The sequence below is a fragment of the Arthrobacter sp. 49Tsu3.1M3 genome (assembly GCF_900168135.1).
GTDB lineage: Bacteria > Actinomycetota > Actinomycetes > Actinomycetales > Micrococcaceae > Arthrobacter.
Window position 1 is genome coordinate 57,672 of sequence record NZ_FUZD01000013.1, and the last position, 52,960, is coordinate 110,631.

A 52,960-nucleotide genomic window follows, 5' to 3' on the forward strand; every position below is an offset into this window, starting at 1 on the left:
CACCGCAGAGGGCGGCTCAACCGCTTCAGCCAACGACGTCCCGCCGAACAACTGGCAGAGCGTCTTCGGCGGCCGGGCCTGGAGCCGCGCCAACCCGGGCTCGGCGACGGATCCGGACTGGTACCTGCACCTGTTCTCGGCCGGACAGCCGGACTGGAACTGGCGCAACCCCGCCGTCGGCGATTACTTCGACGGCGTTCTGCGCTTCTGGTTCGACAAGGGCGTGGACGGGCTGCGCATCGACGTCGCGCACGCGCTGTTCAAGGCCGACGGGCTGCCGGACTCGCCCTCCATGGGCGGGGTGGTGGACGGGCTGCGGTCCAACCCGCAGGTCTCGGACCAGGAGGACGTCCACGAGGTCTACCGCCGCTGGCGCACCCTCGCGGAGAAGTACGAGCCGCACCGGCTGCTGGTGGGCGAGGTCAACCTGGAACCGGCCCGCGCCGCCCGCTACACCCGCGCCGACGAGATGCAGCAGGCCTTCGCGTTCTCCTTCGTGAAGCTCGGCTGGGACCCGGAGGCGTGGGCCGCCGTCGGCAACGAACTCGAGTCCGCCCGGCAGCTTCATGGCGCCGCCCCCACCTGGGCGTTGGAGAACCACGACATCGTCCGTTCCGTCACCCGCTTCGGCGGCGGCGAGCTGGGCGCTATCCGGGCGCGGGCGGCCCTCGTGGCCCTGCTCGGACTCCCCGGCGCCGCGTACATCTACCAGGGCCAGGAGCTCGGGCTGCCCGAGGTCGACGTCCCCGTCGAGGCCCGGGTGGATCCGATGTGGGCCCGCGGCGGCGTCTGCCGCGACGGCGCCCGCGTCCCGCTGCCCTGGACCGAGAACGCGGCGGCGAACCACGGCTTCTCGCTCGGTGAACCTGCCGTGTGGCCGTGGCTCCCGCTGCCGGCAGACTGGGGAATCCACGCCGTCGAACGTCAGGAGCAGGACGCCGCATCCGCCCTGAACCTGACCAAGGCTGCCCTGGAGCTGCGCCGGCAATTGTGGAAAAACGAGGTGTTCAATGCGGACGACGGCGGCAGCTGGCGGGTCGAGGCCGGCAACCTGCTCATCTGCGAACGCAACGAGCATTTCCTCGTCGCTGTCGCGATGGGCACCGAACCTGCGAAGCTGCCACCCGGAACGGTGCTGCTCAGCGCCGCGCCGCTGGAACAGGACGGCTGGCTGCAGCCGAATAACGCGGCCTGGGTGCTGAGGAACTGATGCGGCCCGTTGCGGCTGGTTGCCCAGATTTTTATAGCGTCGGCGAACTTAGGATGCCTCTGTCGCGGGCACGGGATCATTGCTGTATCCCCCGTAATGGGCTCCGAGAAACATGAGGCCCCAGCCAGTCTCGTAGGACTAACTGGGGCCTTCCTTGCTGGATGCAGGCTACTTGGCGGGGTATACCCATTCCCAGCCGGCAGCCATGAAACCCTGCTTGTGCACGAGGACCCCTGTCGCCGTGGGTACATCGAGGATGATTTTCCCTGTGGCCTTTTCTGCTGGCCCCAGGGCCGAGGGGAACTTTTCCGTGTCGTTCAGGCACATGTAAGCGCTGGCAGTTTGGACGTCACCGTTGAAGGTCGTCCCGTTTTCGGCTATGGCCTTCCACGCATAACCTGCGAGCCCAAACTGCGGGTTAACTGAATTGGCCAGTTCGGGCATTGTTTCCATTGAGACATCTAGCGCAACGAAGTGGCCGTTTTCGGACGGCTGCGCGTACTTGTTCGTGCAAGCCGGATCAACTTGAATCGAGTTGATAACGAAGGTGGCGACAGTCTTGTCTTTGTCGGTGACCGATGCGCCTTGGCCGGGAACCTTGACGATGTTGCCGCGGACGGATTTTTCGGACGCGGCCTGCGCCGTGGTATCCGTTGCTGATGCCGATGCGCTACTTGCCGCCGGCTCGACGGTCGGGGCGGCAGGGCTGGTTTGGGATGCGCCACAGCCGACGAGCGCAAGCGGAATAAGCGCCAAGGCGCCAACGAGTGAAGACTTCAAGAGTTATCCCCCAGATAGAACGAGCGTGATTCGCCAAGAGTATATGCGGGGTGCGACAGGCCGTGGAATGCGTCTGGGTCGCACCCCATCGTTACGGCTCCAGACATGGGGAATATTGATGCTAAGGCTGTGGATGGGCATCAATTGATCTGGACAGGACGCAGGGCGCTCAAAGTAGCCCCAATTTGCTTCGGCGAGTTCTGCGCACAGCTGGGTAAACCCGCCCACCGGGGACTATCCTGCGGCCCAGTTCCCCAGACCGTTCGGCTGCTCCTCAAATAGTGCCGCCCATAAGATGAGGCATGGACTTCGAGGACACGCTCTGGACGGTCTTGGGAGCCGGGCTGGTCCTGCTGATGCTCGTCGACGTCTTTCGTACACTCCTTTATCCGCACGGTTCCGGCCCCCTGGGCAGGGCGATCATGCGCGGATTCTGGCTTGTATCGAGAAGACTGCGGGGCCGGGGCTCGTTCATCGCGGCACCCTTGGCGATGGCCGCTGTCATTGGTGCCTGGGCAAGCTTGGCGGCCATCGGCTGGGCTCTGCTCTACCTGCCCCATCTGACGGACGGTTTTGTTTACGGAGCCGGGGTTCCGCTGCGGGCCGACTTTGCCGAAGCCCTCTACATCTCCATGGTCACGCTTTCCACCGTGGGGTTTGGCGATATCGTGGCAACGGAATCACTGCTCCGGCTGGTTGTTGCCCTCGAGGCCGTCACCGGTTTCGGCTTGCTAACAGCAACGGTCACGTGGATCCTGCAGACTTTCCCGGCCCTGAACCGCCGCCGGGCCCTTGCCCACCAGCTGACGCTCTTCAGGGAGGCTGCAGGTCCGGCAGGTGTATCGGCCATGGACCCCAGTCACGCTGCCGGCCTTTTGGAGGCCATTGCCGGAAACGTGGCTACGGTGAGCATAGACCTGCTTGCGTTCCATGAAACCTACTACTTCCGTGAAATTGAGCAGCGCGGCTCCCTACCCGCCACCGTGGCCTACGCCCAGGAGCTGGCATCCCAAGCGCAGCGCAGCGAGAGCCCTGAACTACAGTTCGCCGGACGGATGCTCCACGCGGCGCTGGACGGACTCGCGGAGGTCCTCCGAGGCAAATTCGGCCATGCCGGAGCCACATCTTCCGATGTGTTCGACAGCTACGAGCTGCACCACCGGCACCGGCGGCCGGGGGAACCGGACAAGAACTAGCCTGCGGGTAGCCGCTGCCGCGTACCTGCCGTGCTGACCGCTCTTTAGCCTGTCCAGCGGCGACGTCTGGCTCGAGGCCGGCCAGCCCTGGTAGCCACGCTGAAACCGGCTCCCGCCTTGGTGGCGGGAGCCGGTTCTTTCCGGCCTCGTTGCCCCCAGCGATGCTTTGCGCCGTTGATCGGTGCCCGACTCCGGCCTACGCGCGCTGGGAGATGTTGATGATGTTGTCCTCGCTGTCCAGGAACCAGGCTGCCTTCCCCCAGTCAGCGGTGGCGACGCCGTTCTCCGTCTTCAGGCCGGGAAAGTCGTAATCTTCAAAGACGACGCCGCGGCTTCGCAGTTCCTCCATCTCGCGTTCGAGGTTGTCCGTTTCCCAGCCCATCTGGGTGTTCTTGGCGGTCCCGGCATTCTCTGTCTGGTACATGAGGAAGCGGGTTCCCTGGCCGCAGCTGTACATCACGCTGCCTTCCTCCATGGATTCGGAGGGTTCGATTCCCAGCTTGTCCCGGTAGAACTCCTTCGCCCTGTTGATGTCCTTCGCGGGGAGGACAGCGATGATGTTTGAATCCGTGAGCATGATGATTCCCTTCAACGCGTAGATGACCGCAACGATGGCGTGGCTCCCCCCGTTTCGGCCCCCGGAATCCTTGTCCGGAGCCCGTGACCGCCCCTTTGCGCCGAGCCGGGGCAGCCACCTAGGACTCTCCAACGCCGCGCCACCCATCACCAGCGCGAAGGGCCCCCGAAGTTTATGTGGTCATTATGGACCGGTTTGGTCTTGCGGAAACAGGGGTGACTGGCATTGGGCTGAAAGGACGCTCGTCGAACAGGGAGCTGCAAAGCGCCGTTCCAACAGGCCGTGACGGAAGGCAAGCTGCTGACGCCTGCGGCGTGACGGGCCGCGGCCGGCCCGGTCCACTTCCGCCAGTGGCCGCACGATGCCAGAGTTGAACTGTGGATGAGGCAATTGGGAACGAAGCAACGGGGAACGAGGCCGCCGGAAATGAGGAAACTGGCGGGCTCGTCCTGAACCTGGAGTGCACGCTCGCCGCTCGCTCGGAAGAAGTCTTCAGGATGCTGACGGAATCAGCCGAACTCATGAAGTGGTGGGGTCCGCAGGGCTTCATCATCCCGTCAGCCGAACTCAACCTCACCGAAGGCGGCCGCTACCGGTTCAGCATGACCCCACCGGAAGGCGAACCGTTCCACCTCTCAGGCGAGTTCCTGGAGATCGATCCTCCGTGGCGTCTGGTGTACACCTTCCGCTGGGAGGAACCGGCGCCGGACGACCGGGAGACCGTCGTCGACCTTTCACTCGGAAGTACGGGCGAAGGCACGCGCCTGGTGCTCGCGCAGGGGCCGTTCCTGACGGAGGAGCGGCTGGCCCTGCACCGCAACGGCTGGACCGAGTCGTTCGAGAAATTGCAGGCGGTCTTGGGTGGCGGCTCCTGAGGAGCCCTGACCCGCTGCCAAGTTTCTGCAGGGTCATGATCTGTCCGGAATACGAACGGTTTTTCGCGTCTCCGGGCCCGTCGCCCGGCGCGGTTTCCTCGTGTTCACCCCAGGTCCAGTTCCCGGAACACAACAGTCCATCTCACCTCCCTACGGTGGTCGGGTCGCCGGTACGACGCCGGCAACGTCACCCGGGAGGAACCATCACCATGCGCACACCCCTGACAGCCGTGGCCGCTGCCGCGCTCATCGCCTCGCTGGCGAGCCCCGCCGTCGCCGCTTCAAACCGCGAAGCCGGCTCGCCGTCGTCGAACGCTGCCGCAACGACTGCCGGAACGGCCGCCGCAGAGACAACAACGGCCATCAAGACCAACGAGAGCAACGGCTCCTTTGACCTGCAGGCGCACCGCGGAGGCCGCGGCGAGTGGACCGAGGAATCGCTGGCGGCGTTTGCCAACTCGCTGAAGCTCGGTGTGTCCACGCTGGAGCTGGACACCCACCTGACCACCGACGGCAAGGTGATCGTCTGGCATGACGACACCATCCAGGCGGACAAGTGCCGCGACACCGCGCCGGTGACACCCGGCGACGCCGCTTTCCCGTATGTCGGTGACCGGGTCGCCGAATTGTCGCTCGCGCAGATCAAGACCCTGGACTGCGGGTTCACCCAGTTGAAGGGGTTCCCGGAGCAGGACGTCATCGAGGGCAACCGGATTGCCGAGCTCAAAGACGTCTTCCAGTTGGTGCGCGACGCCGACGCCAAGAAGGTCCGCTTTAACATCGAAACCAAGGTGGAGGACGGGAAGTCCGGCGGTGAGGGCATGGTGGCCCTGACCAAGGCCGTGGTCACGGAGATCTACACCGCCGGGATGGCCGGGCGGAGCACCGTGCAGTCGTTCGACTGGTCGTCGCTGAACCTGACCAAGAAGATCGCCCCGCAGCTGCCGCTCGTCGCCTTGTCCAGCGGCGACGCCTGGCTCGAGGTCGGCAAGCCCGGCGCCAGCCCCAACCTCGGCGGGATCGACATCGACACCTATGGCGGATCCCTTGCCAAGGCAGCGGCAGCCCAGGGCTACGACGTCATCTCGCCCACCTTCAGTTCCGTGACCCCGACCATGATCAAGGAAGCCCACGAGCTGGGCCTGCCGGTCATCCCCTGGACCGTCAACACCACGGCGGACATGAACCGGCTGATGGACCTCGGCGTGGACGGCATCATCAGCGATTACCCCACCCGTCTGCGCACCGTCATGGAAGAGCGGGGCCTGAAGCTCCCCAAGGCGTACTCGGCCAAGGGCTGATGCACTGATATCCACGATATCCACGGACCCGCGTTCAGCACTCTCGTGGGTACGCTGAAACCGGCTCCCGCCTTGAAGGCGGGGGCCGGTTCCGTCCGGGCCGTCCGTCGCCGCGATCGCTCAGTCGATAAGACGTCTCCGGCGAAACCACCCTTGACTTCTCCGCTGACCGTCGTCAGTCTTTTCGACAACAGGAGGGGCGTCCGCCTGCTCCTGAAGCCCCGTGGAGGACACTGATGTTCCGTGCCAGGTCGCTGATGCGTTCCGGGGCCGCCTCCGGCGACCGGGTTACGCGCCTTGAGCTATTCTTCGATCTGGTGTTTGTCTTCGCGCTATCCCAGCTGTCCCATTATTTGCTGGAGAATCCCTCATGGGTGGGAGCCGGAGAGACATTTGTGCTTCTTCTTGCGGTCTATAAGGTGTGGGTGTACACCACCTGGACGGCGACATTGCTGGACACTTCGCGGCTTGAGGTGCAGTGGATGCTGCTGATGGTCATGCTTGTCACACTGTTCATGAACGCCTCAATCGGCTCGGCGTTTGGCGCCTTCGGCTGGCTCTTTGCTGCGACCTATCTCCTGGTCCAACTGGGCCGAGGTGCGTGGATCCTCACTGTCGGACTTGACCGGACCACCCACAACCATTTCGTGCGCACGCTCATCTGGGGGTGTATGAGCGCGCCGTTTTGGATTGCCGGCGCCTTCTTCGGTCCGGGGCCCCGGTTGATGCTCTGGGGTGTCGCTGCCGCGATCGATCTGGGCGGCCACATGCTGGCGCACCGGTTGCCGGGCCGGAAGACCGAAGGAAGCCGGGTCCCGCTCCCGGGAGAGAGGATCTTTGAGCGGTTCGGGTTGTTCTACCTGATCGCGCTCGGCGAGACAATCTTTTCAACCGGCCTGGCGATAGCGGGCAATCTGGAGGACCCCTTGATACTTCTGACCGGGACCGTAAGTTTGGCCGGAAGCGTCGCGATCTGGTGGTGCTATTTCCACGGCCTCGAGGAGGAGGTTCTGGAGAAGCTTGCTTCTGTCGACGATCAGTTCCGGCCCGGTATTTTGGCTGGCAACACCTTGGTGGTGTTACTGGCGGGCCTGATCCTGGTGGCAGTTGGTGATCAGCTCGTGATCACTGATCCGACCGCCCGCCCCGATCTGGCCACCGTCCTGTTTCTTTTTGGTGGGCCGGCTCTTTTCCTTGCCGGGCGGGGCTTTTTTATTCGACGGGTACTGGGCCACCGCCAACCATCTGATCTCGCCGGCATCGGAGCTTTGGCCGTCCTTGCAAACTTGAGCCTTCTCCTCCCGGCCTTCGTTGCCGCTATAGGGGCCGTTCTTCCCCTCATCGGCGTGGCATTTTCCGACGCCGCGAACCGCCGCCGCCGGGCGCAACGGAGCTTTGGACGGCTGTGATCCGGGGCCTCGTTTGCCGGGACACAGCTGGACCCCTCCTCGAACCCCAGCAGGCCATTGCAGCCGGCTCTGACGCGCGGGGCTGCCGGCCCGCCGCTGTCAGGTTCGGCCGGGAGCTGGCGGCGGCGGCACAGGCGGCCAGCAGCCGGCGAGACGCCACGCGGGAAATATCCCCACGCCATGTGTCGTTGGCACTCACGGGAGCAGGTCCGGATGCGGACTGGCTCCCCTGCATTAGACAACCTTAAAGGAGCCATACATGCCCGATTTCACCCCGCTCTGGTCAGCTGTTCAGATCGGTTCCACCACACTGGCCAATCGAGTCGCTTTGGCGCCCATGACGCGAGTGAGTGCAAGCGAGGACGGACATGCAACGGAGAGAATGGCCTCCTACTACGAGGGGTTTGCCCGGGGAGGCTTCGGTCTGCTGATCACCGAGGGCATCTATCCGGACACCAGCTACAGCCAGGGCTACCTGTTCCAGCCGGGCATCGCCACCGCGGAACAGGCACGGTCCTGGATCAAGGTGGTCGAGCGCGTCCATGCCGCCGGCGCGCGGATATTCGCCCAGCTCATGCATGCCGGGGCACAGGCCCAGGGCAACCGGTTCGTGGAGTCCTCGGTGGGTCCGTCGGCCATCGCCCCCAAGGGCGAGCAGCTGGCTTTCTACCGTGGAGAAGGGCCCTTCCCGGTTCCTTCGGAAATCACCGCTGCCCAAATGGACGAGGTCCGGCAGGGATTCGTCACCGCAGCGCTGCACGCCAAGGACGCGGGATTCGACGGCGTCGAGATTCACGGCGCCAACGGCTACCTCCTCGACCAGTTCCTCACCGACTACCTGAACAAGAGGACCGACAACTATGGCGGCTCCCCCGAAAACAGGGTGCGTTTCGCCGCGGAGATCTGCCAGGCGGTCCGCGAGGCCGTCGGCCCGGACATGACCGTGGGGATCCGTATCTCCCAGGGCAAGGTCAGCGACAACGACCACCGGTGGAGCGGAGGCGCGGAGGAAGCAAAGGTCATCTTTGCCGCCCTCGGGGCCACCGGCATCGACTTCATCCACACCACCGAATACAGGGCCGCCGCTCCGGCGTTCGAGGGCGGCCCGGAGTCCCTGGCAACTCTGGCCAAGCGGCACTCCGGAGTAACGGTCATCGCCAACGGCAACCTCGACGACCCGGAAACGGCCGTGTCCCTGCTTCGGGACGGCGCCGCCGACGTCGTCGCTTTGGGCAAGGCCGCCTTGGCCACCCGGGACTGGCCGCACCGCGTCCGGAACAACCGGGCGCTCGATGAGCTCGACGGCAGCCTGTTCGCTCCGGTCGCTGACGTCAAGGACTGGGAGCTGGAACTGCCCGCATAACGGTGCAATTGCAGGGGACAGGCCGGGCGGAGATCGCCCGCCCGGCGTCCCCGGCCTGGGACCACCCTCACCTACTAGCATTAGGTTCATGGGTGCCGATGACAGTTCTGCCGTTCGTAGCGGTGGAGTCCCGTCAGCCGAGACCAAGGATGCCGGCCAACTCATGGCCATGCTTGACCATGGCGTTTCCGCGGCTGATCTGGAAACCACGCTGTCCGCCTGGCTGGAAGCCGGGGCCATTGACCAGTCCACGGCGGCCGCGGCACGGCGGCTGAACACCCGGCTGTGGGAGGCGACCCGCCGGGAGGGCCTGCTGCGCGTCCTGTACGACACGGCCACCGACCTGACCGGCATACGTGACGTCGAGGCAGTGCTCAAGGCCATCGTCCGTCGCACCCGGTCACTGATCGGCAGCGACATCGCCTACCTGAGCCTGAACGACTACGACACCGGCGAGTCCTACGTCCGGGTGACCGACGGCGCAACCACCGCTCTCTTCCGCAACATCCGCATGCCCCTCGGCGAGGGCGTGCTCGGCGCCGTCGCGACCGGCGAGGCGCCAGCCCAGAGCGCCGACTACCTGATGGACGAGACCAAATCACATCTGGAGTCAAGCGACACCGCGGTGGCAGCCGAGGGCGTCCGGGCAATCATGGGTGTCCCCCTTCGTGCAGAAGGGAAAGTCATCGGCGCGCTCCTGGTCGCCGACAGGCATGCGCACCAATTCAGCAGTGACGACGTCGCCTTGATGGAATCCATTGGTACGCACGCGGCCGTCGCGCTGGAAAACGCCCGCTACTTCAGTGAAATGGCCAATGCCCTCGCCCGGCTGGACCAGGCACAGCAGCAGAATCTGGCCCACACGCGGGCCCTGGAGGAGCTCTCGAGCCTAGACCGGCGGCTCATGGAAACCCTGGCCTCAACCGGCAGCCTTCCGTACCTGCTCAACCTGCTGGCCGAGTCCCTGGGCACTGAAGTCTTCTTAGTCTCTCCCATGGGCGAGCCGCTGGCGGACCTCGCAGCGGACGCAGACTTCGGGAGCCTCCCGGCCCTGAGCGCCGCCGAAGAATCTGCGGCCAAAAGGGCGGCCGTGCGCTTTGCAATCAAGGGCAAGTTGTACACCGTCATGTCCGCCGTCGCAGGCGACCAGCACCTCGCCTCCCTCATCGTCGCCGAGCAACTCAGCCCGGCCCGGCTCGCGGTCCTGGAACGCAGCGCCCTGGTGCTCAGTGTGTCCCTGCTGCTGGAACGCACCTTCCAGGACGCCCAATACCGGCTGCAGCTCGAACTCATCGATGACCTGCTCAGCCCCCGCGCCGAAAACGCCGCCGCACTTGCCCGCAGGGCCGGGCAGTTCGGCCTGGCAAACCACCTCCAGCTCGTGGTGCGCGTGGTGGGGGTCCCCGACGACCAGCGCCAGCGGGCACTCTCCATACTCAGGCACCGGTCCGAGGGCGCTCCGGGAATCATCGCCCTGCACGAATCACACTTGTGCATCATCGAACCCGTGGAACGGCACGACAACCCGAACGAAGCAGGCGGCGCCGGCCGGACCGGCCAGTCCGTCATCGACGAACTGACACGACGCCGCATCACCGCCACCGTCGGGACGTCCGAGCAAGTCACCGGATTTGCCCGGCTGGCCGCCGCGCACACCGAAGCCCACGCCGTCCTCCGTGCACTGCAGGCCCTCTCGCGCCACGGCGAGGCAGCGGACCGGGCCGCCCTGGGTACCGCCGGAATGTTGCTCGGAGCGATGGACAGCCCGTTCGCCGGACAGCTTCTCACTGCACAGCTGGGGCCACTTCTGGGCTACGACGAGCGGCGGGGAACGCAGCTGGTCCTCACGGCGTGGACGTTCCACGAAAACGGCGGCGCCGCCCAGGAAACCGCCGATTCCCTCCACATCCACCCCAACACCCTGCGGCAACGGCTGGACAGGATCGACGCCCTGATCGGTGCCTCCTGGCGCCGGGGAAGCCGTTCCCTTGACGTCCAAGTGGCGCTGCGCTTATGGCGCATGAAAACAGCCGGCGTCAGCTCCGCCGGAACCTGATCTACCGCGCCTGCTTGCCACAAGTTCGAGGGGGCATGGCATCGGCACACATGCGCAGGGGCGATATGTGGCATCAATCCACATGGTGAGGGTCACGTAGCTCTGGAATGCTGAGATCTGCGGCACCTTTGGGGAGCCGCCCATCCCATCTCTAGGAGTTATTCACAATGTCGTGTGCGCATGCAGCGGGTATCCGTCCCGCAACTTTCGGCGTCCTCCGCCTGCCGCGGAGCGTCGTCGTCGGCGCCCAGCAGCGCTTCGCCGTCGCCAATATCGCAGCCGAATTCGGGACCAACGTTCTGGTCTGCACCGATCCGCGGCTGGCCGTCTCAGAGGAACTTCAGGCCCTGGTCCGTAGCCTCGAGGACAAGAACTTGACCGTGCGGGTTTACGGCGACACCCAGGCCGAGCTTCCGGTGCCGGGGATCCTGGCCTGCGTCGAGGAGCTCGACGGCCAGGAGATCGACGTCATCATCGGTTTTGGCGGCGGCAGCTGCATGGACATGGCGAAGGTCGTGTCCGTGTTGCTCACCCACGGCGGCAAGCCGAGCGACTACTACGGCGAATTCGCCGTTCCCGGCCCCACCAAGCCGGTCATCGCACTGCCCACCACGGCGGGCACAGGGTCCGAAGCGACCGCAATCGCCGTCGTCTCCGATCCTGACCTGGGCATGAAGATGGGCATCTCCAGCCCCCACATCATCCCGTTCGCCGCGGTGTGCGATCCCGAGCTCACCTACTCCTGCCCGCCGTCCCTGACGGCCGCCACCGGTGCCGATACCTTCGTGCACCTGGTGGAGTCCTTCACAGCCGTCACCCGGGAGCCCACCTCCACCCTGGCCTCGGAACGGGTCTTCGTCGGCAAGAACATCCTGACGGACTCAATTGCGTTGAACGGCATCGGACTGGTGGGTCGCAGCCTGGTCACCGCCTACAAGGACCCGGAAAACACCGAGGCCCGTGGCGGGATGATGCTCGCGGCACTCTACGGCGGTGTGGTCCTCAGCAACGCCGGAACCGCCGCGGCACACGCCATCCAGTACCCGGTAGGCGCACTCACCCACACCCCGCACGGGGTGGGCGTCGGCCTCCTGCTCCCCTACGTCGTCCGCCACAACTTCCAGGCGATCCAGCCGCAGCTGGCGCAGATCGCAGAGGCACTGGGGCGCGATATCCGCGGGCTCGACGAGCGCGCCGCCGCCGTCGCAGGCGTCGAGGCAATCGACGAGGTCATCGCGGCCATCGAGCTGCCGCCCACGCTGCAGGCCCTTGGTGTGCAGGAAAGCGATCTCGACCAGATCGCCAAGCTGTCGTTGAACTCCAAGCGGCTCATCGACAACAACCCTGTGCCGCTTGATCTCGACGCCGTCACCTCCATCGTTCACGCCGCCTACGCCGGCGACCGCACGATCCGCTAATCAGCAATAAGGACCACTGATGACTCTCCTTTCAACCTCTGAACCGCTCGACGTCGACGGGCTGGCGGTGCCCCGCCAGCTGCTGATCGCCGGGAACTGGCAGGATGCCAGCAGCGGCAACACCGTCGAGGTGATCAACCCCTCCCACGCTTCGGTTATCACCGACATCGCCGACGCGGACGTCGAGGACGGCCTCGCCGCCGTCGACGCCGCAGCAGCAGCCCTCCCGGAGTGGGCCGCGACGCCCCCGCGACGTCGCGCCGAAATCCTGAGCCGCTGCTTCGAGCTGATGACCGAGCGCAGCGAGCAGATCGCCCACCTCATCTCCCTCGAAAACGGCAAGGCCCTGGCCGACGCCCGCGGAGAAGTGGCATACGCCGCCGAATTCTTCCGCTGGTACGCCGAAGAAGCGGTCCGGATCATCGGCGACGTGTCCGTGTCGCCGTCGGGCTCCAACCGGATCCTGGTCCAGCACATGCCCATCGGCGTCTGCGTCCTGATCACCCCGTGGAACTTCCCGGCGGCCATGGCCACCCGGAAGCTGGCACCGGCCCTGGCTGCCGGCTGCACCGCCGTGCTGAAGCCCGCCACCCTCACGCCGCTGACCACCCTGGCGATCGCCCAGCTCATGATCGACGCCGGCGTCCCGGCCGGCGTGGTCAACATCATCACCACGAGCAAGACCAGCGACGTCATGACCCCGATCCTTGCCGACCCCCGGGTCCGCAAGCTGTCCTTCACCGGTTCCACCAGCGTCGGACGCCACCTGTTGCGGCAGGCAGCCGACAACGTACTCAAGTGCTCCATGGAACTCGGCGGCAACGCTCCCTTCCTGGTGTTCGATGACGCGGACCTCGATTTGGCCCTCGACGGCGCCATGATTGCCAAGATGCGCAACGGCGGCCAGGCCTGCACCGCCGCCAACCGGATCTACGTCCAGCGCGGCATCCACGACGAGTTCGCCCGCCGGCTGGCCGAGCGCATGGGCGCCATGCGCGTGGGCCCGGGCACCGACGCGAACACCGAGGTCGGTCCCCTGGTGGACGAGGCCAGCGTCCGCAAAGTCGACTCGCTGGTCCGGGACGCGATCAGCCAAGGCGCCCGGCTCCTGGCCGGCGGACAGGCCATCGACGGCGCCGGGTACTACTACCCGCCCACTGTCGTGACCAACGTGCCGCTGCAGGCCCGCATGGTCAGTGAGGAAATCTTCGGACCGGTGGCCTCGGTCATCCCCTTCGACACCGAAGGGGAAGTCATCGCAGCCGCCAACGATTCCGAGTACGGCCTCGCAGCCTACGTGTTCACCGAGGACCTTCGCCGCGGACTCAGGGTCTCCGAACGCATCGAAAGCGGCATGGTGGCCCTCAACCGGGGACTCGTGTCCGACCCGGCAGCGCCGTTCGGCGGCGTCAAGCAGAGCGGCCTCGGCCGCGAAGGTGCCCACCAGGGCCTGCTGGACTTCACCGAAACCAAGTACATCGCCCTCGACTGGTAGCGCTGACGCTCCCTTCGTTTCCATCCGAAAGAAAAGACCAATGACGATCTCTAACACCAAAGCCAAGACGAAGGCGCCCTGGCGCGTACCGGCTGCCAGCTTCATCGGTACCACCATCGAGTGGTACGACTACTACATCTTCGGCCTGCTCGCCGCCACGGGCGTCTTCAGCCGCCTGTACTTCCCGGAACAGGACCCGGCCACCGGCCTGCTGATGGCATTTGTCACCTACGCGGTAGGTTTTGTTGCCCGTCCCTTCGGCGGCATGTTCGCCGGCCACTTCGGGGACAAGATCGGCCGCAAGCCCATGCTGGTGCTCTCCCTGCTCATCATGGGCTTCGCCACCCTGGCCATGGGAATGCTTCCCACCTACGCGCAGATCGGCGTCTGGGCTCCCATCCTGCTGACGGTCCTGCGCCTGCTGCAGGGCTTCGGCGCCGGAGCCGAGTGGGCCGGTGCGGCCGTCATTTCCATCGAACACGCCCCTGCCGGACGCAGCGGATTCTTCGGTAGCTTCACCCAGATGGGCGTGCCGGCCGGCATGCTGCTGGCCAACTCCAGCGTCCTTGCCGTCAAGGCTGCCGTCCCGGCAGCAGAGTTCGACGCCTGGGCCTGGCGCCTCCCGTTCCTGCTCAGCGTGATCCTGATCGTGACCGGCATGATCGTCCGCAACAAGCTCGAAGACTCCAGCGACTTCAAGGAACTCGTAGCGACGAACCAGACCGCAAAGAAGCCGCTGGGCGAGGCCATGAAGAAGGAAACCAAGGGCATCTGGCTCGTTGTCGGCATGCGCCTCGCGGAGAACTCCGCGTTCTACCTGTACACCACCTTCTCCGTGGTCTACATCATGAAGACCTTCGGTGCCGAACGCGCCAACCAGGGCACCATGTCAGTTCTGATTGCGTCGGCCATCGGCGTCTTCGCCGTCCCGTTGTGGGCAATCCTCTCGGACAAGATCGGCCGCAAGCCGCTGTACCTGTTCGGTTCCATCGGCGGACTCCTGTTCTTCCCGCTGTACTTCGTCATGACGGACACCGGCAGCGCACTGCTGGCAACGCTCGCCATCATCATCGGGCTCGCTGTCTTCCACAACTCGATGTACGGCCCGCAGGCGGCCTTCTTTGCGGAACTGTTCTCCACCAAGCTGCGCTACAGCGGCGCTTCCATGGGCTACCAGTTCGGCTCGGTCCTGGCTGGCGGCATCGCACCCCTTGTCGCCGTCGCGCTCCTCACCGCCGGCAACGGCAAGCCGGGCTGGGTGATCCTGTACTTCAGCATCATCGGCGTCATCACGGTCGTGGCAACCCTGCTTGCCCCGGAAACCCTCGCGAAGCTGGACCGGCGTATCACCGCAGCGCAGGAGCTGGACGACAAAAACGCAGCGATTGCGCAGGAGCGCGTCAGCGCTAGCTGATTCTCCCTGAAATGAGGCGGGCGCCGTCCGGGTCGAAGCTAGACCTGGGCGGTGCCCGTCTTTCACCTGGGTCCTCGTTACGGACAACCGCGCGGACCCGGAGCAGGTTGAGCTCTTCCGCAATCCGGCGTGACGGTCCAACTCGTTGACGTGGCGCCGGCGCAGGCCGCCTGACCTGACTGTCGACGTCGAACGGCTGTCCGCGTTTCCCTGAGGGAACGTGGACAGCCTTTTTATTGGGTGCTGATATTGCATGGTCCGGCCGCGAGCGCGTCGGCCCTGTTGTTCGTCGCCTGGTTCAGGCAACCGCCACGGCGCCAATCTGCTGCATGAGGCTCAGGTTGTCCGTGGTGCCCCAGTGCTCTGCCACTTTGCCGTCCTCGACACGGATGATGTCAGTGCAATCGAACTCGACGCTCTTGCCCGTTGCCGGGATGCCGGCCAGTTCCCCGCGATGCGTGCCCGTGAGGATCACATGGCATGCCTCCAGGTTTCCGGCGACCACCTTGGGCTCGATCTCCTTGACCTTGATGTCCGGGAAAGCCGACCGCATGGTATTCACGAAGAACTTAACGCCGTCCTTGCCCGGCGGCTGCCCGGGCAGGGCCTCTTCGTGATCCACGTAGCTGTCCGCGGCCAGCTCATCAACGAGGGCGAGGTTTCCGCTCTCAATGACCTCCCTGTAAAACCGCTCAATCAATCCAACACCTTCAGACATTTCCGACTCCTTGTGGGCGCGAGACCGAATTTGGATCCCCCAGCGCAGCGCCCGGGCAGCATGCGCAGACCGCCCGGAGAGACTCTCCGTTCTTGGCCCCGTGCAGGTTTTGGCCGCGCAGGCAGACATCAGCGGTCCGCGTAGAGCGCCGAGCAACAGTGTGAAAAAGCGAGTGATGAACGGGCGAAACGCCTCGTTAAGGCAGAAGATATTCCGGTGCTTCGAGGCTGTCAAGGTGTCTCGAATACGGCCTTTGCGGTGGCCGCCCCAGTCCCGAATACTGTCATACCGGCCACGTAGTCTGCCTTCACGAGCATGAACCATCCGCCAGATCGAGGTCACCGCGATAGAGAAGCTCAGACACCCGTCCCGTTCCGGCGCCCTGCGGCAGTATCAGATTGACAGTCAGGGCCTCTCCGGCGGGGAGTAGACATTGGCGCCGAACTCGGCGGGGCCTCAGGCCCGCCGCCTGGTTCCCGCAGCGCCGGACCTCAGGGCCGCCGCTCCCGCCACCGCAGCGACACCACAAGTACCACCGCGCCCAGCCCCAGCATCACGAACACCATCAGCCCCCAGTTCGCCTGGGTGACGCCGGTGCCGTAGAAAATGCCGATCAGCACGGTGGCCGTGATCGCGCCGAGGTAGCGGCAGGTCTGGAAGATCCCGGCGGCCACCCCTCGCTCCTCCGGCCGGGTGGAGACGTACATGCCCTGGCTTGAGGAAATGGCGACCACGCAGTACGGCACACCCAGCAGGGCGGTCAGCGCGAGCACCAGCGGGACTGCGAGGGACACCGTCAGCAGCCACATGGCCGCCGACGCTCCCAGGAGCAGCACGACGCCGGCGACGAGCACCCGCCGCACGCCGAACCGGTCGATCGCGCGGACCGCGAACGGTGTCCCGACCACCGAGATCGCGGCAAGCGGCAGCATCAGCAGGCCCACGACGCCGGGGTTGTAGCCGCCGGCGGTCTGCAGCAGCTGCGGCAAGCCGAAGAACGCAAAGTAGTAGACGCCGTTGAACAGCGCAAAACCCAGGTAGACCAGCAGCAGCGGCCGGTTGCGGCCCAGCAGCCGCAAGTCCAGGAACGGCGGGCTGAACCGCAGCTCCCGCCACGCGAACAGGGCCGCGAGGACCAGCCCTCCGCCCAGCAGCCACCACCGGTAGCCGGGCAGCACATTCAGCATCGCCATCATCACCAGCACCAGGGCACCGATGAAGGCCCCAATCCCGGGCAGGTCCGAGTCCCGCAGCAGTTCCGACACCCGGCCGCGTTCCCGGGCACCGTCCGCCGGGGCAAAGCGCCGGACTACGAGGATCGCCAGCAGCGAGAGCGGGACGTTGATCAGGAACAGCGCCTGCCACCCCACCAGGCTCACCAGCAGGCCGCCCACCACCGGCCCGACGGCGGCCGCCGAGGTGTTCGCCATCTGGATCCGGCCCAGCGGCCGGGTGGACTTCACGTTCGCCTCCCGGGCCAGCGCGGCGACCATGACGACGGCGCTCGGGTACGCCGTCGCGGTGCCGAGGGCCATGAAGGCGCGCGCCACGCAGAGCAGCGCGAAGTTCGGCGCAAAGGGCGCGAGCGCACAGGTCACGGCCACAAGGGCCATGCCCAGCAGGAACAGCCGCCGCGGGCCGAAGCGGTCCGCCAACCGGCCCATCAGCGGCTGACCAGCCGCGGAGGTGAGGTAGAACGCCGTGATCACCCAGGTGACCGTGGCGACGTCGAGCCCGAAGTCCTCGCGCAGCACCACCAGCGCGACGGCGATCATCGACGAATTCAACGGGTTCAGCGACGTGCCGAGGCTGAGTCCGGCGACGGCCAGGCCTGCACGGGGAGAGTTGCTCACGGCAACAGTCTGTCCTACGACGCCAGCCGAAATCGAACCGGACGTCACGTGCCGCCGTCGTCGTCGATCTGGCGTCAGCCCTCGCTGCCTAGCCGTTGTTGGCCGCGCTGGCCGCCGATGTGATGAATGAAGTGACCATGCTGAGGACTGGGCCGGCGGGAACCAAGGTCTGGCCGTGGTTGCGGCCAGGCAGTGCCTGGAACTGTGCCCTGGGCATGAGCTGGGCCGCCCGTTCCGAGTCGGCATGCCGAAGCGGGTCTTCCGTTCCAGCGAGCAGCAAGGTGGGCGTGTCGATTGTCCTCAGGACCGGCTCCGGGATCCCGGGTTCGTCCTCACTCCGCCGGAAGTAGGCGCCCAGGGCCGCGGCGTCGTTGGCCAGCAGCGCGGCGGACGTCTGCGGATCAAAGTCACGGCCCGTGGCGATACTCCATTGGCGCAGAAACTCCGGCATTCCGCCCCGGGCCAGGGCCTGGTCATAACCGGGGAAGAAGATCGACTCGATTTGCCCAGCCGGGGAGCGGTACGTGCCGCCCGCAGCCGTAAATGTCCTGACCCGGTCGGGACTGCTGGCCAGCAGTGAGAATCCGACTCTCGCGCCGGCAGAATATCCCACGTAGTGGGCTGCCTGCGCGCCGGCGGCGTCCAGGACTGCCACCACATCCCCGACGAGCAGGTCCATGCTGTAGGCGTCTTTGTGGTGCGGCTTGTCGCTGCGGCCGTGTCCCCGCAGATCAAGAGTCACCACGTGAAAGCGCTCCTGCAAGGCCTTCGTGTAGCCCAGTCCCCGCCAAATGGCACGGGACAGCCCTGACCCGTGCACCAGAACGATGGTGGGGCCGGCGCCGTGCTCCTGAAAAGAAATTCGGACGCCATCCACGGCGTTGAAAGCTTCACCCATAAAGTACTGCTCCTCTCGGAGACCTCTTCGGTCGATTAGCTCGGGCGGAAGTCCTGCCGAATAAGGGTCTTGCCGTTCGGCAAGGGATACTCGCTTTTCATGCCCCAACCCTTCCACACTGGCCGGGCTCCGGCGTCAGGGTTTCCGGGCGATGACGTCGAAAATGTGCCAGTGCTTGGGTCCGCGGAAGGATTGGCCGTCGGCGTCGTAGATCTCGAAAGTGAGGATCTCCAGTCCCTCGAACAAGGCCCTGGCTTCTGCTTCGGTGTGGAAGTTCCATTCGGGAATGGCGGCCCAGGAGTCCCGTTCGCCGAACAGATTCACGGCAATGACGCCGGAGGGGCCCAGCGCCCCCAGCAGCATCCGCCAAAGGCGGGCGAAGTTTTCCGGATGGACGAAGGGCAGCGAATAGCTGGCCAGGATGAGCCCCGCCTCCGGGAGGGGCGGCAGGTCCTCGAACGGGCTCAGCTCGACGTCCAGCTTTTCGGCGAGGGCCGCGGGCAAGGTTGCGAGCAGCTGGTCCCGGGTGTCCGGCTGAGAATCGACGGCGAGGACCCGCCAGCCGCCGTCGAGCAGCGCCAGCGTCTCCTTGCCCGCGCCGCAGCCCAGATCGATGGCGCGGCGGCCGTTCCCCGGGCCGGCGAAGGCCATGGCGTCGAGGCACAGCGTGCGCACCCCGCGGGTTGCCTGGGCGGCGTTGTAGTCCGCCCAGATCTTGCTGTCCTCTAGTCCCTCCACGGATTCAGTGTTGCACCGGCGCGGCGGCCAAGCCACCGCCCCTGGAGAGGCCAGGGCCCACCGCCGCGCCCTCAACTTTGAATGTCACAGCACCTTGGAAAGGAACGCCTTGGTCCGGTCGTGCTGCGGATCGCTCAGGATCTGGCGGGGAGGCCCGGCTTCCACCACCACGCCGTCGTCCATGAAGACCAGGGTGTCCGCCACCTCGCGGGCGAACCCCATCTCGTGGGTCACCACGATCATGGTCATGCCGCTCTTGGCCAGTCCCTTCATGACATCCAGAACCTCGCCCACCAGCTCCGGGTCCAGGGCACTGGTCGGTTCGTCGAAGAGCATCAGCTTGGGGTCCATGGCCAAGGCACGGGCAATGGCCACCCGCTGCTGCTGGCCGCCGGAGAGGTGCGCCGGATAGGCGTCGCCCTTGTCCCCCAGCCCCACGCGCTCCAGCAGCTCCATGGCCCGTGCCGTGGCAGCGGCCTTGGAAATCTTCTTCACCCGCATGGGAGCGAGGATGATGTTCTCCACCGCGGTCAGGTGCGGGAACAGGTTGAACCGCTGGAACACCATGCCGATTTCCTGGCGCTGGAAAGCGGCTTCCTTGAGCTTGAGTTCGTAGAGCTTCTCGCCTTTTTGACGGTAGCCAACCAGTTGCCCGTCGACCGAAAGCCGGCCGCCGTCGACCACTTCCAGGTGGTTGATGCACCGCAGGAACGTCGACTTGCCCGAACCGCTGGGCCCCACGATGCACAGCACCTCCCCGGGGTCGACCTCCAGGCTGATCCCACGCAGGACCCTGTTGGATCCGAAATTCTTGGAAACCTTCTCCGCAAGAACCATTGGCACTTCGGTCATCCCTTGCCTCCAAAATCTGTGCCGGGCGGCGTGCCCGGTGCGCCGGGTCCGGCCATCGGCGCGGGTCCGGGTGCGGTGGGCGCCTTGTCTGTCTTGGCCCGCCCGGTTCCGCGGGAGAACCGCTTTTCGATGAAGTGCTGGCCGACCATCAGGACCGAGGTGAAGAGCAGGTACCAGAGCGAAGCCACAATCAGCAGCGGGACCGGGGTGAACGTCACGGCCGAGATGCCGCGGGACACCCCGTACAGGTCAATACTCAACGGGATCGCGGCCACCAGGGAGGTGGTCTTGAGCATAGAAATCACCTCGTTGCCGGTCGGCGGAATGATGATTTTCATGGCCTGCGGAACCACGACATACCGCATGGTCTGGCCCCAGGACATGGCCAAGGCGGTGGAAGCCTCCGCCTGGCCCTCGTCCACGGACAACAGGCCGGCACGCACGATTTCAGACATGTAGGCGGCCTCGTTCAAGGCCAGCCCGATCACGGCGGTAATGAACAGGTTTGTGAAAATCTCGTTCGGGACGGTGACCCACGGCGTCGTGAACGGAATCCCCAGCGTGAACACCGGGTAGATCAGGGCCACGATGCCCCAGAACACCAACTGCACGTAGACAGGGGTTCCGCGGAAGATCCAGATGTACAGCCAGGCAATGCTCTTGAGCACCGGATTTGGTGAGAGCCGCATGATCGCCAGCAGCAGGCCGATGACGATCGCGCCAATCATCGAGTAGATGGTCAGCCACAACGTTACCCACGCGGCCTGGCTGATCCTGCGGTCAAAAATGTACTTGCCGACGTCCGGCCACCCATAGTCGGGTCGCTGGGCGGCGTCCAGGACAAAGACCGCCAACCCGAGCAGGAGGACCACGGCAATCACGATCCGCCACGGGTGCCGCAGCGGGATCGCCACGATCGCCTCCGCCGGCGAGTTGTCCGTGTCCTGCCCGCTCCGGCCCTGGAGCTTCCTGTCAGGTTCCGACTCAATCATCCTGTCGGATTCCGGCTCGCTCATTTGCTATCACCCTTTGGCTGCCACGTTGAGAGTTGCTGTCTTGACGCCACCGGATTCGACGCCCCACTTGGACAGGATCTTGTTGTACGTTCCGTCGTCGATCAGCGCCTGCAGCGCCTTCTGCAGGACCGGGGTAAATTCGCTGCCCTTGGCCACGGGCATCCCGTACGGCGCCACCTCAAAGGCGTCGCCGGCGGTCTGCAGCTTGTCCTTGGTCTTGGAGATCGCGTACAGAGTTACGGGCGAATCGGCGCTCATCGCATCGACCTGTCCCACCACGAGGGCGTTGGTTGCCTGGTCCTGCGCGTCGTACTTGAAAATGGTGATCGCCGGCTTGCCGGCATCCGTGCAGGCCTTCGACTTGGCCGGCACCTCATGCGTGTCTTCATAGGTGGTCGCCTGGACGGCGACCTTGAGCCCGCACGCATTGTTCGGGTCCACATTCTTGCCCTTGGGCGACGCCCACTGGATGCCGGCCGAGTAGTAGTTCACGAAATCCACCTGCTTTTCGCGTTCCAGCGTGTCGGAGAACGACGACATTCCCATGTCATCCTTCCCTGCCTTCACTGCCGGCAGAATGTTATCGAAGGTGCCGATGTCGAAGTTGACCTTCAATCCCATAACTTTGCCCAGGGCATTGGTGAGGTCCACTGACCAGCCTGCCGGTTCGCCGTTATCGTCCTTGAACTCGTTGGGCGGGTAGTTGTTGGCCATGCCGACGTTGAGCACGCCGGAACTCTTCATTTTTTCCGGGAGCGAGGCGGCAATGGAGTCATTCTTCTGGACGTTAATTGCGTCAGCGGTACCGGATGCCGAGCCGGTGGCGGCGGGTTCGCTGTTGTTGACACAGCCCGAGAGCGAGAGCGCCGTGGCTATGGTGAGAACGGGAAGAAGGTATCGGGTGCGCATGGCTTCCTTAGCTGTTCAGGGATTCTCTAGACTCCCGCAACGCTGCGGGAGGGCACTGCGTGACTGCTTATTCAAAACTCATCAATTCGTGTTTTCCGACGCCCTTGTCTCTAGAAGTTCTCCGGAATGACGAATGTCCCGAAGAATTTCCCCTCCCCGGGCCTTCAACTCGGAAATGCTGGAGACGCCCACTAACGTCATCGTACGCCGCAGTTCATCGCCGAAGATGTCAATAATGCGTCCGACGCCCGGTGAGCCGGCCGCCACCAATCCGTACAGGTAGGCCCGGCCGATCGAACAGGCATCGGCTCCCAGGGCCAGCGCCTTGAGGACGTCGCTCCCCCGGCGGATGCCGGAGTCCACGTAGATCTCGATCGAATCGCCCACCCGTTGCCGCGATTCCTGGAGGACGTCCATGGGGCTCAGCATGTGATCGAGCTGGCGGCCGCCATGGTTACTCAACTGGACGGCGTCAAGGCCAATCCGGGAGGCCTTCGCGACGTCGGCCGGGTTGACGCAGCCCTTGAGCACGATTTTGCCGTGCCACGCCTGCCGCAGGGCCTCAAGTTCCTTCCAGCCGCTGCTGGCATCCGAGTGGCCCAGGATGTGCTGCCACATGGTCGGGGTCACCACGGAGGTGGCGGCGGGGCTCTGCGGATCCAGGTTCGGGAAGCTGATGCCGTCCGACTTCAAAAAGTTGATCCACCAGGACGGGCGCCGGGCGATGTCCGCGATGGTTGACAGCGTGAGCGCGGGAGGGGCGGTGAATCCATTGTGGAGGTCCCGTTCCCTGGAGCCCAGCGCCCGCGTGTCGACGCCGACAATCAAGGTATTGAATCCGGCTGCCTGGCAGCGGGCCAGTTTGTTCTTCATCGCCTGGGCGTCTGAGGTGAGGCCAAAGTTGAACCAGCGGTCAAGGGACGGGTGATGCGCTGCGATGGTTTCCATGGGCACGGTGCTCAGCCCGGCCAGCCCATAGGGGATGCCGGCCCGGTCCGCGGCGGCCGCGACGGCCAGTTCGCCCTCGGGATGGAACAGCCGGGTCGCCCCGGTGGGGGTCAGGGTCAGCGGCAGTGCGCTTTCTTTTCCGAGCAGGGTCGTCGTCGTGTCGGGTCCGGACACCGGGCCCCAGCTGGGCATGAGGGCCCAGGCATCGAAGACGGCCCGGTTGCGGCGGAGAGTCACTTCGTCTTCGGATCCGCCGTCGAGATAGTCGAAAATCCCGGCCGGCAGGACCTTGCGGGCCGCTTTCCGGAATTCCTCAACGTTGTAGGCGCCCTCCAGCACTCGCCGTTGGCGGGACAAGACGGGGGCCTTCACCTGGACGAGTTGCCTGGCTTCGCTGATTTTCAATGACGGCCTTCCGTTGAGCTGTGCTGCGTTATGGTTCAGCGTAGGAAATGACGCTCTGCATCACTATGGAGTTATCGACAAATTGAGGGGCCAGTCATTAGTAGCGAGTACCAAAAAGCAAAGTGGGCGTTCCGGTGACGGCACCGGAGGTGGAGGCACACGCGCTGCCGACGCTGGCCGACGTCGCCCGCTCGGCGGGCTCGGAAATCCTTAGCCTCGTGGAAATGCCGTCCGATGACCGGCAGATTGTCGCCGGCTCTGTTCTCTACGACTCGACGGCGCGGCCCGCCAAGTTCCCGGGTGCCGTGGCCCTGGCCATTGGTTTGTCCCTTTCCGGGAAGCGTCTGGGCGCGAAAGTGCGGGAACTCAACGACGCCGGGTACGTGGCGATCGTCTACAAATCCAACGGCACCTCGGACGAAGTCCTGCGGGCCGCCGCCCGGGACAATGGGATGGCGCTGTTCCGGGCCTCCGACTCGGTGCCCTGGAACCAGCTCGCGGAGATCATGGACGCCGCAGTGGTCCCGCACCGGCAATCGGGCCGGACCCTGGTGGACATCCGGCCCGGGGACCTGTTCGACCTCGCCAACACGGTGGCGGCCCAGGCCGGCGGTGCCATCGCGATCGCCGATCCCGAGCAGACGATCCTGGCGTATTCGACCCTCCCGGACCAGCCCATTGACGAGACGCGCCGGAGTTCCATCCTGAGCCTGCAGGTGCCGCATTCGGTGGAAACGGACACCGATTACCGCCGTGTCCATGCCGCCACCGATGCGCTGGATGTGGCCACGCAGGATCCCTCGCTCCGGCGCACGGCCATCGCGATCCGGGCCGGCGACTCCGTACTGGGCTCGCTGTGGCTCCTTGAACTGGCGGACCACCACAACGAGGACGCCAACCGGATCCTGCGCGAAGCCGCCAACGTGGCGGCTCTCCACATCCTGCACAAACGCACCACCTACGTCTCGAACCTGACCCGCCAGATCGATCTGGTCCAGCCGCTGCTGTTCGATCCGAAACGCGCCGAACTGGCCGCCATCAGGCTCGGGATCTCGGCGCCGTCCGTCCGGGTGGCGGCCCTGGGCGTCTGGCCGTCCGAGGCCATCGCGGCCGAAACGCTGCAGTCCCGCCTCCGGCTCTTCGACACCATCCGGACTGCCTGCGCCATCCGGCTGCCCTCGGCTGTCTGCGGGCTCTCGGACAACATTGTGTACATCGTCCTGCCGCAAACCACGGAATCCTCACGCCAATTCCAGCGCACCGCGATCCTGAAAATTGTGCAGAATGCCCGGCGGCTGCTCGCACGCCCGGTGCTGGCCGCGCTCGGCGCCGCGGCGACGATCGACCGGCTTGAGGACTCCAGGGTCAACGCGGAACTGGTCTTGTCCGAACTTGTGCGAAACGTTGCGGAAGGGCGCATCGCCGCCGATTCCGATGACATCGTGGCCGACGACGACTCCCTCGGCTCGCGTCTGCTGCTGGGCCAGTTCGTCTCGGCCCTGACGGCCGCCGGCCAGTTGCCCGGATCGCACGCGTTGAGTATCGCGGCGTACGACGAACAGCATAAAAAGTCGTTCGAGGAGACCATCTACGCCTACCTCAGCTGCGGCGGAAACGCGATCGACGCCGCCAAGTCGTTGGACGTGCACGTCAACACGGTCCGGTACCGCCTGTCCCGAGTGGAGCCGCTCTTCGGCATCGACCTTGACGACGCCGAAACGCGCCTGCTGGTGTGGCTGCAGTTGTGGGCACGGCACAACTAGTCGCCGTCGTTCACGGTTCAGGCCCGATCTGCCGAGGCTACGATCCCCCGCCGGCGGGCGGAGGAACGGCGGACGGAGGAACGGAGGGTTCAGGCGGCGCGGGCGGCGCAGACACGTGCCGGCCCCACGCCAGCTCGCGGAGCCGGACCAGATCCAGCGCCGGCTGGGCCGGCGGAACGCCCGGACGCTTCCGCGGAACCAGGACCCGCAGTGCATGGGGTTCGATCGTGCACCGTACGGGGGTGGTCATGATCAGAGCCTCGCCGTCCACCCCGACAGGGATCTCGGGCACGTCGGCGCCGACAACCACTTCGGCCGCCGTGCGCTGGATCAGCCCGTGCTTCGTCGCCCGGCGCAGCAGGCCCACAGCTTCCCGCGTGCTGGCGGCAGAGATGGTCACCGCACCGAGCACGCCGCGGTCCAGCCGGGTCCGGCGGCCCAAACCCGCGACGTCGTTGCTTCCGTAGGGCCCGTTGCTCACCAGCACCGCCTGCGGGCCGTCCACCGTGATGCCGTCCATCTGGGCGCGCAGGCGCGCGCCCTTGTCGCCCCTGATCAGGTCCGGGAGCATTTCCAGGACCGTACCGGCCTTGTCGCCGCGGTACTCCGGGCTTTGCACCACCTCCGCGTAGACGCCAAAGGATGCGTTGTTCACAAAGGTCCGGCCGTTGATCTTGCCCAGGTCAACGTGGAGCTCCGTCCCGTCGCGGAGGGCATCCAGGCAGCCCGTCGGGTCCTCACGGTCCAGTCCGAGGTCCAGGGCGAAGTGGTTGCGGGTACCGGCACTGATCACCAGGAACGGAAGGTTGTGCTCGGCCGCGATGCCGGCCACCAGCGCCTGGGTGCCGTCACCGCCGGCGACGCCGAGCAGGTCGGCCCCGCGCTCCACGGCTTGCCGGGCCAGCGCATCGACATCCACCTGCCCCGGACCCTCAAGAAGTGCCACCTCGGCGCCGAGTTCCTCCGCCTTCCGCTGGAGGTCGAACTTCACCACTTTGCCCCCGCCGGACCGTGGATTCATCACCAGGAAGGCATGCCGCCAGGCGGGTGCGGGGTGTTCGGCCATCGCCTTGCCCTCGCCCCGTTCGCGGAGGGCTGCGCGCGCACACACCAACGCAACAAACCCCAGCGCCAGGGTGATGATGACCTCCCGCAACAGGCCGGCCTGAATGAACAGGACCAGGACCACCAGCGGGGCGAGTATCGCCAGCCCCAGCGCACACCAGCGCATCACACCGCGGCTGATGAGGAACCAGTAGATCCCGGCCACGGTCACCACGAGGCCGCCGGCGCCGGTCAGGAGCAGCGCAATGGTTCCCGCCAAACCCGCAGCCACCAGCGGGACGAGCGCCGCGCAGACCACTGCAGCGTAGGCCGCCCTCGCCCACCAACGCCGGGTTTGTGGGACCTCGTCGAAAGGGATGACAGTCATGTCCTGCTCCTTGCGGTAATCCGGCCCCTAGAGTGGCTTCGGCCGGTCTCGCCGCCTGCGGCTGGGCCGTCAGGTCTTGATTTTCGCTACGGTCATAAGGATCGCCGAGTCTTCCTCGGCCTCCAGGCTGTGCAGCCCCTCGGGCACGATCAGCAGGTCGCCGGCCTTGCCCTGCCAAGATTCGTTGCCGGCGCGCAGGCGCACGCAGCCGCGGAGCACAAACACCGTCGCCTCGCCGGGGTTCTGGTGCTCGCTCAGTTGCGTCCCCGCCCTGAACGCCATGACGGTCTGGCGCAAGACCTTCTCATGCCCGCCAAACGCAGTGTCCGCGGCGCGTCCGCTGGGTGCCGCCACTGCGGCAGCCAGCTGCTGCCGGGCAAGGGCATCGAGCGATATCTTCTGCATGGGGCCACCCTACTCAGAAACCGGGCCCCTGCCGAGGGTCCTTCGCCCCGGACCGGCCCCGATACCGGTCACCGGAATGCTGCAGCCCTAGTACGCCACGTCGAATCCGCGGAACTCCCCCGTCGCGGCCGAGACCGATTCTTCGACGTCCTCCACCCGGCCGGGCGCCTCCGGCGAGCGCAGCCAGCGCCGCAGTTCCAGCACCACGGACTGCGGCCCCTCGGCCACGATGCCCACGGAGCCGTCGGTGTTGTTCCGGACCGTGCCGCTGAGCCCCAGTTCCTCGGCCTTCCGGACGGTCCAGTAGCGGAAGCCGACCGCCTGGACCACACCGGACACCCGCGCGTTCAGCCGCACGGGCTCGCCGGAATCCGCCGGAAACTGCACAGGATGTTTGCCAGCCATGTTCCCAATGTAGCGCCCATCCGGGCGCGCGGTTTCGTCGCACATGTTTGGTACCGCCCGCCCAGTCTCATCCGCCAGACACCAAGGGACCTTTGCCTCTTTCCCGGGGCGGCCGTCCGCGAAAGGCTGGCTTCCGGCACTGGAGCGATTTGTCGAAGACCCGGCAACAGCACAAAGAAGTGCTCTTACCCTCCACCGGCGGTCACCACCGCCAGACAAGGACAAGACAAATGGCCGGACAGTTCGAAATCTTCACCGACGCGGAATCCAATGTACGGTTCCGGCTTCTCGCCGCCGACGGGACCGTGTTGGCGATTTCCACAGCATTCGACGACAAGCGCCAGGCGGCGAACGGCATCATGGCGGTGCGCGAGTGCGCCGGCACCGGGCTGATCCGGGAGATCAGCAGCAACCCATGGACCGGGCAGCGCGGCAGCAGGAATGCCTCTCCAACCGCTGCGGTCCGTGAACACCCCCACCGCCACCGGCACCTGCCCGCTGTCTAACCCAGCGGCGTCCAACCCAGCTACTTCGCCGGTTCCGTCACAGTGCCCGTGCCCGTTGCCCCGCCGTTGCCCGCCGGACGCAACGAAGTGATCATCTTCCGGACGTCCTGGTACTCCGCCGTGGTGGCGTAGAGCTTCGCCTTCTCCAGGTACGGCAGCCCGGGGTCACCGGGCGTCGTGTTTTTCGTGGGGTCGTACGCCTGGCCGAACAGCGCGCCGCTGGGCGGCCAGAGGAAGAGCTGGAACATCGGACACGACGTGGGCCCGGTCTCCTCCGGCATCATGGTGATGCCATACGACGCGTAGGTGGGCGGCGAAGCCTCCTTCGCAGCGAAGTCGCCCCGGGCCTCGAAGACGAAGCGCGGCGGGCTCTGGTCCGCCGCACCGGGTTCGGCGAGCGCCTGCATCGGCTGGGAGTCGATGAGCAGGTACGGCTGTTGATCGCCGCATTCGGCACCCGTGACGATGTTCGTGCGCAACGCGGCCATCTGCTTCCCGGCGGCGTTCACAACGTCCACGAACTCACCCCCGAGCGGCGCCTCCCCCGCAGGGTCCCGGATCACCCACGTGGCCGGGTAGTCGAAACTCAGCGTCCCGTCCGACGTCGTGAACGTCATCCAGCCGGACGACGACGGCGGGAGGCCCGAAGCGGTCGGTGTTGCCGCCGCGGTGCTCCCCGGAGCCGTTCCCGAGGCTGTGTCCGTGGCTGACGCCGACGGCGTGGTTCCCTGTGTGCCCTGCGAAGAGTCTCCCGACTGGGTGTTTCCCGGCTGGGTAGTGCCGGCAGGCGGACCCGCGGACGTTGCCTCCGGCGCAGCGCCGGATGTCGCAGGGGGCGCCGCCGGTGACCCACAGCCGGCCAGCAGCAGGGCCGCGAGCACCAGCGCCGAAAAAAACGGAGCCGGAGCCGGAACCGCAACCACTGTGAGCCGTCGCCTCGCCATGAGCCCGGGCCCGCCCTACTGCCCCGCCGGGCGCAGTGAGGTAATCATCTTCCTGATGTCCTGGTATTCAGAGGTCTCCAGGTAGGCCTCCGGGGTGTCGACAAAGGGCTCGTTGCCCGGGGTGGTGTCGAAGGGGTTATAGACGCCCCCGAACGACGCTCCGCTGGGCGGCCAGGTGAAGAACTGGAAGATCGGGCAGGCATCGGGCCCGGACGGTTTGGGCGCGGAACTGATGCCGTAGGCCATGACATTGGCTTTCGTGGGATCCTTCTCGGCCGGATACAGCCGCAACTCAAAGATGAAGTGCGGCGTGACGCCCTGCTGGGCCAACGCCGGAACCTGCACCAGATCGAGCACCGAGTATGGGATCCGCTGTGTGCACTCCGCGCCCGGGGCCACGTTGGTCTTCAAGGTGGCCAGCGACTTGCCGCCCGCGTTCTGGACCTCCAGGAACACGCCGCCGGGCGCGGCCTCGGCGCCGCGGTCCTTGACGGTCCACTCGGCGGGGTGGTCGAACTCGAGCTTCCCGTCCGGGGTCTTAAGGGTCTGCCAATCCGCCGCCGTCGGCGCCGGGGTGCCCGGCGCCGACGGCGGCTCGGTCGGCGGGACATCGACGGCGCCGCTACTGGCTGGCGCGGACGTCAGCGGCGGCACGGTGGGCATCGACGGCGACGTCGGCCCCGGGCCCGCGGGCGCACCGCAGGCACCGAGCAGCGCCGCGACCAAGAAGCCGGCCGATGCTGCCGTGCCAAACGCCGCGAGTCGACGCATGTCACCCTCCCCCTGGGATTCAAGTGGTTCGACCATTCTGGAGCGTCCGTCAGCAAAATCAAGAGGCAAAAGTCCCGGAGTGGCGGGCCGAAACCTGTCCAGGGCCGCGGCCGGACTGCGCCGGACTGCCATGGTCCGCGCCGGAACCTGCCGAAGACCTGCCGGGCCCGCCCGGCTCCTGCAGCGGCGTGAGGAGACCCACGTTGACATCCCCGCGATTTCAGTTGCCCGTGGAAGCTTGCTAGAGCTTAAGTAATGCAAGAGTTCCTCACCCAAGCAATGCCGTTCCTGGCCATGGCCCTCGCCGTGGTTGCCGGGCTCGTCCTGTCCTGGCTGGTGCGCAAGATTGTGCTCCGGCTTAACCGCAGCAAGCCCGAACTTCGCGAGACCTCCCGCGTGGCCCGGTTGCCGTTGCGCTTGTCGCTCTGCCTGATCGGCGTCCGGATCGCGCTCGCCACCAGCGGCGGGGATCTCGAATGGCGCCACGGCCTGGACCATTTGCTGCTGATTGCGCTCATCGGGTCGCTGGCCTGGCTGGCCATCGCCATGCTGCTCATCATCGAAGCAATGGTGCTGACCCGGTACCGGGTGGATGTCGCGGACAACCGCCGCGCCCGGCGGCTGCGCACCCAGGTGATCCTGGCCCGGCGGATCGGCGTCGCATTGATCGCGGTGGTGGCCCTGGGCAGCATGATGCTGACGTTCCCCGCAATCCAGGCGCTCGGCGCCGGACTTCTCGCTTCCGCAGGCGTGATCTCGATTGTCGCGGGCCTCGCGGCGCAGACCTCGCTGGTCAACGTCTTCGCCGGCATCCAGCTCGCGTTCACGGACGCGATCCGGGTGGACGACGTGGTGGTGGTCCAGAAGGAATGGGGCCGGATCGAGGAGATCACCCTGACCTACGTGGTGGTCCACATCTGGGACGACCGCCGGCTGATCCTGCCCTCGACGTACTTCACCACCACCCCCTTCGAGAACTGGACCCGGCGGCAGTCCGAGGTCATGGGCACCGTCGAGTTCGACCTCGACTGGCGCGCTCCCGTCGAGGCAATGCGCGGCGAGCTGAAGAAGGTCCTGGCCGAGACGCCGTTGTGGGACAAGCGCGTGGGGATCCTGCAGATCACGGACGCCACCGCCGGCTTTGTCCGCGTGCGCATCCTGGTCAGCGCCGCGGACAGCGCCTCCCTGTTCGACCTCCGCTGCCTGATCCGCGAGGAACTGGTGCTGTTCCTGCAGCAGGACCACCCGACGGCGCTCCCCCACGTCCGCCTCGAATCGCTGCCGCCGGCGCTGGCGGCGTCCACTTCCGGGAACGCGTCCGACGCCGCCACGGGGTCCAAGCGCCCCGGCAAGGGTGCTGCTACAGCCGAGCACCACCGGCACCCGGACCCGCACGACTCCCAGCTGTTCACCGGGTCCATCGAGGCGATCCAGCGCTCCAAGGCCTTCTCAGGTCCCGGCGAGGACGTCTTCGAGGACCGCGACAACGCCATCGCCTCGCAGAACTAGCCGGGGACGGGCGGCGGCGATGGGTGGCTGCGGCCGGACAGGTCTTCCCAGCCCCCGCCAACTGGTCAATAATCAGACGTTGGCGGGTCAGCAACGCGCTGCCCCCTTGTCTGCCGGACCAGCTGAGGAGCCCCCATGACGGTCGAACAAGCCCCCGCGGAAACACCCAAGGCGACTGCCGGCGACTGGTTCCAGCGCGCCGTCGTCTATCAGATCTATCCGCGCAGCTTTGCCGACTCCAACGGCGACGGCATCGGCGACCTCCGCGGCATCATCGGCAGGCTGGACTACCTCCAGCGGCTGGGGGTCGACGTCGTCTGGCTCTCCCCGATCTACACCTCGCCGCAGGACGACAACGGCTACGACATCAGCGACTACCGGAACGTGGACCCGCTGTTCGGCACCCTCGAGGAGCTCCGGGAACTGACCGACGGGCTGCACGAGCGCGGCATGAAGCTGGTGATGGACCTGGTGGTCAACCACACCTCGGACGAGCACCCCTGGTTCGTGGAATCCCGGTCTTCGAAGGAGAACCCGAAGCGCGACTGGTACTGGTGGCGGCCGCCGCGTGACGCCGACGCCGGGGCCTCCCCACGGCGCACGGCGGCGGAGCCGACCAACTGGGGCTCGGCGTTCTCCGGGCCGGCGTGGGAGTTCGACCAGGCCACCGGGGAGTACTACCTCCACATCTTTTCGAAGAAGCAGCCGGACCTGAACTGGGAGAATCCCGAGGTCCGCGCCGCGGTCTACGAGATGATGAACTGGTGGCTGGACCGGGGCGTGGACGGGTTCCGGATGGACGTCATCAACTTCATCTCCAAGGACACCTCGCTCCCGGACGGCCCGGTGGCCGACGGCAAGCTCATTGGCGACGGCTCCCCGTTCTACATCGACGGCCCCCGCATGCACGAGTTCCTGCAGGAGATGCACCGGGAAGTCTTCGCGAACCGCACCGGCGAACTGCTCACCGTCGGCGAAATGCCCGGCGTGACCGTGGACGACGCCATCCTGTACACCGATCCCGCCCGGGCCGAGGTGGACATGGTGTTCCAGTTCGAGCACGTGGCGCTGGACCAGGAGGACGGCGACAAGTGGCGGCCCAAGAAGCTCCTGCTCACCGAGCTGAAGCAGACCCTGGGCCGCTGGCAGGAAGGGCTGGCCGAGACCGGCTGGAACAGCCTGTACTGGGGCAACCACGACCAGGCCCGCGCAGTGTCCCGCTTCGGCGACGACAGCCCCCGGTACCGCGAGCTCTCCGCCAAAATGCTAGCCGGCATCCTGCACCTGCACCGCGGCACGCCCTACGTCTACCAGGGTGAAGAACTGGGCATGACCAACATGACCTTCGGCGCGATCAGCGATTACCGCGACATCGAGGTCCTCAACCACCACCGCGAAGCCACCACGCACCTGGGCCACACGGACGCCGAGGTCCTCGCCGCCCTCGCGCCGCTGAACCGGGACAACGCGCGGACCCCGGTCCAGTGGGACGCCTCCCGGCATGCCGGCTTCACCACCGGGGCACCCTGGATCGCGGTGAACCCGAATGCCAACCACATCAACGCCGCTGCCCAGGTGGATGATCCGGACTCGGTCTACAGCTTTTACCGCCAGGTGATAGCGCTCCGGCATGCGGAGCCGGTGGTCTCGCACGGGAACTTCACCATGCTGCTGCCGGATGACCCCCACGTCTATGCGTTCACCCGGGCCCTGACCGGGCCCGGTTCGGCCGTTTCTTCCGGCAGTCCCGCAGACAGTCAACCAGGCAGTCAGTCAGACGGCGCCGGGATTCCGGAGCTGCTGGTACTGGGTAACTTCTCCGGCGAGGAGCGCGACGCGGACCTCGGGGACGAGGCCTGGGGTGACGCGGAGCTGGTTCTGGGCAACTATCCGGCCGACGGCGGCTCTGCCGCGGGTTCTGCCGGCCGCTCTGCCTCGGGTTCACCCGAGGGTGCAGGGCTGGACGGCCTATCCCCGGGCGCCATACGCCTGCGGCCCTGGGAACTGCAGGTGTTGCGCCGGCGCCGCGGCGCCTGATCGACGACCCTTAACGCCAGCCCACGAAAGGAAGCCACGCATGACCATTCCGCCAACCCCCGGACCCGATCCGTTTCCGCCGGAACCAGGCCCCACGACGCCGCCGCCCGAGCCCGGAGACCCGTTCCCGCCGGAACCCGGCCCGGTCACGCCGCCGCCGGTTCCAGGGCCCGAGCCGGTACCCGGTCCCGCGCCCACGCCGTCACCGGAACCGGGGCCATTCCCGACGCCGCCCGGTCCCCTCCCGATTCCGGATCCCGGCCCGGTGCCGCCACGGCCGGACCCAACCCGCTTCTAGCGGGCGTCACCGCGCGGAGAGTCCGTGCAGGAACCGGCGCACCTCCGCGTTGAAGGCAGCCGGCGCTTCGACGGCCGCCATGTGACCGACGTCGGGAATCATCACCAGCGTCGAGCCAGGGATCCGCCGGTTCATCTCGCGGGCGACGCTCTGCGGCGAGCGGACGTCGTCCGTGCCGTACAGCAGCAGGGTGGGCACCGCGATGGTGGGCAGGACATCGCGGTAGTCGGCGTGGGCGTTCGCGTTCAGCAGCGCCCGCATGCCGCCCGGGTGGAAGTCGGCCATGATCGCGCTGGTTTCCTGCACAGCCGCCGGATCAGCGTGTTCCGTGAACAAGGTGGGCAGCCATACGGGGATGAATTGTTCCGCCGGCTGATCGAGTTCGGCGAGCACCTGCGCATAGCGGCGCTCGACTTCCTCGGGCGGCAAAGATCCGGCCCAGCCGGCGTACGCCGAGACCAGGAGCAGCGACGCCGGCACTGACGGGTGTGCCCGGTAGAACTCCAGCGCAATGCCGGAGCCCATGGACATCCCGAGGACGTGCGGCCGGCCGGGAACCGCTTCCCGCAGGAAACCTGCCAGGGCGTCGCCCAGGTCCTTTCCGGTGAAGTCCGGCGGCGGATCGTCCGAGCCGCCGCACCCCGGTGCATCCCAGGCGAAAACCGTGAAGTCAGCCTGCAGATCCTCGAGCTGCCCCCGCCAGATGCGGCTGTCTTCGTAGGCGCCGTGCAACAGGACCAGCGGCGGACCCTGGCCCGCACGCCGGTACCGGATGCGCAGGCCCGCAACTTCGACGGTCTCCATGAGGCAATGCTAGGCCGGGCCACGGCCCCCTCGGCAGGGTCAGGTGGGGCAGACCCAGGTGGGGCCGGTCCAGGATGGGCAGGCTCAGGTGGGGCCGGTCCAGGATGCGCAGGCCCAGGATGCGCAAAGCCGCCTGCCGACGCGCAAATGACCCTGCAACACCCGAATTCAGGTGTCGCAGGGTCATTTGCGCGTCGGCAGGACGATTGCGCGTCGGCGCTACGGCAGGACGATGTCCCGGGTGCGGTGATCGTACTGGATGACCAGGAGGCCGCCGCCGTGGTGGACTTCGTGGTTGGGTCCGTCGAAGACGCCAAACGCACCGTAGTTCTCATCCCAGGACCGGTTCAGGGCGATCTTGAAGGAGTAGAAGCCGGCAGGAATGTCCGCGGCGATCTTCCAGAGCTGATCCACCTGGTCCAGTTCCATCTGGACTTCGTCGTACTGCGGTGCCCAGTTGGCGGGCGCGCCCAGCAGAATGCTGAAGTCGCCGGCAACCGCGACGGCGTCCGGCTGTTCGATGGTGTCGACGCTGACAGCCGAGGCCGCCGCCGGGGCTTCTGCCGACGCCGCTGCTGCGGACTGTGCGGTCTTCGCTGCGGGCTTGCGCTTGCGCACTGCCTTGGCCACGGGGGCCACCGCCTCCTCGATAAGCTTGGCGGCCCTGCCGGCAACCTTGGCTGTTTTCGACGGCGCTTCCTCGGCGGCGGCGGCCGGCGTTGCTGCTGTCTTTGCTGCTTTCCCCGGCTTCGCCGGCTTTGCCACGGGAGCAGTCGGCAGCGGCGTGCCCGCCGGAACGGGAGTGCCGGCGTCGAGCGCTGCGGCGAAGGCGGCGGGATCGGCGAAAGCCACCGTGGCGCGCTGGCCGTCGTCGGTGATGGACCAGCCGGAGCGGCCCTTAACCAGCCAGCCGGCCTTGACCAGCTTGGCCGTGGCGGTGGTCAGCGTCTTGTGGCCGCGGGGAATGCCGCCACTGAGGAGTTCGCGTTCGTGGTCGTTGAGGGGCACCCGTGCGATTGCCTCGCCCAGGACGGCTCCGGCATTCAGCTTCTCGCCTGTCCATACCTCCTCTGCCAGGACATCCAGCACGGCCTTGAGCCGAAGGTTGGTGTTTTCCGCGGTGTTCGCGCCCATGGGTCTCCTTTAGAAGCAATTGATCCACCTGCATTTTGCCAAGGAAATGTTAGTTTTTGCGAGCGGATCCGGTTAACTCTGTGTGTCGTGACCCACTATGACAGGGCTGGACGGGGGGCGCGAGGGACCAACTCGGCCCTACCCGCGAGTAGAAAAGCAACGCGGGGTCACTTACCGCCCATGGAAGGGCCTTGGACCGGCCGTAAGTGACCCCGCGTTGTTCGGGGTTACTCCTCGGCGCTCCATTTGGCGCCGGTCTGGGCCATGTAGGCGGCGACCGCGGCTTCGGTGGTGGGATAGAAATGCTCCGGCTCGATTTCGCGGGTTAATCCGTAGCGTTCGATCTTCTCCCGGGTCCGGTGCTTGAGCTCGGCGAACACAAGGGAGATGCCCTGTTCGTTCAGCTCGACGTCCAGATCCAGCAAAACGTCCGCTGCGGTGGTGTCCACGTCCGTGATCGGTTCGGCCGCGATGATGATCCACCGCGGCTTGGGTTCGGTCCGGGCCAGGTGCCGGATGTTGTCGCGGAACGGCCGGACGTTGGCGAAGAACAGCGGGGCGTCCCACCGGTAGATGACCAGGCCGGGCAGGTGCTTCGCGTCCGGGTGGACGTTGACGTCATGGAACCCGTCATAGCCGGGCACCCGCCCGATCACGGTCTCGTACGGCCACCACGCCCGGCGGAAGATGTTCAGGATGGACAGCCCCACCGCAATGCCGATGCCGGGCAGGACACCCAGGAATGCAACGCCGAGGAAGGCGGCCATGCACAGGTAGAACTCGGTGCGCCTCTGGTGCCAGAGCCGAACCGTCCCGGGAATGTCGGCGAGGGAGATCGACGCCGTCATCACGACCGCTGCCAGGGCCGGCTGGGGCAGGTTCCGGAACAGCCCCGGCAAAAACACCAGCATGAGGAGGATCAGCACGGCGCCCGTCACGCCGGTGAGCTGCGACTTCGAGCCGGAACGTTCCGCGACGGCGGTCCGGGATCCGCTGGTGCTGACCGGGAAGCCTTGGAAGAGGCCCGCGGCCAGGTTCGCGGCACCGATCCCGATCATCTCCTGGTTGCCGCGGATTTCCTGCCCGGTGCGTGCGGCGAACGCCGTCGACGTCGAGATCGTGTCCGTCAACGACACCAGCGCAATCCCCAGGGCCCCCGCAAACATCAGCCCGAGGTCCGCGAATTCCACCTGGGGGATGGTGAACGGCGGGAAGCCCCGCGGGAGTTCCCCGACCAGCGATACGCCCTTGGCGGCCAGGTCGAAGACCGCCGTGGCCGCGATCGCGGCGACCACCATGACGAGTACCGCAGGGACCTTGGGCAGCCAGCGCTGCAGGACCAGGATCAGCACAATCCCGCCGATGCCGACCGCCGCCGCGGCGACCACCGTCTCGCCATTGGCCACGCCCTCGACGAATCCGACCAGGTCACCAATGAAGTTTTCGCTTTCGATCTTGAACCCGAAGAGCTTCGGGAGCTGGCCCACCAGGATGGTGATCGCGAGACCGTTCATGTAGCCGATCATCGTGGGCTTGGAAATGAGGTCGGCGATGAAGCCGAGTTTGGCCACGGACGCCAAGACCATGATGGCGCCGACCATGAGGGCAAGCATCGACGCGAGCGCGATCGCCTTCTGCGGGTCGCCGCCGGACGCGACGAGGGGCAGGACCGTCGCGGCGATCATGGGCCCGAGTGCAGAGTCGGGCCCCAGGACGAGGACGCGGGACGGGCCGAAGACTGCGTAGGCGAGCAGGCAGAGGATGCTCGTGTACAGCCCGGTGATCGGGGGCAGCCCCGCCAGCTCGGCATAGGCCATGCCCTGCGGAACGAGCAGCGTCGTCAGGACGACCCCGGCGACGACGTCCTTGCCGAACCAGTCCTTCTGGTACGTCGCGACGGCATCGAATCCAGGCGCCGCCCGGCGCAGCCAGCCCTTGCGCCGCTCGCGAGTCTTCGTCATATCTGCACTCTGCCGCCCGTCCCCGCCCGGCGCATCCCCCGGCAAGGGTGAACCGCGCCGGCCGGCGCAATGCGCCCTGGCGGAACCGGCCGCGCGTTCCCGTTGTGTCCCCGGGCCAATGGGCCTAAAGTTGCGGTCTGCCCAGTGCGCGCCGTCCCGCCGCCGAACTTGCGCCGGATCAGGTGCCGGACAGGGCGTCCCACCGTTCCCACTGTTGCTACTGTTCCCACTGAGGAGATATCTATGGAAACCCGCACACTCGGTTCACTCACCGTCTCAGCTCTGGGATTGGGCTGCATGGGCATGAGCGAGTTCTACGGCCACGGCGAGGACAACGAGTCCATCGCCACCATCCAGGCGTTTCTCGACGCCGGCGGAACCCTGCTCGACACCGCTGACATGTACGGCCCCTTCACCAATGAAGAGCTGGTGGGCCGGGCCATCGCGGGCCGGCGCGACGAGGTCGTCCTGGCCACCAAATTCGGCAACGAGCGGCGGCCCGACGGGTCCTGGGTGGGCATCAACGGCTCCCCCGACTACGTGCGCGCCGCCTGCGATGCCAGCCTGCAGCGGCTGGGCGTGGACCACATCGACCTGTACTACCAGCACCGGGTGGACAAGACCGTCCCGATCGAGGAAACCGTCGGGGCCATGGCTGAGCTGGTCCAGGCCGGCAAGGTCCGGCACCTTGGCCTGTCCGAGGCCAGCGCCGACACCGTGCGCCGGGCCCACGCGGTGCACCCCATCACCGCCCTGCAGACCGAATACTCGCTGTGGGAGCGCGAACCGGAGACCAAGGTCTTCCCGGTCCTCGCCGAGCTCGGCATTGGCTTTGTGCCCTACAGCCCGCTGGGCCGCGGTTTCCTGACCGGCCAGTTCCGCAGCCCGGAGGACTTTCCAGCAGACGATTTCCGCCGGCACTCCCCGCGTTTCCAGGGCGAGAACTTTGACCGCAACCTGCAGCTCGTGGACCGGGTCAAGGAGTTGGCGGTCGCGTTGGGCTGCACCCCGGGGCAACTGGCACTGGCCTGGCTGCTGGCCCAGGGCGAGCACATCGTTCCCATCCCCGGCACCAAGAAGGTCAACCGCCTGCGGGAAAACCTGGGCGCTGCCGACGTCAAACTCTCCGCCGAGGACTTGAAGCGCCTGGACGAACTGGCTCCGGCCGGGGTGGCAGCCGGAGCGCGCTACCCGCACATGGACTCGATCGACGTCTAACCCGGCCGTTCGACATCCAACGCGGGGTCACTTACGGCCCGTCCGGGACCTCCGGATGGGCCGTAAGTGACCCCGCGTTGCTTGGGTGGTTAGTGTCCGGACGCGGCGAGTTCGGCCAGCAGCTCGGCCTTGCGTTCCTCGCTCGCGAAGGAGGACCGGATTGAGTTCGCGGCCATCCGGACGCAGTCGAACTCGGACAGGCCGATCACCGATTTCAGCTGCGCGAAGTTGTCGTCCACGTACCCGCCGAAATACGCCGGGTCGTCCGAGTTCACGCAGACGTTCAGCCCCGCGGCGAGCATCGCCGGCAGCGGGTGCTCGGCCAGGGTGTCCACCGCGCGGAGCCTGACGTTGGACAGCGGGCACACGGTCAGCGGCATGAGCTCGTCCACGAGCCGTTCCACGAGCTCCGGGTCCTCCATGCAACGGATGCCGTGGTCGATCCGCTCCACCTCGAGGAGGTCCAGCGCGTCGATGATGTACGACGGCGGGCCCTCCTCGCCGGCGTGCGCGATCCGGTGCAGCCCGGCGTCCTTGGCCCGGGCAAAGAGCCGCTCGAACTTGGCCGGCGGGTTGCCCACCTCGGCGGAATCGAGCCCGATGCCGGCGATCGGGGCGCCCATGGCAAGCAGCTGCTCCAGGACCTCGAGGGCGGATTCCTCCGTGAGGTCCCTCAGGAAGGCCGCGATCAGGAGGGTGGAGATGCCGAACTCTTCGCGGGATCCGGCCAGCACCGAGGCCACGCCGTTGACGCACGTCTCCAGCGGTATCCCGCGGGAAAGGTGGGCCTGCGGGTCCAGCATGATCTCGGCGTGCCGGACCCCGGCGAGCGCTGCCCGGGCCAGGTAGGCCCGGGTCATGTCGGCGAAGTCCTGCTCCGTCTGCAGCACAGCCATGTTGGCGTAGTACAGGTCCAAAAAGGATTGCAGGTCAGTGAATTCGTAGCGCGAGCGCAACTCGTCCAGGTCCGCATAGGGCAATGGGATCCCGTTGCGTTCGGCCAGCGCGAAAATCAGCTCCGGTTCCAGCGTTCCTTCGATGTGCAGGTGCAGCTCGGCGACCGGGAGCGGGAGGGGTTCGCCGGCCTCCGGCTCTTCCGGCCGTTCCGGCTCTTCCGCGGTCAACTGATCCCCGTCGTCGTGTGTTTCCATCCGGTAAGGATATGCCCGGCGCTGCGAGGAGCGGATAGAGTCGAACCAATGCAAAGTAAACAGCATGCTTCCCATTTGCCGGGCCCGGCCGGCCGGGATCTCATTCCTGATCTGGTTCCCGCCAATCCGACGGACGGTTTTGTCCGGGTGCGCGGCGCCCGGGAGAACAACCTGCGCAACGTGGACGTGGACGTGCCCCGCGACGCGATAGTCGCCTTCACCGGCGTCTCCGGCTCGGGCAAGTCCTCCCTCGCCTTCGGCACCATCTATGCCGAGGCGCAGCGCCGCTACTTCGAATCCGTAGCCCCGTACGCCCGCCGGCTCATCCAGCAGGGGCACAACCCCAAGGTGGAAATGATCACCGGGCTGCCGCCCGCCGTCGCGCTCCAGCAGCGCCGCGGGACGCCGAGTTCGCGCTCCACAGTGGGCACCCTCACCACGCTGTCCAATTCGCTGCGCATGCTCTTCTCCCGCGCCGGCAGCTATCCGGACGGCGCCGCCCCGCTGGACTCGGACGCGTTTTCGCCGAACACGGCCGCCGGCGCCTGCCCCGAGTGCCACGGCCTGGGGATCGCACACACCGTCACCGAGTCCTCCCTGGTCCCGGACACCTCGCTGAGCATTCGCGACGGCGCCATCGCCGCCTGGCCCGGGGCCTGGCAGGGCAAGAACCTGCGCGACATCCTCACCCACCTTGGCCACGACGTCGACACCCCCTGGCGGAAGCTGCCCAAAAAGGACCGCGACTGGATCCTGTTCACCGAGGAACAACCCGTGGTGGAGGTGACGCCCCAGCGCGACCGCGTGGCCAAACCGTACAAGGGCCGGTTCTGGAGCGCCAAGAGCTATGTGCTGCATACCCTCGCCGATTCCAAGAGCACCACCATGCGCGAGAAGGTGCTGCGCTTCATGGAAACCGGCCCGTGCCCGGTCTGCGGCGGCAGCGGCCTGACTCCGGCCGCGCTCGCCGTCACCTTCGCCGGGCACACCATCGCCGAGCTCAACGCCGTCCCCATGACCGAACTGGCGGACATCATCCGTCCCACCACCGAACTCACGGAGGCCGGCACCGCGTCCCGCAAGCAGTCCTCCGGCGAGGGCAACGAGGTGGCCGTCGCCATCACCCGCGATCTCCTGCAGCGCGTCACCGTGCTGCTGGACCTCGGCCTGGGCTACCTGGCGCTGGGCCGGTCCACGCCCACGCTCTCCCCCGGCGAAATGCAACGGCTTCGGATCGCCACCCAGCTCCGCTCCGGGCTGTTCGGCGTGATCTACGTGCTGGACGAGCCCTCCGCCGGGCTGCACCCCGCCGACGCCGAGCCCCTCCTCGCAGTCCTGGACCAGCTCAAGTCCTCCGGCAACTCGGTGTTCGTGGTGGAGCACAACATGGACATCGTTCGCCGCGCCGACTGGCTGGTGGATGTCGGTCCCCGCGCCGGTGAAGGCGGCGGCGAGGTGCTCTACAGCGGCCCCGTGGCCGGCCTGGCCGAGGTGGACGCGTCCGTGACCCGGCCGTTCCTGTTCCCGGACGGTTCCGCTGGTTCGGCCGGCGCTGACGGCGGCGGTTCCGGCATTACGGACGACGGCGGCGGTTCCGCCGCCGGCGGTACCCGGCGGGAGGCTGCCGGCTGGCTGGAACTGCGCGACATCAGCCGCCACAACCTGCGCGAACTCGACGCCGACTTCCCGCTCGGCGTGCTGACCGCGGTCACGGGCGTCTCCGGCTCCGGCAAGTCCACGCTGGTCAGCCAGGTCCTGGCCGAGGTGGTCGGCGCCAGGCTGCACCCGGAGCCAGACGCTGCCAAGGCCCCCGAGGACCTGGAGTCCGACGCCGGCGAGTCCACCGAACCGCTCAGTGTCGGACCGGTCTCAGGCCTGGACCAGCTGGACCGGCTCGTCAAGGTTGACCAGAAACCGATCGGCCGCACTCCGCGCTCCAACCTCGCCACGTACACCGGTCTCTTCGATGCGGTCCGCAAGGAGTTCGCGGCCACGGACGAGGCCAGGGCGCGGGGCTTTGGTGCCGGCCGCTTCTCCTTCAACGTTGCCGGCGGCCGCTGCGAGACCTGCCAGGGCGAGGGCTTCGTCGCCGTCGAACTGCTGTTCCTGCCCGGCAGCTATGGCCCTTGCCCCGAGTGCCATGGCTCGCGCTATAACCCGGAAACCCTTGAGGTGACGTACAAGGGCAAGAACGTGGCGGAGGTGCTGGGCCTGACGGTCAATGCCGCGGCGGAGTTCCTCGACGGGGTGCCGGCAGCGGCGCGCAGCCTGCAAACATTGCGCGAGGTGGGCCTGGGCTATCTCCGCCTCGGCCAGCCGGCCACCGAGCTCTCCGGCGGTGAGGCCCAGCGCATCAAACTCGCCACCGAACTGCAGCGCGCCCAGCGCGGCCACTCCCTCTACCTGCTGGACGAGCCCACTACCGGCCTGCATCCGGCCGATGTCCAGCTCCTCATGGCCCAACTGCACCGGCTCGTGGACGCCGGCAACACCGTCATCGTTGTGGAACACGACATGGATGTGGTGGCCGCAGCGGACTGGGTGATCGATCTCGGCCCGGCCGGTGGCGACGCGGGCGGCGAGATCGTGGCGATCGGGACCCCGGCCGCCGTCGCAGGCTCCACGGCGAGCCGGACGGCTCCGTACCTGGCCGCAATGCTCGGAAGCTGATTCACGCGGGCATGGCGGCAACGCGGGCCGGGGGCGTCACTACGGCCGGCGAGCAGCGGTTCGCAGGCGTCGGCGTCACTGCGGGCCGGATGATAACGGCAGAAGCACCCAAAGTAACGTCTTGATAACGGCGCAGGGCTGACTTAGCCTAGTGTCCATGCCCGGCAACCGGGTATTGCATGCCCGGTGCTACCACCACCAGATACTGCCCGACCGGTAGACACCGCTATGACCTCTATTGTCAGGGGCGGGCAGTGGCGTAAAAACGTCCGGGGACGGACCGAGCGCTGGTGGGCCTCAGGAGCATCTAAACCATGAAGAAATCAACCTATGGCACTGCCGCGCGCCGCGGCGTCACTTTCGCGGCCGTCTCCATTGCAGGCGTCGCCCTGTCCGCCTCGGCCGCGAACGCGGCCGTACCGACCACAGCCCCCGCCTCCACGTGGGACTCGCTGGCCCAATGCGAAAGCGGCGGGAACTGGTCCACCAACACAGGAAACGGATACGCGGGCGGGCTGCAATTCAGCGCCAGCACGTGGGCGGCCCACGGCGGCACGGGGTCTCCGGCCAATGCCAGCCGCGCACAGCAGATCGCCGTCGCCGAGAAAGTGCAGGCCAGCCAGGGCTGGGGCGCGTGGCCGGCCTGTGCCGCCAAGCTGGGACTGCGCGGCGGCGCCGCGGCGCCGCAGAGTGCGGCCACAGCACAGCGGCCCACCGCGGTTCCCGTCGCAGCCCAGGCTCCCGCCAGGTACGTCCCTAAGACAACCGTGCCGGCACCCCGCCACGTTGCACCGGTATCCGTAACTGGCCAGACCTACACCATCCGGAGCGGCGAAACCCTGAGCACGATCGCCGGGAAACTCAACCTCGCCGGCGGCTGGCGAGCCCTGGCCGACGCCAACACGGCGACCATCAGCAACCCCCATCTGGTGTTCCCGGGCCAAGTGCTGCAACTGCCCGCATAAGGCGGTTACGGGCACGTGGCGTACAGCAAGCCACACAGCACGACGCCGGAGCGATCCCTCAACGGGACGCTCCGGCGTCGTGGTGCTTCAGTGAGCCGTGGGTTGAGCCGTTCGGGCTTAGGCGGCCTGTGGGATTTCGCGGATAATCCGCACCTTCCAGGCGGCGTCGTCGCTCGTGTCCAGCAGGGCCACAGTGCCCATGGCCAGGTGCAGCGCTACCCGTTTCGCGGCGAGGAGCTCAAGGTAAAGGCTTTCGTTCATCCGGGCCGGGGCGTCAATGACGTACTTCACGGCGTCGCGGACTTTGCGGTAGTTGGCGCTCCGCTCCCGGTGAAGGTGCAATTCCAGCATCCGGCGCTGCTTGATCCTGGGCTCGTGCCGGTTCAGCCAGGACACCGCGGCGTGGACGGCTACCACCAGGGTGAGAGAGATGACGTAGATCTCCCAGCCACTTGAGAGCAGGAACAGGGGCAGGTTGGCGATCGCCACCGCGGCGATGAAGAGGCGGAGGGCCACCAGGCGCCGCATGGTGAGGGCCACGCCGGCCATAGCCGCGCGGAACCCGCGCTGCTCGTCGCGGGCGGCAACCGGATCCAGCGTGAATTCCTCCAGCACCACTATCCCGTGGGCTTCGGGGCTGAGCATTTGTCCGTACTTGGGCACGAACGGCGCCGGTGCGTCAGTTACTGTTGTTGACTCTGCTAAATATGACTCTGCTTGATAGGGCATGGGCGTGTCTTCCGTGGCGGCGGGAGTGGTTCATGTTATTTTAGCGGCTCTCCAGCACGCCTGTCTGCCCTGTTCCGGCATGTGAGCACGCTCACCGGCACGCGCCAGCAATTGGCGCATTTGGTCCGTGGCCTCAAACTGGAGAGATGCAGACTTTCCTCCCCTTCCCCGATTTCCAGCAGAGCGCCGCGGCTTTGGACCGTGTGCGGCTCGGCAAGCAGCGCGTCGAAGCGCTGCAGATCCTGCGTGCGCTGGTGATCCCGGAGTACGGCTGGCAATCGCACCCGGCGATCCGGATGTGGATGGGGTACGTCCCTGCGCTGACCATGTACGGCCTGGCCATGGTGGATGAATGGACGGCCCGCGGCGGCGAGGACACCACCCGCGAGAAGATCATGGAGTTCGCCCCGCAGGCGGCCCACCCCGACTACGCCGCCAAGATCGCGATGCCGCCATGGCTGGGCAATGCGGATTTCCACCTCAGCCACCGCTCCCGGCTGATCGCCAAGGATCCGCGGTTCTACACAGACGTCTTCCCGGGCACCGACCCGGACCTGGAGTACATCTGGCCCGAACCGAAGCACGAGCTGGTGCCCGAGGATCCTGCCGGGGACCGCATGTGGGTCCTGCGCCTGCCCCTGGGCGACACCGAGCCGGCACAACTGAAGACCGTCAGCCTGCCGCCGGTTGGCCGCAGCAAGGCCCCCGCGGACGACGACTACCAGTTCGTCTACGCCGACTCGGGCTCCCGCCGTCCCGGCAAGGTGCGCAAGCTGCCCCCGAAGCAGCTCGTCAAGAAGCCCACCCGCAAGCGCCAGCAGCAGGAGGAGGCGTTCACCACCCTGCCCGGCAACTCCGTGGTTGCCATCCCGGTCAACGGCGGCGCCGCCTTCGCCGTCGGCAAGGTCCTGGGCCGCCCGATCACGGTCGACGGCCAGTTCGCACGCAACTTCCAGGTCGACGAGATCGTGGACCGCTCCGCTTTCGATTACCCCGCCCTGATGCAGGACCCCCGGGCCTTCTTCCCGATCCCGGCGAGGTAGCAAAGGGCCGCACTGAACGACGCCGAACGACGCCGGGCGGCTCCCGGCGTCGTTCGCTGCGATGGTTTCGATGGCTGCGCGGGAGTCCGGCGCGTGAACGCGGTCCGTGGGGCACCAGGTTCTCCGGCGCGGGCATACGGTTCGCCGGCACGCGGTTCAGCAGGTGACAGATTGCTGCAGATCGGGCCCGGTCCAGGGGCCTACCCGGGCGGAGAAAGTGAACGTATAGGTTCCCTTGCCGCTGCCCTTGCTGAGAACCTTGACCTCATGCGTGGTGTCCGCGGGGGCAATCTCGGTCACTGCTTGGGGTCCGGTGGGAGACGTCAACGTCGCCGTATACCCTGTCGCCCGGGCTACAGCGGCAAAGCCCGTGAAACTGATGACTGCACCCTTCTTCCCTTGGATGGTGGTGCATTCCAGCGTGCCATTGATGGATGTCGGCGCAGGAACCGTATACGTGCCCACATCCAGGGCGGCAGTGGTTCGGGCCGTGAACGCCGCGTAGGCCAGCCCGGGAGCCCCCAGCACCACGGCCACAGCCAGGGGGACGGCCAGTAGCCCAGTCCGATGAGCCAGCCACCCGGGCGAGACCCGCGGGGTTGCCGCAGAGCGGTTGGCGAGGTTCACTGGTGGCACTTTCTCTCCGGGCAGTTGATCGTTGCTTCAACTCTGACAGCCGAGCCTCAACAACGGGCCGGGATAAACTTCAACTTTTGCTCAAGAAAACCTGTTAGCCTGAATCCCATTGTTACACCTGTGGCTTGCGTCACATACCGTGACGCGTGGGGTCAGTGCTTCTCACGCGTCAATTGGTCTTAGAAGCTGGGGTTATGTTGGATTCACCGGGTCAGCTCCGCGCTGTGGTTGTAGATGGCGACGACGACGTGCGACTCCTCATCTGCCGGACACTTCAGTTGCAGGGCTTCGCCGTCTTCGAGGCCAGTTCCGGAGCCGAAGGCCTCCTGAAGATCCAGGAACACCGGCCGGACCTCGTCACGCTGGAACTGGACCTTCCGGATCTGGACGGCGTGGAGGTGTGCCGTCGGCTGCGCAAATTCTCCGACGCCTACGTCGTCATGATCACTGCCCGGTCGGACGAGATCGACGAGGTGATGGGACTGGAGATCGGTGCGGATGATTTCGTTCGGAAGCCGCTCAGCCCCCGCTCGGTTCAGGCCCGGGTCATGGCAGTGATGCGGCGCCACCGGCCAACCTCGCAACGCCCCACGCCGCGGCGCCGTGCAACGGATTTCATGCCGGCCGCTTTTACACCGCCCGCTCCCGCGGACTCAGCGCACCGCGACTCAGCGTCCGGTACACCCGGGGCGCCCGGTGCTCCCGGGGTGCCTCCCCGTCGTCGTGCGAGCGACGTCGGCGCCGTCCCCCCGGTCTCCTTGCCGGCCAGCGCGGCCGCGCCCGCAGCGTCCGGGGAGCAGCCGCCCGAGTCCACCGCAGCCACAGGTTCCGGCATCCGGCACACGGATGCCCACGGCGTCCTCCGGCACGGGCCGCTGGTTGTCGAGGCCGAGGGCCGGGTGGCGTCCCTCCATGGCGTCGAGCTGGAATTGACGCGCACCGAATTTGATCTCCTGGAGGCCCTGGCCGGGGCACCGCGTCGCGTGTGGACCCGGAAGGCCCTGTTGACCCAGGTCTGGGGCAATGAATGGCCCCGGGAGGAGCACCTCGTGGAGGTGCACGTCGGCAACCTACGCAAGAAGCTGGGCGACAAAGGCCGCGAACCGCGGTTCATCCGCACGGTGCGCGGCGTTGGCTACCGCATGGCGCCGGCGGAAGCAGCGGGCGTTCCCGCAGACCGGCGCGGAATCCAGGATCACGCCTCCGCCGGTTAGCGCGGCTTCCGCCAGATCGCCGTCAGTACGACGACGACGAACAGGGCAGAGGCGCCGTAGAGCAGTACCGACTGGGCAATCGGCTCACGCAGCGCCCTGATGCCGTGGCCCAGATATGGCACGACTCCGGCCTGCGTGTAGACGTAGTCCTCGGACAGCACCGCAGTCCAGGGGTCTGGTCCGGCGTTCGCGTCACCCTTGGTGGTCACCGACGTCGCGCCGGCATCGTCCCGCTTGATGCTCGCCACCCGATGGGTTTCAATCCGGTGATCGTCAATTGGGATGCTGTAGGTGATGACGTCGCCGACCTTCAGCTCAGAGACCGGCGTCCTCACGCTGACGACGACGTCCCCCGGGTTGATCCCCGGCGACATGCTTCCCGTGAGCATGGTGGACGTCTGGTAGTTCAGGAAACGCGGCCCGACGGCGAGGAAGACGAATATCAAGGCAGCGGCGACGAGGAGGAGCGTGAGCACAACACTCCCGGCGGCACCTGCCGCCTTGGACAACAGGAGCCCGCGGGCGGGCGGCACCGGTCGGGCCCGATGTCGTCCGTGGCTGGATACGGATTGGTCCTGGACTGGACCGCCCTGCACGGTGCCGTCTGCTGAGGGGAGGTCGGTAGAGTCCCTGGAATCTGCAGTGATTGCTGCGCTCACGGGACGGTACCTCCTGCCGGTGTTGCTGCTACGGGTAAAACCGGGGGCTCAGTCCGGCCGAGACCAGGCTGTACTGAGCCCCCGAGCATGGTTTACTTGGCGCCTGCCTGGCGGAAGGTGGCATCGAAACTGAATTTGATGGAGCTGTTCTTGCCTTGGAAGGTGTTGTCCGCCGCGGCCGGAACCGACATGGTGACGCGAAGGAAGTCGGTGCTGCCTGCAGTTAGGGACTTCAGCGTATTCGGCAGCGGATTGACCCCGACCACCCGACGAAGGGACAGGACAGTGGTAGGCGCACCGGCCGAGCACGTGTAGGTGAAGGACGGGGACGCCCCGGCTTCAGTCCACGCCACGGGACAGCTCTCAATCAGCAGCTGCAGGCCGTTAATGGCGTCCGTGTCCAGAATGGACGACGTCGTGGCGGTGGTAGTAAGGGTAAGCCCCGTCAGGTTCTGGTCGCCATTGTTGACCAGGGTAACCGCGCGCTGCATGGAGTCGCCCGGAATGGTTCCTGTGGCCGCCACGTTGAGCCGGTCGTTGGTGCCACCGGCCAAGTTCACGGTGGCGGAATTGACCGCTGCGGAAGCCGACGTGCTGGCGGTGAAGCCACCGTACGTGCCCATCCCGGCCACGCCGGCGGCCGCGGCGAGGAGCGCTGCGGAGGCAAGGACCTTGCTGGAGGTGGAATTGAGGTTGAGACCCATCAGAGTTCCGTTTCGTGGGGCCGGCCGTGGCGGGCCGGGCGACGTATGTAGCATCCGCCAGCCCCTGGCTGACCCTTACAACGATGCCCGGCCCAGTTCAAGGCAAGGCTTCAGCGGGCGACAAGATCGGTTCAAGTTTTCCTCAAGCCTGTCCGTGGCGCTTCCCGAAGGCTGGCAGACTGGCTTCATGACTGTTCTGCTGGCCGGTTGCGGCGATCTTGGCACCGAGGCCGGGCTGCGTTTCGCGGCGGCCGGCCACCGCGTGGTGGGGTGGCGCCGCTCGCCGGAGAAACTCCCGGCCGACATCGAGGGAGTCGCCGCTGACCTTGGCTCCGCTGAGCTGCCGCCCATCCCGGCGGACACCACCGCCGTCGTCGTCGCGATTGCCGCGGATTCCCCGACCGAGGAGGCGTACCGTGCCGCCTACGTGGACGGGCTGTCGAACGTCCTCAACGCGGTCCTCGCCGCCGGGGCAAACGTCCGCCGGGTCCTGTTTGTGTCCTCGACCGCCGTCTACGGAGATGCCGGCGGCGGCTGGATTGATGAACGCACGACGCCGGAACCCGGCGGGTTCTCGGGCCGCATCATCCGCGAGGCAGAGGAACTCCTCCACAGCCGCCTGCGCGGCACCGGCATAACCCCCGTTGTGTTGCGGCTCGGCGGGATCTACGGCCCTGGCCGGACGCGCCTGATCGACCAGGTGCGCGGCGGAACCGCGGTCATTCCTGCCGCGTCGCGTTTCACCAACCGGATCCACCGCGACGACGCCGCCGCCGCAATCGTCCATCTATGCACCATGGGCACGGTTCCGGCGTCGGTCTATCTGGGCGTGGACAATGAACCGGCCGAACTTGGCGACGTGCTGGAGTTCCTGGCGGCGGAACTGGGACTCCCCCGGCCGCCGGCAGAGTCCACCGGTGCCGCGGGCGCGCCGGAGGGCAGCACCACCGGCGCTTCGGCGGCGGGCGCTGGTGCCGCGGGTGCGGCGGGCGGCAAAGCGGCGGGTGCATCGGGCGGCAAAGCGCCGGGTGGCGAACCCTCGCGGGGCGGAAATAAGCGGGCCAGCAACGGACTGCTCCGCAGCACCGGCTTCGAGTTTCAATACCCCAGTTTCCGAGAAGGCTACCGAGCCGTTCTCGCCGGCATCGGCGTCCGGCACCCCTAAAGTTTGAATCTCACCGCCCACTTTCTCCGAGGGGAACAATGGATTTTCAGCACATCATCGAGTCGGCCGGCGGCCTCATGGACTTCGCCGGGGTGGCCGTCATGGTGCTCGGCGCCCTCGTGTCCATTCCTATGGCGCTGCGCGGATTCCAGCCCCGGCGCCTGCCGGCGGGTTCGGCACCGTTGTCCTTCTACCGTTCGTACCGGCAACTGCTGGGACGGTCCATCCTTCTCGGCCTGGAGTTGCTGGTCGCGGCCGACATCATCCGGTCTGTCGCCATCACACCGACCTTCGAGAGCGTCGGCGTACTGGCCGTTATCGTGCTCATCCGGACTTTCCTGAGTTTCTCACTCGAACTGGAAATCTCCGGCCGGTGGCCCTGGCAGTCTCAACCCGCGGGCTCCTCGACCCCGTCGGCGGCCAGCTGAACCCTTTCGAGTGTCGGCGGCGCCAGTTAGGCTCGGGGCATGACAGACACCGCGCGTTCTCTTGCCCCCAAAGCCACCGAACTGCTCCGTCTCCACCACGCACCGGAAATTCTCCAACTCATCAACGTCTGGGACGCCATCACGGCAAAAGTGGTTGCCGACGTTCCGGGGACCAAGGCGTTGGCCACGGCCAGCCACTCCATCGCTGCGTCCCGCGGCTACGAAGACGGCGAGAACATCCCGCTGGACGAAATGATCGCCGCCGTCGGGGTCATTGCCGCCGCCACGTCGCTGCCCGTCAGCGCTGATCTCGAAGCGGGCTACGGCGATCCCGGCGAAACTGTACGCAAGGCGATTGGCGTCGGCGCTGTCGGAGCCAACATCGAGGACCAGATGCGCCCGCTCGCCGACGCCGTTGCACAGATGAGCGCTGCAATCCGCGCCGCCGAGGCCGAGGGCGTCGACTTCGTCCTCAACGCCCGCACCGACGCCTTCTTGAAGGGCAAGGCCCGGGACCCTTCTGCGGTGCTTGCCGACGCCATTGAACGCGGCCAGGCCTTCCTCGACGTCGGCGCGACCACGGTGTTCGTGCCGGGCCTGCTGGACGAGCCGACTGTCACCGCGTTGGTGGAAGGCATTGGGTGGAACAAGGTCTCGGTCATCAATGTGCCCGGATCCCTGGCACCGGCCAAATTGCAGGAACTTGGCGTGGCGCGCATTTCCTACGGCCCGTGGACCCAGCGCGTGGCGCTGACAGCGTTGGCCGATGCCACAGCGGCTTTATTGGACGGCGGAGCCCTTCCGGAGGGCACCAGGGCACTGAACTGACCCTGCTTCCTGAACTCTCCGCCGATGCCGAGCGACTCCGCCGGCCCACCGATGTTCATGATGCCGACCGGTCCTTACGCTGCCGACCGAAGACCGTGCCAACCGACCCTGCCGGCCGACCCTGCCGACCGAAGGGAGCTGATCCGATTGGGCGTTGATCCTTGGCCGGCTGCACCCGAGCTTCCGGAGCCAATCATCATGGACCAGCGGTGGCTGGATGCCGTCTTCCTGCACTGGCGCATTCCTGAGGCAGTGGCGGCGCGGTTCATGCCACCGGGCGTCGCGCCGGACGTGTTCGACGGATCCGCCTGGGTGGGGCTGATCGGCTTCCGCATGCAGGGTGCCGGCCTTGGTCGCGGCCCCGGCATCCCCTATTTCGGCAGCTTCAACGAGATCAACGTGCGCCTCTACTCCCGCGAGCCGGACGGCACCCGTGGTGTAGTTTTCCGCAGCCTGGATGCCTCACGCTTGGCGGTGGTGCTGACCGCGCGGGCGGCCGGGGTTCCTTATGTGTGGTCGCGGGCGAGCTACATGGGCGCCGATGAGTTTGCCGGATCGGCGTCGGCTGGGTATTCCGTGCGGCGCCTTCGGGGCGGCACCCGTAGCGATTTCTCGGTCGCCCCCGAACCCGACGTCGCAGCCACCGACGCGCTGTCGATCCACCTCACGGCCCGGTTCGGTCTGCATTCACGGTTCAGGGGCAGGACCATCTTTGTGCCCAACACGCACAGTGCATGGCCGCTGTACCGCGCGCAGCTGATCGGCCTTAAGGACCAACTGGTGCGCGCCGCGGGAATCGAGGTGGCCGGTCAACCCGAATCCGTACTCTTCTCGCCCGGAGTCCACACTCAGTTCGGCCGCCCACGGGTCTTGAACAGCACGACATGAAACCTGCCTGATTGCCCGTCGATCCGTGGGCAAGTGGCACCGCGGTCTCAGAGTGATCACGCATGATGCCCTCCTAATATTGTCGGAGCTCTCAAATAGACTCGAGCCATGGAAGCCGTCAGGGATTTCATCAGGGATTTCACCGCCTGCGGGGACGGGGCGCAGGGCACGGACCGGGGCGCAGCCCCAGCCCGGCAACCCGGTATGGACGCCGCCCTGGCCGCCCTGGCCGCTCTGCGGGCGGTGGGTTCGACGGCGGCGCAGGATGCGGGCTCGTGGGGATTCCAGGCCGCGTCGGACTTCGCCGGCAGCGTGGAGGAACTCTCCCGCACGGTGGAGTATCTGCAGCTCGTCGCGGCGGCCGCCGTGGACCGGACCAGGAAGCGATCCGCCGCGGCCACGGGGGCTGCGGCGGGGGCGGTCACCGCGTGGACCACCGGCTGGCGCGAGAGCCCCGCCGGGTGGCAGACCGGCGCACCCGGAACCGCGGAACCCGCCGGTGACTCCGCTGAGGCGACTCCCTTAGGCACGTCCGTTGCGGCGGCGCCCGCCGACAACACCTTGACGGAGGAGCCTGCCGGCATCTGCCTGGCCTCGGCTCCTGCCGACGAGTCTGAAGCGGCGGCTCCCGCCGGAACCCCCTCCTCCTCGGCTCTCTCAGGCGCGTCCGTTGCGGGGGCGCCCGCCGGAATCCCCTTCCCCTCGGCTCACGCCGGAACCCCCGCAACGGCGGCGCCTGCGGTGCCGGAATCGGTGCTGGATGACGGGTACCGGAACACGGTGGAGTTCCTGCGGGCGCGGCTGCGGATCGGCGCCGCGGAGGCCAGGCGCCGGCTCTGCCTGGCCGACGCGCTGCTGCCCCGGCAGGGACTCGCCGGCCAGCCGGTCCCGCCCGTGCACCCGGAGCTCGGAGCCGCCGTCGCGGCCGGCGAGGTCGCGTCCCGGGCCGCGACCGTCATCACGCTCGCCCTGGACCGGGTCCGGCACAGCTGCCTCCCCGAGGCCGCGGCGGCGATGGAGCACGCCCTGACCCGCACCGCGGCCGAGAACGACGCCGACTTCCTCGCCCGCGTCAGCCGCAGCTGGGCCGAGGCCCTGGACCAGGACGGCGCCGAACCCTCCGAGGAACTGCTCCGCCAGCTCCAGGGCGCCTTCCTCCGCAAACCCCGCCACGGCCTCCAGCACCTGGAAATCTTCGCCACCACGGACCAGTTCGAACACCTGATCACCGTGATGAACACCGCCACCAACCCCCGCACCGG

General features: G+C 66.8%; 48 protein-coding genes (1 of these 48 running past the window's edge). 25 read left to right on the plus strand and 23 right to left on the minus strand.

From position 1 onward, the window contains the following. A protein-coding gene (locus B5X90_RS14135) for an alpha-amylase family glycosyl hydrolase (protein WP_079554087.1) crosses the window boundary here: on the plus strand, positions 1-1,210 show its 3' portion. 491 nt of this gene lie to the left of the window's left edge; 1,210 of the gene's 1,701 nt are visible here — the last part of the coding sequence; the start codon falls outside the window, past its left edge; its stop codon occupies positions 1,208-1,210. A 168-nt stretch (positions 1,211-1,378) separates the two neighbouring features. Here the strand turns inward: B5X90_RS14135 and B5X90_RS14140 are convergent, their stop codons facing one another. After that, positions 1,379-1,990, minus strand: a complete 612-nt coding sequence (locus tag B5X90_RS14140) for a DUF4352 domain-containing protein (RefSeq protein WP_143264759.1) — start codon at positions 1,988-1,990, stop codon at positions 1,379-1,381. 302 nt (positions 1,991-2,292) lie between these two features. Here B5X90_RS14140 and B5X90_RS14145 point away from each other — a divergent pair, with 302 nt between their 5' ends. Continuing rightward, positions 2,293-3,186 carry a potassium channel family protein gene (locus B5X90_RS14145; protein WP_079554091.1) on the plus strand — a complete coding sequence of 298 codons (894 nt, stop codon included), beginning with the start codon at positions 2,293-2,295 and terminating at the stop codon, positions 3,184-3,186. Between the two features lie 196 nt (positions 3,187-3,382). Here B5X90_RS14145 and B5X90_RS14150 read toward each other — a convergent pair whose 3' ends face one another. Next, complete coding sequence (locus tag B5X90_RS14150) at positions 3,383-3,763, minus strand: VOC family protein (RefSeq protein ID WP_079554093.1); 381 nt, start codon at positions 3,761-3,763, stop codon at positions 3,383-3,385. A 377-nt stretch (positions 3,764-4,140) separates the two neighbouring features. Between B5X90_RS14150 and B5X90_RS14155 the strand changes: the two genes are divergently transcribed. The 8 genes from B5X90_RS14155 (at position 4,141) to B5X90_RS14190 (ending at position 15,094) form a co-directional block, all read left to right on the plus strand. Next, entirely contained in the window at positions 4,141-4,638 is a 498-nt protein-coding gene (locus B5X90_RS14155) for an SRPBCC family protein (RefSeq protein ID WP_256860237.1), read from the plus strand. 209 nt (positions 4,639-4,847) lie between these two features. Beyond that, positions 4,848-5,939 (plus strand): glycerophosphodiester phosphodiesterase family protein, encoded by a 1,092-nt coding sequence (locus tag B5X90_RS14160; RefSeq protein WP_079554095.1) that lies wholly within the window; start codon positions 4,848-4,850, stop codon positions 5,937-5,939. A 236-nt stretch (positions 5,940-6,175) separates the two neighbouring features. After that, a complete protein-coding gene (locus B5X90_RS14165; RefSeq protein ID WP_079554097.1) occupies positions 6,176-7,348 on the plus strand; it encodes a low temperature requirement protein A in 1,173 nt (390 codons plus the stop codon). 259 nt (positions 7,349-7,607) lie between these two features. After that, complete coding sequence (locus B5X90_RS14170; RefSeq protein ID WP_079554099.1) at positions 7,608-8,711, plus strand: oxidoreductase; 1,104 nt, start codon at positions 7,608-7,610, stop codon at positions 8,709-8,711. Positions 8,712-8,874: 163 nt separating this feature from the next. Next, entirely contained in the window at positions 8,875-10,767 is a 1,893-nt protein-coding gene (locus B5X90_RS14175) for a helix-turn-helix domain-containing protein (protein WP_179129152.1), read from the plus strand. Positions 10,768-10,934: 167 nt separating this feature from the next. After that, entirely contained in the window at positions 10,935-12,185 is a 1,251-nt protein-coding gene (locus B5X90_RS14180) for an iron-containing alcohol dehydrogenase (protein ID WP_079554103.1), read from the plus strand. A 19-nt stretch (positions 12,186-12,204) separates the two neighbouring features. Continuing rightward, positions 12,205-13,680 (plus strand): NAD-dependent succinate-semialdehyde dehydrogenase, encoded by a 1,476-nt coding sequence (locus B5X90_RS14185; RefSeq protein ID WP_079554105.1) that lies wholly within the window; start codon positions 12,205-12,207, stop codon positions 13,678-13,680. Positions 13,681-13,720: 40 nt separating this feature from the next. Next, on the plus strand, positions 13,721-15,094 hold the full coding sequence (locus B5X90_RS14190) for an MFS transporter (RefSeq protein WP_079554107.1): 1,374 nt from the start codon (positions 13,721-13,723) through the stop codon (positions 15,092-15,094). A 298-nt stretch (positions 15,095-15,392) separates the two neighbouring features. Here B5X90_RS14190 and B5X90_RS14195 read toward each other — a convergent pair whose 3' ends face one another. From B5X90_RS14195 to B5X90_RS14230, 8 genes are all read right to left on the minus strand, one after another. Beyond that, on the minus strand, positions 15,393-15,812 hold the full coding sequence (locus tag B5X90_RS14195) for an ester cyclase (protein WP_079554109.1): 420 nt from the start codon (positions 15,810-15,812) through the stop codon (positions 15,393-15,395). Positions 15,813-16,303: 491 nt separating this feature from the next. Beyond that, positions 16,304-17,665, minus strand: coding sequence for an MFS transporter (locus B5X90_RS14200; RefSeq protein WP_079554111.1), 1,362 nt, complete (start codon positions 17,663-17,665; stop codon positions 16,304-16,306). 88 nt (positions 17,666-17,753) lie between these two features. Then, entirely contained in the window at positions 17,754-18,563 is an 810-nt protein-coding gene (locus B5X90_RS14205; RefSeq protein ID WP_079554113.1) for an alpha/beta fold hydrolase, read from the minus strand. 135 nt (positions 18,564-18,698) lie between these two features. Further along, positions 18,699-19,301 (minus strand): class I SAM-dependent methyltransferase, encoded by a 603-nt coding sequence (locus B5X90_RS14210; protein WP_079554115.1) that lies wholly within the window; start codon positions 19,299-19,301, stop codon positions 18,699-18,701. A gap of 84 nt (positions 19,302-19,385) precedes the next feature. Then, positions 19,386-20,153, minus strand: coding sequence for an amino acid ABC transporter ATP-binding protein (locus B5X90_RS14215; RefSeq protein WP_079554117.1), 768 nt, complete (start codon positions 20,151-20,153; stop codon positions 19,386-19,388). Further along, positions 20,150-21,169, minus strand: coding sequence for an amino acid ABC transporter permease (locus B5X90_RS14220; protein ID WP_143264760.1), 1,020 nt, complete (start codon positions 21,167-21,169; stop codon positions 20,150-20,152). The genes B5X90_RS14215 and B5X90_RS14220 overlap by 4 nt, the downstream gene beginning before the upstream one ends. 6 nt (positions 21,170-21,175) lie before the next feature. Next, positions 21,176-22,078, minus strand: a complete 903-nt coding sequence (locus B5X90_RS14225; RefSeq protein WP_079554119.1) for an ABC transporter substrate-binding protein — start codon at positions 22,076-22,078, stop codon at positions 21,176-21,178. 81 nt (positions 22,079-22,159) lie between these two features. Beyond that, positions 22,160-23,431, minus strand: coding sequence for an alpha-hydroxy acid oxidase (locus B5X90_RS14230; protein ID WP_079554121.1), 1,272 nt, complete (start codon positions 23,429-23,431; stop codon positions 22,160-22,162). 134 nt (positions 23,432-23,565) lie between these two features. On the opposite strand from B5X90_RS14230, the gene B5X90_RS14235 reads away from it, so the two are divergent. After that, positions 23,566-25,194, plus strand: coding sequence for a PucR family transcriptional regulator (locus B5X90_RS14235; protein ID WP_143264761.1), 1,629 nt, complete (start codon positions 23,566-23,568; stop codon positions 25,192-25,194). 37 nt (positions 25,195-25,231) lie between these two features. On the opposite strand, the gene B5X90_RS14240 is transcribed toward B5X90_RS14235, so the two are convergent. The 3 genes from B5X90_RS14240 to B5X90_RS14250 all read right to left on the minus strand — a co-directional run bounded on the left by B5X90_RS14240 (position 25,232) and on the right by B5X90_RS14250 (position 27,436). Continuing rightward, entirely contained in the window at positions 25,232-26,626 is a 1,395-nt protein-coding gene (locus tag B5X90_RS14240) for a diacylglycerol/lipid kinase family protein (protein ID WP_079554126.1), read from the minus strand. A 69-nt stretch (positions 26,627-26,695) separates the two neighbouring features. Continuing rightward, positions 26,696-27,031 (minus strand): cupin domain-containing protein, encoded by a 336-nt coding sequence (locus B5X90_RS14245; protein WP_079554128.1) that lies wholly within the window; start codon positions 27,029-27,031, stop codon positions 26,696-26,698. Between the two features lie 87 nt (positions 27,032-27,118). Next, positions 27,119-27,436 carry an acylphosphatase gene (locus B5X90_RS14250; protein ID WP_079554130.1) on the minus strand — a complete coding sequence of 106 codons (318 nt, stop codon included), beginning with the start codon at positions 27,434-27,436 and terminating at the stop codon, positions 27,119-27,121. A 230-nt stretch (positions 27,437-27,666) separates the two neighbouring features. On the opposite strand from B5X90_RS14250, the gene B5X90_RS14255 reads away from it, so the two are divergent. Continuing rightward, a complete protein-coding gene (locus B5X90_RS14255; protein ID WP_079554132.1) occupies positions 27,667-27,942 on the plus strand; it encodes a YegP family protein in 276 nt (91 codons plus the stop codon). A 20-nt stretch (positions 27,943-27,962) separates the two neighbouring features. Here the strand turns inward: B5X90_RS14255 and B5X90_RS14260 are convergent, their stop codons facing one another. Then, positions 27,963-28,559: a hypothetical protein gene (locus B5X90_RS14260; RefSeq protein WP_256860242.1), complete on the minus strand. Its 597-nt coding sequence runs from the start codon at positions 28,557-28,559 to the stop codon at positions 27,963-27,965. On the opposite strand from B5X90_RS14260, the gene B5X90_RS21685 reads away from it, so the two are divergent. Continuing rightward, the gene (locus B5X90_RS21685) at positions 28,549-28,971 is read left to right on the plus strand and encodes a hypothetical protein (protein ID WP_256860243.1); all 423 of its coding nucleotides are present in this window, start codon (positions 28,549-28,551) and stop codon (positions 28,969-28,971) included. The genes B5X90_RS14260 and B5X90_RS21685 overlap by 11 nt on opposite strands. Here B5X90_RS21685 and B5X90_RS14265 read toward each other — a convergent pair. Next, positions 28,902-29,693: a hypothetical protein gene (locus B5X90_RS14265; protein ID WP_143264762.1), complete on the minus strand. Its 792-nt coding sequence runs from the start codon at positions 29,691-29,693 to the stop codon at positions 28,902-28,904. The genes B5X90_RS21685 and B5X90_RS14265 overlap by 70 nt on opposite strands. A 219-nt stretch (positions 29,694-29,912) precedes the next feature. Here B5X90_RS14265 and B5X90_RS14270 point away from each other — a divergent pair, with 219 nt between their 5' ends. Continuing rightward, on the plus strand, positions 29,913-31,166 hold the full coding sequence (locus B5X90_RS14270) for a mechanosensitive ion channel family protein (RefSeq protein WP_179129153.1): 1,254 nt from the start codon (positions 29,913-29,915) through the stop codon (positions 31,164-31,166). A 135-nt stretch (positions 31,167-31,301) separates the two neighbouring features. Beyond that, complete coding sequence (locus B5X90_RS14275) at positions 31,302-33,203, plus strand: alpha-glucosidase (RefSeq protein WP_079554134.1); 1,902 nt, start codon at positions 31,302-31,304, stop codon at positions 33,201-33,203. Positions 33,204-33,507: 304 nt separating this feature from the next. Here B5X90_RS14275 and B5X90_RS14280 read toward each other — a convergent pair whose 3' ends face one another. The 3 genes from B5X90_RS14280 to B5X90_RS14290 all read right to left on the minus strand — a co-directional run bounded on the left by B5X90_RS14280 (position 33,508) and on the right by B5X90_RS14290 (position 37,400). Next, positions 33,508-34,305 (minus strand): alpha/beta fold hydrolase, encoded by a 798-nt coding sequence (locus tag B5X90_RS14280; RefSeq protein ID WP_079554136.1) that lies wholly within the window; start codon positions 34,303-34,305, stop codon positions 33,508-33,510. A 219-nt stretch (positions 34,306-34,524) separates the two neighbouring features. After that, a complete protein-coding gene (locus B5X90_RS14285; protein WP_079554138.1) occupies positions 34,525-35,439 on the minus strand; it encodes a pullulanase X25 domain-containing protein in 915 nt (304 codons plus the stop codon). A 227-nt stretch (positions 35,440-35,666) separates the two neighbouring features. Further along, entirely contained in the window at positions 35,667-37,400 is a 1,734-nt protein-coding gene (locus B5X90_RS14290; protein ID WP_079554140.1) for a SulP family inorganic anion transporter, read from the minus strand. 243 nt (positions 37,401-37,643) lie between these two features. Here B5X90_RS14290 and B5X90_RS14295 point away from each other — a divergent pair, with 243 nt between their 5' ends. Continuing rightward, positions 37,644-38,618: an aldo/keto reductase gene (locus B5X90_RS14295; protein WP_079554142.1), complete on the plus strand. Its 975-nt coding sequence runs from the start codon at positions 37,644-37,646 to the stop codon at positions 38,616-38,618. An 89-nt stretch (positions 38,619-38,707) separates the two neighbouring features. Here B5X90_RS14295 and B5X90_RS14300 read toward each other — a convergent pair whose 3' ends face one another. Continuing rightward, complete coding sequence (locus B5X90_RS14300; protein ID WP_079554144.1) at positions 38,708-39,769, minus strand: adenosine deaminase; 1,062 nt, start codon at positions 39,767-39,769, stop codon at positions 38,708-38,710. A gap of 48 nt (positions 39,770-39,817) precedes the next feature. Here B5X90_RS14300 and B5X90_RS14305 point away from each other — a divergent pair, with 48 nt between their 5' ends. Next, positions 39,818-42,439: an excinuclease ABC subunit UvrA gene (locus B5X90_RS14305; RefSeq protein WP_079554146.1), complete on the plus strand. Its 2,622-nt coding sequence runs from the start codon at positions 39,818-39,820 to the stop codon at positions 42,437-42,439. 314 nt (positions 42,440-42,753) lie between these two features. Then, positions 42,754-43,404 (plus strand): LysM peptidoglycan-binding domain-containing protein, encoded by a 651-nt coding sequence (locus B5X90_RS14310; protein ID WP_079554148.1) that lies wholly within the window; start codon positions 42,754-42,756, stop codon positions 43,402-43,404. Between the two features lie 117 nt (positions 43,405-43,521). Here B5X90_RS14310 and B5X90_RS14315 read toward each other — a convergent pair whose 3' ends face one another. Beyond that, positions 43,522-44,049 carry a hypothetical protein gene (locus B5X90_RS14315; RefSeq protein ID WP_079554150.1) on the minus strand — a complete coding sequence of 176 codons (528 nt, stop codon included), beginning with the start codon at positions 44,047-44,049 and terminating at the stop codon, positions 43,522-43,524. Positions 44,050-44,279: 230 nt separating this feature from the next. Between B5X90_RS14315 and B5X90_RS14320 the strand changes: the two genes are divergently transcribed. Then, positions 44,280-45,176 carry an MSMEG_6728 family protein gene (locus tag B5X90_RS14320; protein ID WP_079554152.1) on the plus strand — a complete coding sequence of 299 codons (897 nt, stop codon included), beginning with the start codon at positions 44,280-44,282 and terminating at the stop codon, positions 45,174-45,176. Between the two features lie 156 nt (positions 45,177-45,332). Here the strand turns inward: B5X90_RS14320 and B5X90_RS14325 are convergent, their stop codons facing one another. Continuing rightward, positions 45,333-45,803, minus strand: a complete 471-nt coding sequence (locus tag B5X90_RS14325; protein ID WP_143264763.1) for a hypothetical protein — start codon at positions 45,801-45,803, stop codon at positions 45,333-45,335. Positions 45,804-46,006: 203 nt separating this feature from the next. Between B5X90_RS14325 and B5X90_RS21420 the strand changes: the two genes are divergently transcribed. Continuing rightward, on the plus strand, positions 46,007-47,026 hold the full coding sequence (locus B5X90_RS21420; protein ID WP_256860244.1) for a response regulator transcription factor: 1,020 nt from the start codon (positions 46,007-46,009) through the stop codon (positions 47,024-47,026). Here B5X90_RS21420 and B5X90_RS14340 read toward each other — a convergent pair. Continuing rightward, a complete protein-coding gene (locus B5X90_RS14340; protein WP_079554181.1) occupies positions 47,023-47,502 on the minus strand; it encodes a signal peptidase I in 480 nt (159 codons plus the stop codon). The two genes, B5X90_RS21420 and B5X90_RS14340, sit on opposite strands and share 4 nt — an antisense overlap. Positions 47,503-47,777: 275 nt before the next feature. Next, entirely contained in the window at positions 47,778-48,389 is a 612-nt protein-coding gene (locus B5X90_RS14345) for a hypothetical protein (RefSeq protein ID WP_079554156.1), read from the minus strand. Between the two features lie 187 nt (positions 48,390-48,576). Here B5X90_RS14345 and B5X90_RS14350 point away from each other — a divergent pair, with 187 nt between their 5' ends. From B5X90_RS14350 to B5X90_RS14370, 5 genes are all read left to right on the plus strand, one after another. After that, on the plus strand, positions 48,577-49,554 hold the full coding sequence (locus B5X90_RS14350) for an SDR family oxidoreductase (protein WP_079554158.1): 978 nt from the start codon (positions 48,577-48,579) through the stop codon (positions 49,552-49,554). 38 nt (positions 49,555-49,592) lie between these two features. After that, positions 49,593-49,982, plus strand: coding sequence for a DUF1622 domain-containing protein (locus B5X90_RS14355; RefSeq protein ID WP_079554160.1), 390 nt, complete (start codon positions 49,593-49,595; stop codon positions 49,980-49,982). 39 nt (positions 49,983-50,021) lie between these two features. Next, the gene (locus B5X90_RS14360) at positions 50,022-50,810 is read left to right on the plus strand and encodes an isocitrate lyase/PEP mutase family protein (protein WP_079554162.1); all 789 of its coding nucleotides are present in this window, start codon (positions 50,022-50,024) and stop codon (positions 50,808-50,810) included. 198 nt (positions 50,811-51,008) lie between these two features. After that, complete coding sequence (locus B5X90_RS14365) at positions 51,009-51,698, plus strand: YqjF family protein (protein ID WP_079554164.1); 690 nt, start codon at positions 51,009-51,011, stop codon at positions 51,696-51,698. Positions 51,699-51,806: 108 nt separating this feature from the next. Beyond that, on the plus strand, positions 51,807-52,960 hold a 1,154-nt coding region (locus tag B5X90_RS14370; protein ID WP_256860246.1), incomplete at its 3' end, for a DUF222 domain-containing protein.

Excerpts from the sequence above, each read along its gene's own strand:
- B5X90_RS14145 (WP_079554091.1), top strand. The coding sequence starts at position 2,293 with ATGGACTTCGAGGACACGCTCTGGACGGTCTTGGGAGCCGGGCTGGTC.
- B5X90_RS14150 (WP_079554093.1), bottom strand. The coding sequence starts at position 3,763 with ATGCTCACGGATTCAAACATCATCGCTGTCCTCCCCGCGAAGGACATC.
- B5X90_RS14160 (WP_079554095.1), top strand. The coding sequence starts at position 4,848 with ATGCGCACACCCCTGACAGCCGTGGCCGCTGCCGCGCTCATCGCCTCG.
- B5X90_RS14165 (WP_079554097.1), top strand. The coding sequence starts at position 6,176 with ATGTTCCGTGCCAGGTCGCTGATGCGTTCCGGGGCCGCCTCCGGCGAC.
- B5X90_RS14170 (WP_079554099.1), top strand. The coding sequence starts at position 7,608 with ATGCCCGATTTCACCCCGCTCTGGTCAGCTGTTCAGATCGGTTCCACC.
- B5X90_RS14175 (WP_179129152.1), top strand. The coding sequence starts at position 8,875 with ATGGCCATGCTTGACCATGGCGTTTCCGCGGCTGATCTGGAAACCACG.
- B5X90_RS14180 (WP_079554103.1), top strand. The coding sequence starts at position 10,935 with ATGTCGTGTGCGCATGCAGCGGGTATCCGTCCCGCAACTTTCGGCGTC.
- B5X90_RS14185 (WP_079554105.1), top strand. The coding sequence starts at position 12,205 with ATGACTCTCCTTTCAACCTCTGAACCGCTCGACGTCGACGGGCTGGCG.
- B5X90_RS14190 (WP_079554107.1), top strand. The coding sequence starts at position 13,721 with ATGACGATCTCTAACACCAAAGCCAAGACGAAGGCGCCCTGGCGCGTA.
- B5X90_RS14195 (WP_079554109.1), bottom strand. The coding sequence starts at position 15,812 with ATGTCTGAAGGTGTTGGATTGATTGAGCGGTTTTACAGGGAGGTCATT.
- B5X90_RS14205 (WP_079554113.1), bottom strand. The coding sequence starts at position 18,563 with ATGGGTGAAGCTTTCAACGCCGTGGATGGCGTCCGAATTTCTTTTCAG.
- B5X90_RS14215 (WP_079554117.1), bottom strand. The coding sequence starts at position 20,153 with ATGACCGAAGTGCCAATGGTTCTTGCGGAGAAGGTTTCCAAGAATTTC.
- B5X90_RS14220 (WP_143264760.1), bottom strand. The coding sequence starts at position 21,169 with ATGAGCGAGCCGGAATCCGACAGGATGATTGAGTCGGAACCTGACAGG.
- B5X90_RS14225 (WP_079554119.1), bottom strand. The coding sequence starts at position 22,078 with ATGCGCACCCGATACCTTCTTCCCGTTCTCACCATAGCCACGGCGCTC.
- B5X90_RS14240 (WP_079554126.1), bottom strand. The coding sequence starts at position 26,626 with ATGACTGTCATCCCTTTCGACGAGGTCCCACAAACCCGGCGTTGGTGG.
- B5X90_RS14245 (WP_079554128.1), bottom strand. The coding sequence starts at position 27,031 with ATGCAGAAGATATCGCTCGATGCCCTTGCCCGGCAGCAGCTGGCTGCC.
- B5X90_RS14250 (WP_079554130.1), bottom strand. The coding sequence starts at position 27,436 with ATGGCTGGCAAACATCCTGTGCAGTTTCCGGCGGATTCCGGCGAGCCC.
- B5X90_RS14255 (WP_079554132.1), top strand. The coding sequence starts at position 27,667 with ATGGCCGGACAGTTCGAAATCTTCACCGACGCGGAATCCAATGTACGG.
- B5X90_RS14260 (WP_256860242.1), bottom strand. The coding sequence starts at position 28,559 with ATGACGTTCACGACGTCGGACGGGACGCTGAGTTTCGACTACCCGGCC.
- B5X90_RS14265 (WP_143264762.1), bottom strand. The coding sequence starts at position 29,693 with ATGGTCGAACCACTTGAATCCCAGGGGGAGGGTGACATGCGTCGACTC.
- B5X90_RS14270 (WP_179129153.1), top strand. The coding sequence starts at position 29,913 with ATGCAAGAGTTCCTCACCCAAGCAATGCCGTTCCTGGCCATGGCCCTC.
- B5X90_RS14275 (WP_079554134.1), top strand. The coding sequence starts at position 31,302 with ATGACGGTCGAACAAGCCCCCGCGGAAACACCCAAGGCGACTGCCGGC.
- B5X90_RS14280 (WP_079554136.1), bottom strand. The coding sequence starts at position 34,305 with ATGGAGACCGTCGAAGTTGCGGGCCTGCGCATCCGGTACCGGCGTGCG.
- B5X90_RS14285 (WP_079554138.1), bottom strand. The coding sequence starts at position 35,439 with ATGGGCGCGAACACCGCGGAAAACACCAACCTTCGGCTCAAGGCCGTG.
- B5X90_RS14290 (WP_079554140.1), bottom strand. The coding sequence starts at position 37,400 with ATGACGAAGACTCGCGAGCGGCGCAAGGGCTGGCTGCGCCGGGCGGCG.
- B5X90_RS14295 (WP_079554142.1), top strand. The coding sequence starts at position 37,644 with ATGGAAACCCGCACACTCGGTTCACTCACCGTCTCAGCTCTGGGATTG.
- B5X90_RS14300 (WP_079554144.1), bottom strand. The coding sequence starts at position 39,769 with ATGGAAACACACGACGACGGGGATCAGTTGACCGCGGAAGAGCCGGAA.
- B5X90_RS14305 (WP_079554146.1), top strand. The coding sequence starts at position 39,818 with ATGCAAAGTAAACAGCATGCTTCCCATTTGCCGGGCCCGGCCGGCCGG.
- B5X90_RS14310 (WP_079554148.1), top strand. The coding sequence starts at position 42,754 with ATGAAGAAATCAACCTATGGCACTGCCGCGCGCCGCGGCGTCACTTTC.
- B5X90_RS14315 (WP_079554150.1), bottom strand. The coding sequence starts at position 44,049 with ATGCTCAGCCCCGAAGCCCACGGGATAGTGGTGCTGGAGGAATTCACG.
- B5X90_RS14320 (WP_079554152.1), top strand. The coding sequence starts at position 44,280 with ATGCAGACTTTCCTCCCCTTCCCCGATTTCCAGCAGAGCGCCGCGGCT.
- B5X90_RS21420 (WP_256860244.1), top strand. The coding sequence starts at position 46,007 with ATGTTGGATTCACCGGGTCAGCTCCGCGCTGTGGTTGTAGATGGCGAC.
- B5X90_RS14345 (WP_079554156.1), bottom strand. The coding sequence starts at position 48,389 with ATGGGTCTCAACCTCAATTCCACCTCCAGCAAGGTCCTTGCCTCCGCA.
- B5X90_RS14350 (WP_079554158.1), top strand. The coding sequence starts at position 48,577 with ATGACTGTTCTGCTGGCCGGTTGCGGCGATCTTGGCACCGAGGCCGGG.
- B5X90_RS14355 (WP_079554160.1), top strand. The coding sequence starts at position 49,593 with ATGGATTTTCAGCACATCATCGAGTCGGCCGGCGGCCTCATGGACTTC.
- B5X90_RS14360 (WP_079554162.1), top strand. The coding sequence starts at position 50,022 with ATGACAGACACCGCGCGTTCTCTTGCCCCCAAAGCCACCGAACTGCTC.
- B5X90_RS14365 (WP_079554164.1), top strand. The coding sequence starts at position 51,009 with ATGGACCAGCGGTGGCTGGATGCCGTCTTCCTGCACTGGCGCATTCCT.